54 protein-coding genes, 1 tRNA gene and 2 pseudogenes (1 of these 57 running past the window's edge) are annotated in these 46,500 nt (G+C 36.2%); 49 read left to right on the top strand and 8 right to left on the bottom strand.

The features are described from left to right. A pseudogene (locus DF216_RS02450) lies at positions 1-116 on the bottom strand (transposase); the annotation flags it as partial. Positions 117-249: 133 nt separating this feature from the next. On the opposite strand from DF216_RS02450, the gene DF216_RS02445 reads away from it, so the two are divergent. From DF216_RS02445 to DF216_RS02430, 4 genes are all read left to right on the top strand, one after another. Then, positions 250-322 (top strand) — tRNA-Thr (locus DF216_RS02445). 272 nt (positions 323-594) lie between these two features. After that, entirely contained in the window at positions 595-783 is a 189-nt protein-coding gene (locus DF216_RS02440; protein WP_001131504.1) for a type II toxin-antitoxin system HicA family toxin, read from the top strand. A gap of 40 nt (positions 784-823) precedes the next feature. Further along, positions 824-1,201 (top strand): type II toxin-antitoxin system HicB family antitoxin, encoded by a 378-nt coding sequence (locus DF216_RS02435; RefSeq protein ID WP_000921490.1) that lies wholly within the window; start codon positions 824-826, stop codon positions 1,199-1,201. A 56-nt stretch (positions 1,202-1,257) separates the two neighbouring features. Continuing rightward, positions 1,258-1,734, top strand: coding sequence for a hypothetical protein (locus DF216_RS02430; RefSeq protein WP_129325854.1), 477 nt, complete (start codon positions 1,258-1,260; stop codon positions 1,732-1,734). Between the two features lie 107 nt (positions 1,735-1,841). On the opposite strand, the gene DF216_RS02425 is transcribed toward DF216_RS02430, so the two are convergent. The 3 genes from DF216_RS02425 to DF216_RS02415 all read right to left on the bottom strand — a co-directional run bounded on the left by DF216_RS02425 (position 1,842) and on the right by DF216_RS02415 (position 3,000). Then, entirely contained in the window at positions 1,842-2,267 is a 426-nt protein-coding gene (locus DF216_RS02425; protein WP_129325853.1) for an ImmA/IrrE family metallo-endopeptidase, read from the bottom strand. A 1-nt stretch (position 2,268) separates the two neighbouring features. Beyond that, complete coding sequence (locus DF216_RS02420) at positions 2,269-2,607, bottom strand: helix-turn-helix domain-containing protein (protein WP_129325852.1); 339 nt, start codon at positions 2,605-2,607, stop codon at positions 2,269-2,271. 90 nt (positions 2,608-2,697) lie between these two features. Beyond that, on the bottom strand, positions 2,698-3,000 hold the full coding sequence (locus tag DF216_RS02415; protein ID WP_129325851.1) for a helix-turn-helix domain-containing protein: 303 nt from the start codon (positions 2,998-3,000) through the stop codon (positions 2,698-2,700). Positions 3,001-3,112: 112 nt separating this feature from the next. Between DF216_RS02415 and DF216_RS02410 the strand changes: the two genes are divergently transcribed. Next, positions 3,113-3,349 (top strand): hypothetical protein, encoded by a 237-nt coding sequence (locus DF216_RS02410; RefSeq protein ID WP_129325850.1) that lies wholly within the window; start codon positions 3,113-3,115, stop codon positions 3,347-3,349. Here DF216_RS02410 and DF216_RS02405 read toward each other — a convergent pair. Continuing rightward, the gene (locus DF216_RS02405; RefSeq protein ID WP_129325849.1) at positions 3,321-3,638 is read right to left on the bottom strand and encodes a hypothetical protein; all 318 of its coding nucleotides are present in this window, start codon (positions 3,636-3,638) and stop codon (positions 3,321-3,323) included. The genes DF216_RS02410 and DF216_RS02405 overlap by 29 nt on opposite strands. A 1,416-nt stretch (positions 3,639-5,054) precedes the next feature. Here DF216_RS02405 and DF216_RS02400 point away from each other — a divergent pair. The 29 genes from DF216_RS02400 (at position 5,055) to DF216_RS02260 (ending at position 29,761) form a co-directional block, all read left to right on the top strand. Next, positions 5,055-5,468, top strand: a complete 414-nt coding sequence (locus DF216_RS02400; RefSeq protein WP_129325848.1) for a helix-turn-helix transcriptional regulator — start codon at positions 5,055-5,057, stop codon at positions 5,466-5,468. A gap of 6 nt (positions 5,469-5,474) precedes the next feature. Next, positions 5,475-5,774 (top strand): hypothetical protein, encoded by a 300-nt coding sequence (locus DF216_RS02395; protein WP_129325847.1) that lies wholly within the window; start codon positions 5,475-5,477, stop codon positions 5,772-5,774. 149 nt (positions 5,775-5,923) lie between these two features. Continuing rightward, complete coding sequence (locus DF216_RS02390; RefSeq protein ID WP_129325846.1) at positions 5,924-7,720, top strand: LPXTG cell wall anchor domain-containing protein; 1,797 nt, start codon at positions 5,924-5,926, stop codon at positions 7,718-7,720. A 93-nt stretch (positions 7,721-7,813) separates the two neighbouring features. Next, complete coding sequence (locus tag DF216_RS02385; protein ID WP_129325845.1) at positions 7,814-8,116, top strand: hypothetical protein; 303 nt, start codon at positions 7,814-7,816, stop codon at positions 8,114-8,116. Next, on the top strand, positions 8,116-8,574 hold the full coding sequence (locus DF216_RS02380) for a hypothetical protein (RefSeq protein ID WP_129325844.1): 459 nt from the start codon (positions 8,116-8,118) through the stop codon (positions 8,572-8,574). Before DF216_RS02385 ends, DF216_RS02380 begins: the two co-directional genes overlap by 1 nt. 19 nt (positions 8,575-8,593) lie before the next feature. Continuing rightward, positions 8,594-10,342, top strand: a complete 1,749-nt coding sequence (locus tag DF216_RS02375) for an FtsK/SpoIIIE domain-containing protein (protein WP_129325843.1) — start codon at positions 8,594-8,596, stop codon at positions 10,340-10,342. Positions 10,343-10,623: 281 nt separating this feature from the next. Beyond that, positions 10,624-11,853, top strand: a complete 1,230-nt coding sequence (locus DF216_RS02370; RefSeq protein ID WP_129325842.1) for a replication initiation factor domain-containing protein — start codon at positions 10,624-10,626, stop codon at positions 11,851-11,853. Next, on the top strand, positions 11,850-12,170 hold the full coding sequence (locus DF216_RS02365; RefSeq protein WP_129325841.1) for a hypothetical protein: 321 nt from the start codon (positions 11,850-11,852) through the stop codon (positions 12,168-12,170). The genes DF216_RS02370 and DF216_RS02365 overlap by 4 nt, the downstream gene beginning before the upstream one ends. A 563-nt stretch (positions 12,171-12,733) precedes the next feature. Continuing rightward, positions 12,734-13,990 carry a DNA (cytosine-5-)-methyltransferase gene (dcm, locus tag DF216_RS02360; RefSeq protein WP_129325865.1) on the top strand — a complete coding sequence of 419 codons (1,257 nt, stop codon included), beginning with the start codon at positions 12,734-12,736 and terminating at the stop codon, positions 13,988-13,990. Positions 13,991-14,061: 71 nt separating this feature from the next. Further along, the gene (locus tag DF216_RS02355) at positions 14,062-14,334 is read left to right on the top strand and encodes a hypothetical protein (protein WP_129325840.1); all 273 of its coding nucleotides are present in this window, start codon (positions 14,062-14,064) and stop codon (positions 14,332-14,334) included. Between the two features lie 54 nt (positions 14,335-14,388). Beyond that, positions 14,389-14,757 carry a hypothetical protein gene (locus DF216_RS02350; protein ID WP_129325839.1) on the top strand — a complete coding sequence of 123 codons (369 nt, stop codon included), beginning with the start codon at positions 14,389-14,391 and terminating at the stop codon, positions 14,755-14,757. Positions 14,758-14,776: 19 nt separating this feature from the next. Continuing rightward, complete coding sequence (locus tag DF216_RS02345; protein ID WP_129325838.1) at positions 14,777-14,989, top strand: hypothetical protein; 213 nt, start codon at positions 14,777-14,779, stop codon at positions 14,987-14,989. 17 nt (positions 14,990-15,006) lie between these two features. Continuing rightward, on the top strand, positions 15,007-15,480 hold the full coding sequence (locus tag DF216_RS02340) for an antirestriction protein ArdA (protein ID WP_129325837.1): 474 nt from the start codon (positions 15,007-15,009) through the stop codon (positions 15,478-15,480). Then, positions 15,477-15,950: a hypothetical protein gene (locus tag DF216_RS02335; RefSeq protein ID WP_129325836.1), complete on the top strand. Its 474-nt coding sequence runs from the start codon at positions 15,477-15,479 to the stop codon at positions 15,948-15,950. Before DF216_RS02340 ends, DF216_RS02335 begins: the two co-directional genes overlap by 4 nt. A gap of 57 nt (positions 15,951-16,007) precedes the next feature. Further along, positions 16,008-16,964, top strand: a complete 957-nt coding sequence (locus DF216_RS02330; RefSeq protein WP_129325835.1) for a conjugal transfer protein — start codon at positions 16,008-16,010, stop codon at positions 16,962-16,964. Between the two features lie 14 nt (positions 16,965-16,978). Beyond that, a complete protein-coding gene (locus DF216_RS02325; protein ID WP_129325834.1) occupies positions 16,979-17,197 on the top strand; it encodes a TcpD family membrane protein in 219 nt (72 codons plus the stop codon). 4 nt (positions 17,198-17,201) lie between these two features. Next, entirely contained in the window at positions 17,202-17,594 is a 393-nt protein-coding gene (locus tag DF216_RS02320) for a TcpE family conjugal transfer membrane protein (RefSeq protein WP_129325833.1), read from the top strand. Continuing rightward, complete coding sequence (locus tag DF216_RS02315; protein WP_129325832.1) at positions 17,578-20,085, top strand: ATP-binding protein; 2,508 nt, start codon at positions 17,578-17,580, stop codon at positions 20,083-20,085. Before DF216_RS02320 ends, DF216_RS02315 begins: the two co-directional genes overlap by 17 nt. Before the next feature lie 13 nt (positions 20,086-20,098). After that, positions 20,099-22,249 (top strand): hypothetical protein, encoded by a 2,151-nt coding sequence (locus DF216_RS02310; protein ID WP_129325831.1) that lies wholly within the window; start codon positions 20,099-20,101, stop codon positions 22,247-22,249. Beyond that, a complete protein-coding gene (locus tag DF216_RS02305; protein ID WP_129325830.1) occupies positions 22,250-23,350 on the top strand; it encodes a phage tail tip lysozyme in 1,101 nt (366 codons plus the stop codon). It abuts the gene before it with no gap. Positions 23,351-23,369: 19 nt separating this feature from the next. Next, on the top strand, positions 23,370-24,209 hold the full coding sequence (locus DF216_RS02300) for an LPXTG cell wall anchor domain-containing protein (protein ID WP_129325829.1): 840 nt from the start codon (positions 23,370-23,372) through the stop codon (positions 24,207-24,209). A 10-nt stretch (positions 24,210-24,219) separates the two neighbouring features. Next, on the top strand, positions 24,220-25,047 hold the full coding sequence (locus DF216_RS02295; RefSeq protein ID WP_129325828.1) for a hypothetical protein: 828 nt from the start codon (positions 24,220-24,222) through the stop codon (positions 25,045-25,047). A 44-nt stretch (positions 25,048-25,091) separates the two neighbouring features. Continuing rightward, positions 25,092-25,334: a hypothetical protein gene (locus DF216_RS02290; protein ID WP_129325827.1), complete on the top strand. Its 243-nt coding sequence runs from the start codon at positions 25,092-25,094 to the stop codon at positions 25,332-25,334. Between the two features lie 75 nt (positions 25,335-25,409). Next, positions 25,410-25,838: a hypothetical protein gene (locus DF216_RS02285; protein ID WP_129325826.1), complete on the top strand. Its 429-nt coding sequence runs from the start codon at positions 25,410-25,412 to the stop codon at positions 25,836-25,838. Between the two features lie 4 nt (positions 25,839-25,842). Continuing rightward, positions 25,843-26,250 (top strand): hypothetical protein, encoded by a 408-nt coding sequence (locus DF216_RS02280; protein WP_129325825.1) that lies wholly within the window; start codon positions 25,843-25,845, stop codon positions 26,248-26,250. A gap of 171 nt (positions 26,251-26,421) precedes the next feature. Next, complete coding sequence (locus DF216_RS02275; protein WP_125828180.1) at positions 26,422-26,757, top strand: DUF771 domain-containing protein; 336 nt, start codon at positions 26,422-26,424, stop codon at positions 26,755-26,757. A gap of 37 nt (positions 26,758-26,794) precedes the next feature. Beyond that, the gene (locus DF216_RS02270) at positions 26,795-27,928 is read left to right on the top strand and encodes a site-specific integrase (RefSeq protein ID WP_125828209.1); all 1,134 of its coding nucleotides are present in this window, start codon (positions 26,795-26,797) and stop codon (positions 27,926-27,928) included. Between the two features lie 410 nt (positions 27,929-28,338). After that, positions 28,339-29,202, top strand: a complete 864-nt coding sequence (locus DF216_RS02265) for a DUF6287 domain-containing protein (RefSeq protein ID WP_129325824.1) — start codon at positions 28,339-28,341, stop codon at positions 29,200-29,202. Between the two features lie 241 nt (positions 29,203-29,443). Further along, on the top strand, positions 29,444-29,761 hold the full coding sequence (locus DF216_RS02260; RefSeq protein WP_084971607.1) for a hypothetical protein: 318 nt from the start codon (positions 29,444-29,446) through the stop codon (positions 29,759-29,761). Between the two features lie 31 nt (positions 29,762-29,792). Here the strand turns inward: DF216_RS02260 and DF216_RS02255 are convergent, their stop codons facing one another. Both DF216_RS02255 and DF216_RS02250 read right to left on the bottom strand, forming a co-directional pair. Next, positions 29,793-31,592, bottom strand: a complete 1,800-nt coding sequence (locus DF216_RS02255; RefSeq protein WP_129325823.1) for an N-acetylmuramoyl-L-alanine amidase — start codon at positions 31,590-31,592, stop codon at positions 29,793-29,795. A gap of 57 nt (positions 31,593-31,649) precedes the next feature. Beyond that, on the bottom strand, positions 31,650-32,558 hold the full coding sequence (locus DF216_RS02250; protein WP_001222589.1) for a LysR family transcriptional regulator: 909 nt from the start codon (positions 32,556-32,558) through the stop codon (positions 31,650-31,652). Positions 32,559-32,841: 283 nt separating this feature from the next. Here DF216_RS02250 and slmA (DF216_RS10925) point away from each other — a divergent pair. The 9 genes and pseudogenes from slmA (DF216_RS10925) to DF216_RS02205 all read left to right on the top strand — a co-directional run bounded on the left by slmA (DF216_RS10925) (position 32,842) and on the right by DF216_RS02205 (position 39,565). Continuing rightward, positions 32,842-33,020 (top strand): annotated as a pseudogene (gene slmA / locus DF216_RS10925) (salivaricin M family lantibiotic). Between the two features lie 86 nt (positions 33,021-33,106). Continuing rightward, positions 33,107-33,283: a salivaricin M family lantibiotic gene (slmA, locus tag DF216_RS02240; RefSeq protein ID WP_125828177.1), complete on the top strand. Its 177-nt coding sequence runs from the start codon at positions 33,107-33,109 to the stop codon at positions 33,281-33,283. Between the two features lie 270 nt (positions 33,284-33,553). After that, positions 33,554-34,288 (top strand): ABC transporter ATP-binding protein, encoded by a 735-nt coding sequence (locus DF216_RS02235; RefSeq protein WP_125828208.1) that lies wholly within the window; start codon positions 33,554-33,556, stop codon positions 34,286-34,288. Positions 34,289-34,300: 12 nt separating this feature from the next. After that, complete coding sequence (locus DF216_RS02230; protein WP_125828176.1) at positions 34,301-36,316, top strand: FtsX-like permease family protein; 2,016 nt, start codon at positions 34,301-34,303, stop codon at positions 36,314-36,316. A 926-nt stretch (positions 36,317-37,242) separates the two neighbouring features. Next, the gene (locus tag DF216_RS10920; RefSeq protein WP_240659311.1) at positions 37,243-37,971 is read left to right on the top strand and encodes an ATP-binding protein; all 729 of its coding nucleotides are present in this window, start codon (positions 37,243-37,245) and stop codon (positions 37,969-37,971) included. Continuing rightward, positions 37,952-38,548: a response regulator transcription factor gene (locus DF216_RS02220; RefSeq protein ID WP_050390095.1), complete on the top strand. Its 597-nt coding sequence runs from the start codon at positions 37,952-37,954 to the stop codon at positions 38,546-38,548. The genes DF216_RS10920 and DF216_RS02220 overlap by 20 nt, the downstream gene beginning before the upstream one ends. Before the next feature lie 47 nt (positions 38,549-38,595). Further along, on the top strand, positions 38,596-38,868 hold the full coding sequence (locus DF216_RS02215) for a YqgQ family protein (RefSeq protein ID WP_164978985.1): 273 nt from the start codon (positions 38,596-38,598) through the stop codon (positions 38,866-38,868). Beyond that, positions 38,865-39,245, top strand: coding sequence for a rhodanese-like domain-containing protein (locus DF216_RS02210; protein WP_129325822.1), 381 nt, complete (start codon positions 38,865-38,867; stop codon positions 39,243-39,245). The genes DF216_RS02215 and DF216_RS02210 overlap by 4 nt, the downstream gene beginning before the upstream one ends. A gap of 86 nt (positions 39,246-39,331) precedes the next feature. Further along, positions 39,332-39,565, top strand: a complete 234-nt coding sequence (locus DF216_RS02205; RefSeq protein WP_129325821.1) for a DUF4190 domain-containing protein — start codon at positions 39,332-39,334, stop codon at positions 39,563-39,565. Positions 39,566-39,603: 38 nt separating this feature from the next. Here DF216_RS02205 and DF216_RS02200 read toward each other — a convergent pair whose 3' ends face one another. Then, positions 39,604-40,329: a pseudouridine synthase gene (locus tag DF216_RS02200; RefSeq protein ID WP_129325820.1), complete on the bottom strand. Its 726-nt coding sequence runs from the start codon at positions 40,327-40,329 to the stop codon at positions 39,604-39,606. Positions 40,330-40,487: 158 nt separating this feature from the next. Here DF216_RS02200 and typA point away from each other — a divergent pair, with 158 nt between their 5' ends. From typA to pyrF, 6 genes are all read left to right on the top strand, one after another. Continuing rightward, positions 40,488-42,329: a translational GTPase TypA gene (gene typA / locus DF216_RS02195; protein ID WP_129325819.1), complete on the top strand. Its 1,842-nt coding sequence runs from the start codon at positions 40,488-40,490 to the stop codon at positions 42,327-42,329. A gap of 19 nt (positions 42,330-42,348) precedes the next feature. Next, complete coding sequence (locus DF216_RS02190) at positions 42,349-42,603, top strand: DUF3165 family protein (protein WP_000262660.1); 255 nt, start codon at positions 42,349-42,351, stop codon at positions 42,601-42,603. Positions 42,604-42,720: 117 nt separating this feature from the next. Next, complete coding sequence (gene murD / locus DF216_RS02185) at positions 42,721-44,073, top strand: UDP-N-acetylmuramoyl-L-alanine--D-glutamate ligase (RefSeq protein ID WP_129325818.1); 1,353 nt, start codon at positions 42,721-42,723, stop codon at positions 44,071-44,073. A gap of 1 nt (position 44,074) precedes the next feature. Then, positions 44,075-45,133, top strand: coding sequence for a UDP-N-acetylglucosamine--N-acetylmuramyl-(pentapeptide) pyrophosphoryl-undecaprenol N-acetylglucosamine transferase (locus tag DF216_RS02180; RefSeq protein WP_129325817.1), 1,059 nt, complete (start codon positions 44,075-44,077; stop codon positions 45,131-45,133). Between the two features lie 9 nt (positions 45,134-45,142). Next, a complete protein-coding gene (locus DF216_RS02175; RefSeq protein ID WP_129325816.1) occupies positions 45,143-46,261 on the top strand; it encodes a cell division protein FtsQ/DivIB in 1,119 nt (372 codons plus the stop codon). Between the two features lie 203 nt (positions 46,262-46,464). After that, positions 46,465-46,500 carry the start of an orotidine-5'-phosphate decarboxylase gene (gene pyrF, locus DF216_RS02170; RefSeq protein ID WP_129325815.1) on the top strand. Its footprint extends 660 nt past the window's final position, so 36 of the gene's 696 nt are visible here — the first part of the coding sequence; the start codon lies at positions 46,465-46,467; its stop codon lies beyond the right edge, outside the window.

Below are 46,500 nucleotides of genomic sequence, written 5' to 3'. Positions count from 1 at the left end.
ATCATGTACCTAAGATTAGAATTGTTTATCCCAAACTTATTTGAAAGTTGCTCTAAGCTATATCCTTGTTTTCTAAGTTCATAGATCTGAACTTTATCCTCATAACTCAATTTCATAATAAAACACCCCAAAAGTTAGATTTTTTCTGTCTAACTTTTGGAGTGCAGTTCATTTCCGGACAGGCTTTTTCTAATAGTGATGAAAATCTCTTGACATCTATTTTCAGAGTGCTATACTAAAAGAGTAATCGCCGATTTAGCTCAGTTGGTAGAGCAACGCACTCGTAACGCGTAGGTCACAGGTTCGATCCCTGCAATCGGCATTTTGAGAATAGAAAAGAAAGATAAAGAATATTTAAAGTGTTTGTTAATAGGCAATCATCACAATTTAGTTTTTAAAAATAGGTTAGTATTTTTGGAATCTTTGACCAAAGTGTGACCAAAATTTGACCAATAGTCAATGAATATAGAATAAAGTGGATCAGGAAGCTGGTCTATTTTATTTTGTAGTTATTGGACAAAAGTGGTCTATTTTAGCTTGACAAATATACGCATAATGTGTATAATAATAAGTGTAAGGAGGTAACGACTATATATGCCACTTACAGGTAAAGAAATGGTGAAACTAGCTCTTGAGAATGGATGGGTTGAAGTTCGTCAAAGAGGAAGTCATCATCATTTTAAGAAAGAGGGTTTTTCTTATCTTGTTACGATTCCAGTTCATGGAAATGAAGATTTAGGAAGAGGATTGGAAAGAAAGATTCTCAAAGATTTAGGATTGTAAGTCTTACATTCCTAAGTCTTTTCATATAGGAGGTAGTAGAATGTTAAAAACGTATCCAGCTATTTTTCATAAAGAAGGAACAGGATATTGGGTAGAATTCCCAGAATTTGGTGGTGGTACAGAAGGAAAAAATATCGAAGAAGCGATGAAAAATGCTCGTGAAATGCTTGAAAATGTTTTAGCTTCTTATATCGATGAAGGGATGGCGCTGCCTACTCCAAGTGATATTTTAAAGATTGAGGTTTCAGATGGTTTTGTATCAATGATTCAAGTCGATCCTGCGCCCTTTGTGAGAAGTAATAAGGCAATTAGGAAAAACGTGACCGTTCCTGAATGGTTAGTTCGTCTTGCTGATCGAGAGAAAATTAACTATTCAGAAGTGTTGGCGCAAGCGTTAGAGAAGAAGTTGCAAGTTTGATTTTAAAGAATGTTTGTTGAATAATTAGAAATTGCAATTTAAGTAGGGGAGATGTTATGTATTATTTATTTTTATTTTTATTGTTTATTTTTATAGTATGGACAGTGATTAATTTTTTTATTGCTTATTTTTGGTGGATTTTGATATTTGCGATAATAGGAGGGCTGATATTTTATTGGATTGTTAGTGAAACGGAAGCTGGAGATTATACTTCTAGTGATTCTACTTCTAAAATTTCAACTTCCGAAATTCAAAACTCTAAATCTTATGGTTATGCTCGTTTATATGAAATTACATTTGAAAAACCTGCTACTACAGCTGAAAAAGCAAAATTTAGGGCTTTGTTTAAGCAATTTTTTGATGATTATTATGAAAAAATTTGTCAAGAAGGGAAGAAATTTGGAGTTGTAAAGGAAGTTCGATTGAATGATTACGAGTTGTATGAAGTTTATTTTTATGTCCGTAAGAAAGAGTTGAATTTGAAATTGAATGGTGAAATAGTATTGTCTCAAAGAATAAAAATTGTTAAGTAAAAAGCGAAGGAAAATCAAATGTTCCTGGATATTTAATTCGTTTTTTAGGTCAAAATGGGGAACCAGGTATTTGAAATTTGTTCGTAAATAGAAAAAATAACACTATCTTAGATAATGTTATTTTTTTTGTTTTCTTTGAAAAATTTGGTGGCTATTTCTTTCACGTACACTTCGTAGGAACTTGGTATACCTGCATTTTTGAGATAGTCATGGTAGTTGAAATGTTCATCTATCGGATACTCGCTGTTGATTAGGCTCATAAAATCAAGAATTCTCCCCTTTTCAGCTCTGTTTTCGATGCGTTGTGAGAAGGTATCGATATGAGCAAGTGAGTTATGGGAATCATCATTCAGTAAATGGTGTTTTTCGTGTAGTAGGATATTGATTTTTTCTATATCTGTAGTATCAGAACGTAGAAAGATGAAGTGTTGATTATTTATAAAAAGATAACGACCTTTTGTTTCTAAATGGTCTAACAAGACGACCTTGCAATTTAGGGCTTCGATTTCTTCTATGACTTTTCTTAGTTCCATACTATTTCTTGTTTGCAAAGTATTCTTTTAGGAAGTCTTTGATAATCATTCTGTCGTTATCTTTTATGGGTATACCATTATAGGCGACTGAGTTATCAATGGCTGTGTCAATGTCTGCTTCAGAAACTTTTAAGCAAGTTGGATCATCAGTAATTCCTGTCAAGTATTCAGAAGAAGTATTCAAAATTTCAGCTAATTTTTCTATTGTAGGTTGAATAGGTGTTCTATTTCCTTTTTCCCAATTTGAATATGAGTTTTGTCCTACTTGCAATTTTTCAGCTATTTGTTTTTGTGTTAGTCCAGCTTTTTTTCGTAGGTTTTTAAGTCTTTCAGGTAACATTTAATAATAACCTTTCAAAATTTTTAAAAAAGTGTTGACAATAACATCTCAATGAGATATAACATAATTATCTCAATGAGATATAATGTTTTAGAGGGTATCTTTTATAGTTTTCTTAATTAAATCAACGGTTTCATCTGAGAGTAGTTGGTTCTTGTAAGAGATTTTATCAGCGTTGAGGATTGATTCGATACGAACCGTTCCGTCAGATAGAAGTTCTTCGATAGAAACACCAAAGAAATCAGAAAACATTTCAAGGGTGCTAAGAGTTGGTTTGCTTTTACCGCTTTCCCATTTTTGATAGGATTGTTGAGTAATATCCAACTCTTGAGCAATTTGTACTTGAGTAAGATTGGCTTTCAATCTTAAATCTTTTAAATTTTTAGAAAACATAAAAAAGTTTAAAAAACCTGTTGACAAAACAGATAAAAAGTTGTATTATAATAATACAGATTAAAAGCTGTTAAGTCAATACCTTTCATAAAATAAATGAGGAGAAGAAAAAATGAAACGTTCAGATGTGGCATTATTAGTGGTAGAAATAGAGAAAGAAGCAGAGCGTGACTTTCCATATGTTCTAAACCTTCGATATGGAATGAAGGAGGAGGATCTTTTAAAACGTTTTAGTGCAGAAGTTTTGGAAGAACTAAGACAGGCTTATAAAGAGTATTCTGAAAAGCTGTCCAGTATTTCTAAGAGTTTACTTAATGAAGTTATTGAAACTCTTCCAAAAGAAGAGTAAGGTCACGGAAAAATAATTCTTTAACTCCGAAGAAATCAGGTGTTCCTAGAGTGTCGATAAGAAGTCTAAGATAATTATTTTTAAATTCTTGGTATTTTTTATCGAATTCTTCGGTAGCATATGGAAATGATTTGAAGAAGTCAGTTTCCTCAAATTCACCAAATAACTCTTCGATTGTTCCGTGAGCAATGGTTCGATTCGGTTTTTGTTCAAATCTTTCAGCTTTCTTGAATTCGGGTTCAATTAAAAAATTGAGTTTTGCGTTAATTTCGTTTTCGGTGTAAGGCATAATATAGATTCCTTTATTTAATTTAATGGTTCTTTAGTACAATCAAGTGTGAGTTGGTTGTACTGCTAGAGCTATTAAAACTAGCTAGAGTGAAACTTATCTGTATCTAAAACTTTAAAGAAGAATAATCAATAGTTTGCAATTATGAGTTTTGTTTCAAGTAAGTGATTGAGTAGTTTCTTTTAAAAGTGATAACAGGTATAAGTTATTTCTCTAACTAACGATAGTAGTTATTGGTCTTTGAAAATTAAATAAAAAAACGTGTCAGGCAATGATAGACACTGACCAAACACGAATATAAAAATTTAGCAATTTAATTATACGTGATTTTTGGAAAAATGTCAAGAGTTGCTTGATTGTAGATATATTTCATGGAGTTTAGTTGTTTCATCAATTTGTTTAGAAAGTTTGATAAACTTTTCAAACTCTTCCTCAGTAAATTGATAATGGTCTTTTACGTGCTTAGGTGTGACCTTTATTTTAACTTTCTTAAACTCAGCCGCATCTACCAACTAGATTCCATGAAATGTATCTACAAAACTTTATAGATTCTAAACTCTTTGCTGACTTTTCTAGTAAGACTACGGAAAGCAGGGATAACGTACAATTTCAAAAAATGTGCAAGAGGTTGTCATATCTGGATAAAGTTTTTTGAAAACAAAAATCCAGCAAAGTGTGTTTCCATCTTACTAAGCTGTTTACGATATTTTGTTTTTTGTTGAATTGGTATCATTATACCAGAAGTAAATGGAGTTGGCAAGGAGTTTAGAGTTTGTAAAGTTCATGTTGGGTGTTTCGTCCTTTCGCCTCAGGAGATAAGAAAAGGGAACTGACGGCTGTGGTACAGTCAATGATACTTCTTAGAAGGTAGCTAGAGTGAGATAGTGAGGTCTATGTGTTGTATGGTCGGTGTGTGAGAGTAAAAACTTGCTAATGCCTTTGGGTAAGAAAGAGGGGATATTGAGTTATCCTTAAATTCGTGATCTTGGCGAAGGTAGTAGGCTGAGAAGCTGAAAGTATGCGAAGATAGGAGCATACATTTTTATATTGCTATATTCTATTAAAAAAACGTAAAAAGGCTTATTTCAAAGCCTTTTTATTTTTGCAAAAATTAACAATAACTAGATTTTTATAAAACGGGTTTTGTCCTGATAAAGATTGAAAGTATTGTTAGTTTTCACAAGGGAATATAAGAAGTATTCTTTTATGTAAACTAACAATATGAGTAGAGAATAGAAAAGAGGAAAGATGGATATTTGGATCTACTTAGTAAGAGTTGGAATGCTATTGTCTATGCTTATTTTGTTGCTATTTTTGATTTACTGGATATTTATTTATCCAGTAATTTTGTTTGTATTTGTATTGTTTGTGGTTTTCTTTTTGATTATCACATGGAAGTAGAAAGGAAAAGGATTTATGTTGAATGTATCAATGGCTCTTCGTTTGTATCGTGAAATGTATAATAAGTCGAAAGAGGACTTAGCGAAGTATTTAGAGATTCAACCGAAAGCGTATGCTCGATATGAAAGTGGAGAACGTGAACCTAGTCTTGATAAGTTGTATAAATTAGCTTACTTGTATAACTGTAAGGTTGATGATTTTATCAATGTTGAAGAAAACTTTAGTGTTGATCGGGATGATGTTGTTTCAACTAAGGATTTGGATAATTTGGGTTGTCATCATCAATTTTCTCATGGCTTGATTGTTATGATGACTGAGGGTAAACCTTATGATGAAATGATTCGTTTTATAGGAAATGATAGGACGAAGTATGCACGAAAATCTGAAGTAAAACAATTTCTACGTGAGTTAATTGAAAAGATTGGTTAGGGAGAGGTGAGTAAAATCAAAGATGTTCTTTTGAAAGGAGAAAGAGATGTAAAGACGTATTCTGAAGAATGGATTTTGGGAGAATACAATAGAATTTATAGACGATTTTGTTGGAATTTGAAAATCTATGCTCATGTAAAAAATGGTGCTGATGTTTATGTCTCTTCAAAAAAATGTTGTGAAGATTTGTATAATCGTTTGTATGCTGTTGGTCAAGTTACTCGTAGTTATTGTAGTAAGATTGAATCGAAAATTGAAAAAACGTATCATCGTTTTTTAGAAGATGGAGTGATTATTGAGGATTAAGGAGTCAGTTTTACTGGCTTTTTTATTTTTGAAAGGAGAAGAAATGGTTTTGGTTGTTTGTGAAAGGTCACGTTCACCATCTAATGAATGAGATCGAAAAAGAAAAAACATTATTTAAAATAAAAAAAAGAAAAAAGGAGAAAAAATTAATGTTTAAATCTAATGAATATAAGGCTTTTGGTTCAATCCGTAAAACGAAAAAGGCAGGTGTTTGTGGAGTTATCCTTGCCTTTGCTATGATGGCTATTTTTACTCAAGGAAATGCATCTGCTGACGAAGTGAAACCATCATTACCTGCGACTACACAAGTTGCAAAATCAGCTACTGAAGTTGTAAAACAAGAAACTCAAAAACCAGAAACTAAAGCAGAAGAAACAGTAAAACCTGTTGCATCTCCTGATCTTGATTCTGCTGTAAAAAAAGCGCAAGAACTTGGTATTAAAACGACTGAAACTGAGAGAGTCGGTTACGATACCGAGGAACAAGCTAAAGCTGATGAAAAAGCGCAAGTTGCTGAAATTGACAAGAAGATTGCTGAAAAAGAGCTGAATATCAAGGAAATTGAAACAGCTAAAGGTCAAAACAAGGAAATCCAAGCCGGAAATAAATCTGCTATGGAAAAAGCTGGCCTGAAATATACTGGTGATTATCCAAAGGATAAGAAATCTGTTGAAGGCTACAACGCAGGTGCTAAAAAAGAAAACGAAGTGAATGAAGCTAAGTTTAAGAAAGATAAATTGGCAGTTGAAGCAATTAAGGCTAAAAACAAAGCAATTATGGAAGCTAAAGGCTTGAAGTTCACAGGAAATTTTGCTCATGACAAGAAAGCTGTTGATGAATGGAATAAAGCGAATGCAGGTAAAGTTATTTCAACTATTCAGACTGGTTTAACTGCAACGTCAAGCACCACATTTGAAGCTATCTCAGGTGCTTCTAAAGCTGTTGCTCCAGACTATACAGCAAACGTTATTCAAGGGTATGCACGGAATACTAATCTAGATGCAAACTTTAATAACGTATTTTTGCTTGATGATAAGAGTGGTACAGCTAAAATCAAGGTAAAAAACACATCTCATGGTGATGTTACTTTAACATTCAGTGGTATTACTCCATCAGCGGAGTCAGGGTTCATTCGTAGTTATGTAGCTCTTTGGGCTTCTGAAGATGGTGGTATCGGTTATGGTGTCTTTATCTCTGCGGGTGCTGGTGCCGCCAACGGTGGCGGTGGCGTTGACGGTCAAGGTGGCGGTGGCGCTTCTGGCGCTTATCGTAGTGATCGACAGGGCTGGGTTAAAATGGTCACTGTTGGAGTGGAAACAGATGCTAGCGATGTGAGTGAAGTGACTATCAATGACGTAGATTCCAACCAAGTTATTGATGTTTCTAGCTTGGACGGAGCGAAAATTACTACTGGTGCTAATATTACTCAAAGTGGAAATTCATTCACGGCTAATGATTCTGCTCAATCACAATCTACATCAGGTGTCTTAGATTCTAACGGTATTGGTTGGTCATTTGCTAAAGGTCAAAAGATCAACTTTACTTTCATTCACTCAAACACTCGTGACGATTCGTACTCTATCGTTGGTGGTGTATTCGGACGTGCTTCTCAAAAAGAAGTAAAAGAAAAACCAATCTCTATCGAAGAATACAAAGAACCAAAATACACTCCAAAACCTATGATTTCAATTAAGCCTTATGTGCCTGTTCCTAAAGAAAAACAAGTGGAAGTTGAGTACCATAAGGCTTACGTTAAGGAAAAACCTGTAACACCTCCTGAAACACCAGAAACTCCTAAAACGCCAGAACCTCCAAAACCACAAGAACCTAACAAACCAACGCTTCCGAATACTGGAACAGCTTCTAGTATGCTTGGTTATGTTGGTACTGGTATTTTATCAATGCTAGGTTTAGTAGGTGTGAAGCGTAAGAAAGAAGCAGAATAAAATAGTTTAGTGTTTTGTAAAAGGTGGTAGAGTAACAGGATTACCACCTTTTTGTATTTGAAAAAAATGTAAATAGAAAAGGAAAATGAAAAAATGAAAATTGAAAAATTTAAGTTTAATCCTGAAGCAATTGGGAAAGCGAATTATGTTCGTTCTGAAAAAGCTCCAGCGATTATTGAGGGTAAGCCATTTGATGGGACACGTCATATTGTAATGAATGCAAAACATGGTATGTTTTCTATTATTACTCCAAAGGATATGACCGTTTACAAACCGAATGAAGAAGTTGAAGCGATTGAGCCTATCTTTATGGAAGATTATGTTGAAGGTACAAATTTTTCTGCTTCAACTAATGTATTGGCCAAAGGACTTAAACGTGTAGGAGGTAATAAATAATGGCTAAAAATGGACTTGAACTTGGGAATCGTGTAGAAATTTTTTCGAAAAAGTATCGTATCTTGAATGATTTGTTGCTGGACCCCAAAGGGGTCTTGGGGACTTGTAAATTCATTAAAAACGAAGGTGCTCAATTTGTGAATGTTGATCTTGAAACTGGTGAAGGTGATTATGATGGAGTTGAAGTGCTTGTCTATTCAGAAGGACAAGAAGATACTGTATTCTTGAAGGTAACTGAACAGTCAGCAGAAGAAATTGATGCTTTGAATCTTGGCTATCAGGAAGCCATTGATTTTGATACTTTACTCATTGCTTATCATGGTATGCGTAAGGCTGACCGTAATCAAGTTGAGCCTAACAAACATCGTTTTGTTTTTGTAGTTGATAAACTCAAAAGAGTAGGTGGTCAATCTAAACAAAATCAGAAGCAAGAACAGCATCAGGAACACAAGGGATAATTTTTAAAGGAGAGAGGATATGAGTTTACTTCCTGCGTATCGTGGAATCAAGATTAAACCTTATATGGTGAATCTAAGGTACTATATCTTTTCTTTTTTCTTTTTGTTGTTTAGTCCTATACTAGCTTTTTTTGTCTATTCCAATTTTGAGAAAATCAAGAATGTAGATATTTTCTCTATTGTTGTTTCACTAGTTATGCTGATTTTGATAATTACTGTAAGTGTTTATCTGACTTGGTTATCACAAGAAAGAGTTTTTTTCTTTCAAGTCCTAGAAAGACTTTCTAAATTAGCTTACTTTTTAAAGGAAAATGGATATACATATATTAAAAAGATTAAGACTAATTCAGGAACTAGAGATAAAATTGTATTTCCTGTTGTTTATATGAAGCAGAATCGGTATGATTTGGAAATTGCCTTTAAAATGGCTGGGAATAAGTTTCAGGATAAGTTCAAGAAGATTGGTAGTGATTTAGAAACTACTTTTTTCATGGACTTTATGGAAGTTCAGGACGATATTAAGTTTAAAACCTATAAGATGGCTTATTCTGCTTTCTTGAATCGTATCAAGGTAACTGATGTGGAGTATTCTGATAAGGGTATTCAACTGATGAAGAATCTTTATTGGAATCCTATTGATGATCCTCATTTACTTGTTTGTGGTGGTACTGGTGGTGGTAAAACAGTATTACTAAGAATATTGATTCGTGCTATGGCTAAAGTTGGAGTGGTGGATATTTGTGATCCAAAACAAGCAGATTTTGTGACTATGGCAGAACAGAAAGCTTTTGAGGGTCGTGTTTCTTATCAGGTGGATGAGATTGTTGAAATGATTGAAAGGGCTGTTGGTATCATGTTTGCTCGCTATGCTTATATGCGACAAAAACGTGAAGAGAATGGCGATAAAGATTTGAAGAAATTCTATGAGTATGGTCTTGAACCTTATTTCTTAGTTTGTGATGAATACAATGCTTTGTGTGCTATGCTTGATTTTCAAACGAGACAGCGCTTGGATAATGCTATGGGTCAATTCTTACTACTTGGAAGGCAAGCTGGCTGCTTTGCAGTTATAGCTATGCAGAAGCCTTCAAGAGAAGATTTAGGCTCAAAATTACAAGCGAATATCAATTTCCGAATTTCTGTTGGTCGATTGGACGAGGTTGGATATGATTTAGCCTTCGGAGAAGTCAATAGGAATAAGGAATTTAAGTACGTTAAGTACCTGGGCGGTAAGCGTGTTTATGGTCGTGGGTATGCTAGCGTATATGGAGAAGTCGCAAGAGAATTTTATTCTCCATTGTTAGAAAAGGGATTCTCTTTTACTGATGAATATGAGAAGATTGAGCGACGACAAAATCCTTTCAATCCTTTAGAAAATCCTGATGCTCAATTATCAGAAGAAGAAAAAGAAAATCTTCAAGCTGAAATGGAAGCGCAAGAGGAAATGCAAAAAGGGGAAGTCAAGAAGGCTAGCCCTGAATTGGTTCAGGAATTGATGGCTGGTAAACGACAGAAGGGAGAAAACAATCTTGGTGATCTTGTGAAGGCGAGTGATTTCTCAAGGACTATTGGTGTTAGTTTTTCATCTGTTCAAAATCTATTGAATAAATTGGAAGAAAAAGATGTCATAACTGTTAGTCGAGAAGATGGTTTTTTGTATTTAGATAAAAGACAGATGGCCTTGGTCAAAGATTTGTTTGAGTTAAAGAAAACTAGTACTCAGAAGTGGACTGAAATACTAGAAGACTATCCTTTTGAAGAATATTGATTGAGGAGAATTATTCTCCTCTTTTTTTGTTTAGATAAGAGTTGGTTGAATAGAGCCTACTAGTAGCTAGTAGCAGAAGCGAGGAAGCGAAGCGACGAGCGCCTGCGGTCACTAGCGGTCACTAGTAGGCTCTATTCAACTAATTAACCCACCTATTCTAATAGGTGGGTAACAAGAGTTACAAAATGCACTTCGCACTTACAGCCACGTGGCTTCAAGGTGTGTCTTTTTTGCAATTTCTTGTATCCCTTTTAGTAAAAATAAGGAGTTTTATAGGAGAAATGGACGGAAGAGAGTTAAAAGAGTTTAGAAAAGAACAAAAAATGACTAGGAAAGAGTTATCAATTAAGACTGGTATTCCTGTTTCAACTTTAAAGGCTTATGAGAATGGGTACAGAACTTTGAAAAAAACAGATTTTTTAGAAATAAAAAATCAATTTAGTTTGAAAAGATGTGATGCTAGTCTTACAAGATATATGGTGGATTATTTCAGGTTTACACTTCATAATGAAATTGATGTTTATTTTGTTGCGAAAGAATTTTTTGGATTTGATATAATGCCTAAACCTGAAACGACCTCATTTATGAAATATGAGCTGTTGTATCGGTATGGGGATATTTGGTTTTTAGGATTTAATTCTTCGTACAGTGAGAATGGAGAAGATAAAAACAGAATCACGGTTCAATTAAGCGGTCAAGGCTGCAGACAGTTAGAAGTCTATCTTGAAAATGAAAATATAACTTGGATTGATTTTATAGAAAAAATTCAGAAGCGTTATGGAAATGATTTTAGTGTTACTAGGATAGATATTGCAGTTGATGAAATGGTTCAGGAAGATTCAAAAGATAACTTTGATTTATCATCTCTAGTAACTAGATATTATAATCAAGAAATTGTTTCGCCATATCTAAGAAATTTTTCATTTGTTGGTGGAGGTGGATTTGATTTTGAGAATCCCTTAGAAGTAGAAAATAGGCAAGGTTTGTCAATTTATCTTGGTAGTCGTCAGTCTGAAATGTATTTTAACTTTTATGAAAAAAGATATGAGATAGCAAAGAAAGAAGGGATAAGCGTATCAGATAGCGTAAGGTTGTTTGGGATATGGAATCGGTATGAGGTTCGATTTTCGCAAGGCAAGGCAAGGTCATTTATTATAGAAGTTTTAGAAGGTGCTGAGATTGCTGAGTTGACAAGGTCGATATTTCAAGGTGCGATTCAGATTTATGATGGTACTGATGAACATGGTTTTAGAATGTATGATAGCAAGTGGCAAAGTCTTTTTGGAAATGACGAAGCAATCAGACTTTCAGTTAGTCCTGAGCCTTATTCTGTAGAAAGAACGATAAGATGGCTTGTTGAGAGGGTTTCTAATTCGTTAGTGTATGTTTCTGAGATTGATCGATTGTTCATGCAAGAGAATATGAAAAAAATAATGAGTTCAGGAGAAATTACGCCAAGACAACGAAAAGAACTAGAATTTCTTCAAAGTCAGTTAGGGAGTCTTGCATGATTGAATATAAAGATATTGAAAAGATTGTCTATTTGATTCCTGACAGAAATTTTTATGATGGAGTAATTGATAGTAAGATTGCTAGAGATTATCAAGCCTATATTGAATTTCAATCACAAAAGTACAACCAAACAAAGAGAAAATGTGATTGGGATGAACTGAAACGCTTGAATGCAGAATATGAAAGGTATTTAGCGAATGAGGTTGATGTAAAAAGAAAACTATTGTGGTTTGGGTTGCTAAGAAGGAGTAAAGAAGAGATGGAAGAGGAATGTTTAAAGTTGATTGAACGATTTCATTTAGAGAGGTGGTTTTAAAAATGTCAGTAAAATCAAAAGGTGGGGTTTGTGATGTATGTGGCTGCACTTTTGAGAAACCTTGCATCGATGAAATTTTTGGCTGTTGTCGTTGGATGAATTTTGATAGAACTATTTGTAGTTATTGTTTTTTTTAATTAGATGAAGAAGAAAAAAGGCGCTACGATGACTATTGATGACTTGCGATGAATTTTAAAGAAATGTAAGGGTTAAAACATGATAAGAATAGTAAAGACGATTGTTAAAATTGTAGGATATGTGATTTTAAACTCTATTTTAGGATTGGCGTTATCTTTGTTTTTTTATGTCCTGATAGGGAATGTAAAAATCTCGATTCTATTATTTATATTGTTTTTTATAGGAGGTTTAATTTTTGAATAAAAAGAAAAAATCTATACCTAGTTTACTTACTAGAAAAATACTGGAAGATATAAAATCAAAAAAAAGATTGATTTTATTGTTGATTTAATTATTGCAGGATTTATATTTTACATTATTCGTAGCATTATTTTTGGTTTAAAAAATATCATTTAGAAAGATGGGTGTAAAAAGAGATAAAGATGTTGAAAGTTTTAGAATTGTTTGCTGGTGTTGGGGGATTTAGGCTTGGTTTGGAAAATGCTGATAAAGATTTCTTTAAAACTTTGTGGGCGAATCAATGGGATCCTGGTAAAAAATCACAAGAAGCTTTTGAAGTTTATGATTATCATTTTTCTGAAAGTGAAAATATAAATATTAGTATATCGGATATTACTGATGATATGTTTTCGGAAATGAATGCTGATTTGATTGTTGGTGGCTTTCCTTGTCAAGATTATTCTGTTGCAAGAAGTAAGAAAGATGAAAAAGGTATTGAAGGAGAGAAAGGAGTTTTATTTTGGGAAATAATTAGGGCGACAAAGATTATCAGTCCTAAGTATTTGATTTTGGAGAATGTAGATCGATTGTTAAAGTCACCTTCAAAACAAAGAGGTAGAGATTTTGCAATTATGTTAAAAGCATTTGATGATTTAGGATATTCTGTGGAATGGAGAGTTATCAATGCTGCTGACTATGGAAGGGCGCAAAGAAGAAAAAGAATCTTTTTCTTTATCTTTAGGAATGATTCAGATTATTCAAGAGGTTTAGGTTTTGATGGTGAAGAGAGTTTCTTTGAGGATTATGTTTTTAGAAAAGGTTTATTTGCAACTCAATTTCCTGTTAAGAGTGAATTGTTAAAAAATAGGAAAGTGAGTTATGAATTGGTAGAAGATATTTTTGAAATTTCAAATTTATTTACTGGAGTTTTTTGGAATAGTGGTTTTATGAGGTGTGGAAAATGTTATTCATTTGATACTATTCCAGATTATAATTTTAGAAATTTGAGTTTAGGTGATGTGATTGAAAAGGGGGTGGTAGATGAAAAGTATTATATAACTGATTCTGGAAAGTTGGAGAAAATTGACTATTTGAGAAGTGCGAAAAAAATTAACCGAGTTTCGAAAGATGGTTTTTCATATATTTATTCAGAAGGTGGTATGTCACCATATGATAGTTTAGATTTACCAGCAAGGACAATGCTTACTTCAGAAGGAACTTTGAATCGTTCTTCTCATGTGATTAAAGTTGGAGATCGATATAGATTTTTAACTCCTATTGAAGCAGAAAGGTTGCAAGATTTTCCTGATAATTGGACGGAATATAAGAGAAATTCTGATGGTATGATTGAGAAAGTTAAAGATAGAATGAGAATGTTTTTTATGGGAAATGCTTTAGTGACTGATATAGTAAAAGAAATTGGCTATTTTATTAGAAAAGTTGAGTTAGAGGAATACAAATGAAAGTAAAAAAACGTTCACCTACTTAGTTGCTGGAAAATGCGAAATATAGAGAAAAAAATGAGGTATGGAAAATGACGTTAAGTGGAAAAGATAAACAAGTTATTGAATTGTCGAATGAACTTGCTAAAAAATTGAAGGAAAAAGATTTTTCGCAATCTTGGTCACTTGCAGGGGAGTTGAATGGGCTTCTTAAGAATGAAGAAGAGTTGACTTTATCTTATCAAGTAATTCAGTGTATTAAAAACGATTTGGCGAGTTATTATGATATGAATAAGGCATACAATAAAGTTGCAAATCGTGCTTTTGCGATTGGAAGCAATTTGGAGCGCAGTGCTTCAATTTAGTTAAAATGGTGAAGGAAGTCAAGTTTGGCTTCCTTTTTTTTGAAAGGAGAAAAAATGAGTATTAAAGTTGTCTATGATAAATTTTCTTATGTGTGTAATCATTATAGTTTCGGGAAAAAGTTGCTTGATTATCCTGAGAAGATTATTGCTCGTTTAAATGAACATTTTGACGGTGTGGAGTTTGGTCAATTTGATGGTTGCAATCCTGACAATGTGTATATCAATTCATTTACAGAAGTTGATACGCAGGAAGCATTGATTGATTTTGCTGGTATTTTGAATCATGGAGAATATGAGCAGTTAGTCAATGAAGATCGTTTGTCAGCTTATGTAGAAGAACATGAAGAAGAAATTGCTAGTCGTTTAGGAGATTCCTATGTGTTTCTCGGTCACGAAGGCGATAGCTGGTACTTTTTGCAATAGAAAATGGCTGGTGTTGAATATGGCTTCAAAAGTATTGATTAAGAATTCAAAGAATGGAAGGCAGGCTTGGTTTGGTCTGCCTTTATATTTTGGAAGGTTATCTCATATTGGTTTGACTGGTTCTTATGATGAAACTATTGAAATTGTTGATTATGAGGGTTCAGGTTTTATTGGATATGGTTTGTTTACTGTTGCTGATTTGGAACAGTTGAATAGACAAGTAGAAGGTTGATTAAGAAAGGATAAGAAATGGAATTAACAGCTTTAATTATGGATACACGGTCAAAGAAAGTAAAACAATTTTCTTTACCTGCTGATATAGAATATGTCGCTTCAGAGTTTGGATATGATAGAGAAGATATTGCTTTTACTATTCAGTCTATTGAAGAATTGCCTGCTTTGAATTGTGAACGTTTAACTTTGGATTTAGCGAATAGTATTGCTGAAGACGTGGAAGATGTTGAAGAAGATTTGGTTCTATCATTTATCGAATCAGAAAGTTCTGATCCATCATACCTAGCAAATGTAAATTTTGATGATTGTAAATTATATCCTCATATCGCTACTGATAGAGAATTAGGTCGATATCTAGTTGATGAAGTTGGTTTTGATTTATCAAGAGAAACGTTAGAAAGGTATTTTAATTATGAAAGTTTTGGTCGTGATGTTCGTTTATCAGAAAGTGGTAGCTTTGTAGATAAAGGTTACTTTGTATCAAAATGATAGCGAATATCAGGGTTTTGAATGAAGGCAATTTCGATTATTTTTGTGAGTTAGATATTATGAAGCATAGTCAAGAACAGATTCTTGAAAGAATGAATGAAAGAGGAATTGACAAAGATAGTTTTTTTATTTGTGGTATTACGGATTGGGAAGTTGATAAAATCATGTCGCTGGACGAAGTTTATTTGCTTAAGAAAGCGGTATTGGAGTTGTATGATGGTGATGAATATATTGTGAAATTTCAGTTGCAGCGTTATGTTCCTGTAACTCAAATTGTGACTACATATTATAGATTTTGTTCTAAAGATGAAGCGCAAACTTTCTTTGAAGTAACAAAAGGATTGGACTATCAATCTGTTGTCAATTATATCTGTGAGACTGGAAGTTGGGTAATAGCATTTCAGGGATTTGTGGATCAAGGAGAAATTTTAAATACTCCCCAAGGATTTTATAGAAAGGTTAATCTTTGATTTTTGAAGGAAGTAGAAAATAAGTAGTAAAGAAGAAATTGAGGTAATCTATTTGAAATGATAAGAAAATTTAAAAAAAGAGAAAAAAATCAAGAAAGGTTAAAGAAACTTTCTGATAAGAAGGTATACACTCCTAAGAAAATTAATCAAAAGAGTGCGAATCTAATTTTTGGCTCTTTGTTGATTGGTTTTGTGGTCTTTGTAGGTGCTGCTGGAGTTTTATCAATTAAGAATGTATCTAAAGTAAAGGAATTTGAAAAGAATCAGATTGCTAAAGTAGATAATAAGGAAATTGATAGACGACTGGAGCAGTTTTTGGATAGCTATGTAAGCTATTATTTCACATATAAGGCAGGTGAGAAGGATAGTGAAGAAAACGCAAAGCGTTTGAATGAATTCTATGGAACACCGCCTAGTGTTAAAAGCCAAGGACAGGCCAAGCAAGATATGTCTATTGTGAGTGGTCGTTTGCTGATGGCGAAAGATGGAGTTGCAGTTTATGCAGTGACTTATGATACAAAGGTTGATAACAAGGTTCAACGTGTATCAATCGAGTTTTCAATTCCATACGTTGAAAAAGACGGTCGCTATTATGTTGATGGTTTGCCTTGGTTTGCTCCTGTTACAGATTTTAAGAGTCAGGAGGTTGACAAAGAAAAACAACTGATTTTGACGGCAAATGATGGTCTGAGTGAAAATGACAGAAAAGATTTGGTTGCTTTTATTGAACTGTTCTTCAAGAATTATACAAGCAGTCAATCGAATCTTGACTTAATCTCAAAAAATATCAAAACAATTGGTGGAGCAACTGTTAAAAGCATTGATTATACCTATTTTGTAAAAGGTAGTGATAAGACACTAGCTTATGTGCAAGTTACCTTTGATATTTTGGGTACAAGTCATAGTGAGAATTTTTCTTTCGAGTTAAGGAAAGATAAAGATAGTTATTTTGTAGATAAAATGGAGCATCAGATTCCATTTGATTATGCGAAAGATAAAACAAAAGAAAATTAAGGAGAATGAGATAAATGAGTTTTTTCCAGTATTTAGTTGATAAGTTGGGTGTTCCTTTGATTGGATTGTTTGTATTTAGTAAAGCCATTCGTGCTTGGCGAGAAGGAAAGACTTGGGGAATTTTGGTAGCTATTTTGACGGGTGCCCTAATTTTATGGTTCTTGTTAAGTCCAGAAACTGTATTGAAAGCCCCTGCGATTTTATTTAATAAATTTTTAGAAGTTTTCAAGTAAGCCTATGGAAAAAGAAGAAAAACAATTATTTTCGTATAAGCGTGGTTTTGACCAGCCTATATTTGTAAAAGAATTATCGGATAATTTTAGTTTACCTTTTGCGGTGGAGATGTCCACTTTGTTATATTTTATCTTTTTTACTCCGATTTTCTTTTTTCTCTTGATGTCAGTAGGTTTTCTTGAGTGGGGTTGGTGCTTAGTTATTGGTTCTGCTTTAGGCTGGCAATTGGGGAAAATTCTGACTAATAATAAAATTGATGGTAAAACGATAGTGATTTATCTTCGTGATTACATTTTTTATTTCTGGCATCACGGAAGATACGGCAAAAAGTATTATATAAATAAAGGTAAACGATATGTAAAAATAGAAAGGATTTATCGTGGAAATTACAAGTAATTACTGGGATTTTGCGGACAGTTTGATATTGCGTAAAAATGGTGGTGTTTTTGCAGTCTTTGAAGTTCCTAGTGAGGTTTTGGTTACGATAGACAAGAGAGGGCGTGAGCGGTTTAAGCAAACTGCTTTTTCAGCTTTTAGTCAACTATCTGTTTATGGTGATTTTGAATTGCATACGATTCCTATTCCAATAGATTTGTATGAGCGCTTTGAACTCTTGCGCCAAGATATTGACCAGGATAGCGGTACAGCGCCTTTAGCAAACTTGATGATGGATACCCTGCAAGAGAAGATTGAAGATGAGATAGAGTTCCTGTTTGAGTACAAGCATTATATCTCTGTTCCATTGAAGTCAAACAATATCAGTCCAGATCTAGTTTCGACTTTGAAAGACAGTATGTCTTTCTACAAAAAAGAAACGTTGAAGTTGTTGGGGCTGGGTGAACTCCCTCCTCTAAATTGGTATGAGGATTGGCAACTAAAAAAGAATGCTTTAAAAAGTGCCTTGCATCAATTGAGGGTTCGTGAAGTTGAAAAAACGGAGCTGGAGTTTTTAGCCCGTTTACAATTTTTACGAGGTCAATTTTATGACAAGGAAACAGAAGTAGATGCAATTAAAAATTGTATCGATAATATCGATGATACAAATATTTATTTTGAGAATCACAAAGTGTTGCGTTTGGAGAATAAAGATGATGATAATTTGGTCGCTTGTTTTCCAATTGTGGACTATCCTAAAAATGTATCTTCGATTCATCTACAAGAAGAATTGCAGTTGCTAGATTTTCCTGTAGAAAGTATCTATAAAGTTGCCTTCTCAGCAGATAAGGGTGTCTCTTCTTCTAAAAAGAAAGCAAGAAACAAACGCAAAAATTTGGGGAATGTGGTTGCTGAAATTGAGGAAGATGGCGATATTCAACGTTTAGAAGTGCTAGAAGCTCATCAAATGTTGGTTGATTATCAAGAAAAGGTTGAAAGTAAAGAAAAAATGGTTGAATTTCTTCATTTCTTGGTTGTGACTGGTGATGATGAAGATGAGATTGAGGAAAGATATGATATTTTAAGTAAGCTCATAGCTAACTTAGGAGGTTCTCTTGCAAGAGGCTATGCTGATAGATTGTATCTTTTTTACAAAGGTCGCTTTACAGAATTGTTGGATAAAAAACGTGAAAGTTATGTGCAATATACTTCTTTGGAAGGTTTTTGTCAGAATATGTTTTTTGTGACGAAAGAGGTGGGAAACAAGGTTGGTTTTCCTATTGCACGAATAGACAATGAAATTGCGAGTTGGGGTGGTGACTTTATGGCAGCCTTACAAGCAAGTAATCGTCTAGTCTTTTCAAATTTGCTTCAGGCGAACAAGATGGGGATTAAGGATAAGATTACCAATAATCCTCATGTTGCCATTACTGGAGCAACTGGAAATGGAAAATCGTTTCTAACAAAATTGTTGTTTACGTTGAATAGTTTCTTAAAAATCAAGTCGGTTTATATTGACCCTAAAGCTGAAATGCGAAGTCAGTATATGAAGATTTTGAAGGAGTATGAAGAACAAAATATTCATGAAGAAGTTCAGGAGTATATCAAATCTATTCACTTTGTAACGTTGGATATGAAGGAAGATAGAAATATTGGAGTTCTGGATCCATTTGCTTATATTGATGAAAAGACAACGTTGACAGAAATTGCTTCGGTCTTAATCTCTACCGTTTTAGACAAAGACGATTCTAAGAAATTGAAATCTTACTTGTTGGAAAATATTGATAAGATTTGGGATAGGAAACAAAATGGAGAAACGGTTGGAATGTTACATCTGTTTAAGACTTTTGAAGAAGAAAAAGACAAAGATGTATCAAGAATTGGTCGTTATTTGTCAAAAATGGGCGAAAACACTTTGTTGAAACTGTGCTTCTCTGATGGCTCTAACAAGTCTTTGCAGTCGGACAATAAGATTACGATTTTTGAAATTGCTGGCTTGGATATGCCTAAGACTTCTAAGTATGAGGATATGACAGATACTCAGTTACGAAGCCTTGCAGTCATGTACGGTTTAACCTTCTTCTGTGCTGATTTTGGAGAAAGAGATAGAACACAAGAAACTTTGTTGTATGTGGATGAGGCTTGGCAAATTTTATTGACACCTAGCGGTCGTCAATTGCTGGCGAGAATCAAGCGTACAGGTCGTTCGTTTAATAATTTCTTAGTGTTGGTAACTCAGTCTGTAAAAGATGTTTCAACTGAAGACGATGGTACTGGTTTTGGTACAGTCTTTGCTTTTTCAGAAGATAGTGAAACTTCTTCGATATTGGAACATCTTAAAATCAAAGAAGATGATTTGTCTAAGGCATGGGTTGAAAATCAGACAATGGGGCAATGTATCTTCTCTGATGTGTTTGGTCGAAGAGAAAGAATTACAGTGGATGGTACCATATATGATCCGATAACTCCATTGTATGCGACGGTCACAACGAATCTGAAGTCTACAGGTTAGCAAAGGAGAAAAGATGAAGAAGAAACTAGCTCTGTTTGTTTTTTTACTCTCTATTGTCTTTCCTTTGTTGGCTTTTGCGGATATAGGAACAGTTTCGCTGCCAAATGGCACGTTATCTGAAACTCCAGCTTTTGTGAAGGATAAAACTTCTTCTTCGACAAGTTCATCTAGTTCTAGTGATGGCTTAACGCTTCCCAATAGCGGTAATACAGGTGCAAGTTCTAGTATTGTTAAGCCTAGTCCATCTGAAAATAAAGATTCCTTAGAAAAAATCACTGATGATACATTAAGAAGAAGTTCGGATGTTGTCGGTGCGAATGCGAATCAAGGTGTTGCTGATAGCGTTAAGGAAACTCAAAGAAAGCAAGAAGAGGAAAAGAAAAAGAAGGAAGAGGAAGAAAAAGCCAATACAAAATTAAGTTATGCCAATTTTAAGACAAAAATGAAACGTTTGACCAGCTATGTCTATTTTGACAAAGGTTTGTTTGGTCTTGGTGAGGTTGGGAATTACTGGATAAATAAAGTTGTTCAAGCTATTTTCTGGTTCTCTAAGTTTTTGTTTGGAATCATTGTAAGTCTAGTATCTGCGGTTGAAAAAATGACGGATGTATCGCCATTCTTGAACAAGGTTGTAGAAATGGCAAGTGCTGTCTTCTCTGTTTTGTTTGGGGCAACGACAAAATATATTGCAGGTGTTTTTATGGCTGTCTATATTCTGTCTGTGTGGGTTAAAGGCGGACAAGTTTTCAAAACGGCTTTAAAACTTGGCTTGGTATTTGCGGTTGTTGGTGGTTTTTTCACTAAAATTTCAATCAATGGCAGTCCTGAGCGTTATCTTCCTATTCATCTATATAATGTCACGGATGAGATTACAAAAGAATTTCAGACGGAGATTGTGAAAAAGGTGGGGACTGTAGATACGTCGATGGCTGAAAGTTATTTTAACTCAACGATTATCCCTGCATACAAGAATATGAACTCTAAAAAAGATAGTGAGGGAAATTATTATCTTTCAGAGGAAGATTTCCAAGATTTGACCAACTATCAGGAAGGTAAAGGGAATTTCAAGTTATCGGATAAAGAAATCAAAGCCCTGACCAAAAAGAATGACAAAAACGAAACAGAAGATGTCAAAGGTCAAAATTTGGTTGATGAATGGTCTGATAAGTTCACTTATGCTTTTACCTCGATTTTTGATGTTGTTGTAGTCGGTATTGTGTATCTTTCAATGGGGCTAGGTCGAGTAGTGATTTTGCTTTCTTATGCGGTATTGTTATTGATTTTACCATTTGCTTTAATTTTGAGCCTGTTCCCACAATTTAGTCATTATTTTGGTGGCATTTCTAAAAAAGGCATCTCCTTCTTATTGATTTCGTCTGCTATCAGTCTAGCAAGCGTTATTGTTCCGATTATTTACGGAAATATGTCAAGTTACATAGAAGATTTTGGTGGAGGACCTGGTCTTGTAGCAACGTTTTTGAAATGTATTGTGATTTGGTGGCTATTTAAGAATAGACACAACCTGCTATCCTTTATGAATGGAAAGGGGAATCCTCTTTCTAGTTTGACAAGAGGTCGATTAGGTCGTCTAGGAAATGGAATGAACTTGCAGCAAAGGGCAAAAACATTTGCGACGAAGGTTGGAGATAGAGTTCCTAACCGAGTAAAATCCTTGGCAAGAATCACCAAAAATAATGCTCAAAGATGGGTCGATGACAAGGCGAAACCCTTGAAAAACTGGAATGGAAATCGCTTGGAAAAAAGAAGCAATCTAGCCAAAATGGAAATCCCTCAAAATGATGACTATATGGCGCGAAAGATAAAACGTGCGAAGAAAGTTGAATGGAGAAAGGCACATAGACGAGAAATGCTTGACCGGGCAAAGATGAAAGTTGAGTATTTCAAAAACTATGGAGAAAAGGATAAAAATAAGCGAAGTGTAAATGAAGAAAATTATACGACTTTACAAAGTAGAGTCCGTGAAAGCATGCATAGAAAGCAGGAAATAAAGGGCTATACACCAAAGGCAAGAAAATTTGAAAATGGTGTATGGAAAGAAACGGCTGATTTGCCATCTTTGAAGCGCTTGGAACGCAAAGAAAGAATCCGCAAACTACAAAGGAAAAAAGGTAGACTTGGTTTACAAGAAAGGTTAGCTACGTAGATGAAAAAGACTAGACGAACCTTTGCCCTGCTTGGCTTCTTATTACCGTTACTTTCTTTTTTGTTTTTAATGCTTCTTCTTGGTGGACTGATTACGAGTTCTGCTAGTGGTTCGTCAGGAAGCACAACTGGGAAAAGAACACGTCTAACAGCGCAAGAAGTGGCTCAAAAAGCCAATATTTCTGTTGAACGTGCAGAAGATGTCATTAAGATTTTAAACTGGGAACTTTCAAAAGAGAAGTTCACTTTGGAAGGTGCTAGTGGCTCTTTGGCAAATGCTGAAAGAGAAAGTGACTTTGATCCTAAACTAACGAATCCATCAGGTGGAGTTGCTGGCTACTTTCAATGGTCAGGCTGGGATGGAAATACAATCAATGGTGATCGATGGGCGAATGCAAGCTCTCGAACGTTAGATAGTACAGTTCAACTAGAATTGATGTCCTATGAGTTGAATCATGGCTATAAAAAAGTAAAAGACTACATGCAAAAAGCAACTGATCCTTTTGAAAGTGCTAAGTATTGGTCAGAACATTATGAGGGTGTATTGCTTTCAGATGGTCAGACTAAGCTAGAAAAACTGGAGAAGGATAGCAAGAAGTGGTATGAAGTCTTTAAGGGTACGATTGAATCGGATGGCTCGTCAAGTGGGAATGCAATAGCTGGTAGTTTAGATATTGCTCCTGGAGAAGTTGCAATGGAGATACCAAACGGCTATTCCATTGATAAGGAAATTACAAAGGAAGGTTATATAACTGAATCCTATCCTTACGGCGAGTGTACTTGGTATGTTTTCAATCGTGCTAAAGAATTTGGAATACAGTTTGATCCATACATGGGCAATGGTCAAGATTGGGCGCATAAGTCAGGGTATGAAGTAACGAATATTCCTACGAAGCATTCGGCAGTTAGTTTTCAAGGAACGCAAGCTGGTGGTCACCGTCTTTATGGTCATGTGGCATTTGTAGAAGATGTGAAAGATGATGGATCAATTCTGATTTCTGAATGTAACTTTGTCAAAAGTGGACAAGGTACTGGAATCACAGATTATCGTGTATTTAGTGCTGAGGAAGCGAAGAATTTTTATTATGTAATTGGAAAATAAAGAAAAGAGGAAAAAAGAAATGAATAAGAAATTTGTAACATTGTTGTCTGTGGCTATCTTGAGTTCGGCAACGACGACTTTTGCGGATACACTTTCGCTTGGTGGTGATAGTACGGTCACGAATGATACGACAAGTATTGTAGCAACTCCATCAGCAGAAACAAAACCGACGGAGGAAAAGCCGAAGGAGGATAAGTCATCAACGGTTTTGATTGGTGGTGAAAGTGAGAAGCCTATTGATGATAAAACAGGTGGTATTGTTGTAACACCTACGGAAAAAGAAAAGCCGACAGAAGCACCTGCAGAAACACCAGCGCCTAAGGTGAATGATAATTTGGATTTGGGTGGTGATTCTGATAAACAGCAGGATAAGGATGGTAAAGGCATTGTCGTTGATTCACCTACCCCATCAGCAGAAACAAAACCGACGGAGGAAAAACCGAAAGAAGAAACGTCAAAAGAAGATAAGAAGCCTGCTGTAGAAGATACTCCTGAAGTTAAGGAAGCGAAACAAAAGGCAGAAGAGAATGTTGGAGTAAAAGAAAAAGATACTCCGCAGCCTTTGAATGTTACTAAAGAGGAAATCAAAGAGCAGCCTATTGAAACAAATACAGGTCATAAAGTAGTTTCTACCAATCAAGGAAAGGTAGTCGTTGAAACAAGCGAAGGTGACTATCAAGAAAAAGAACCTTACGAAATTGGCGCTGTGAAACAGCAAGACGGTACAATCGCTTTGAAGGATAAAGAAGGACAGTTGAAGGTTCTTCCGAATACTGGAACGGCAAGTACAATTTTTGCGACTGTTTGGGGTTTGATTGGATTCATTGCGACTGTTTTGGGTCGACGTAAATTGAATTAAGGTGGATAGTATGAAAGAGTTTTTTAGAATTGTGAAGGAAGCTGATAAATTGGGATATAAATTATCTGCGATTTGTGGAGTAAATTGGCTGGTTGGTCAGTTGTTAAAATGGCAATCTTTAGTGTTTGAAATGATAGCGTGTGCCGTTCTGATTAAAAAAATATCAGCAATACTTGAGATTAGTCTAAATTATTTAGGATTTTTAATGATTATTTTTATCTTATCTGTTTCTTTTTCAAAATTGCGTTTTGGTGTTGAGAGATTCTTTTATTCATTTTTTGGAAGCATTGTGTTAGTTTCGATTTTTTCAATCGCAGTAGATTTTCCATTTCAAGAGAATGAATTTTCATTATGGATTTTAATGGCTCTTTTTGGCATTGGTATTTATCAGTTTATGAAGTGGTTTCAAGCAAAGCTATTTCAACGATATTTATTTAAAAATGTCTTGAATAAGGAATATCTTGGTATTAAGAAGTCGACTGATCCTTTTCCTCCTGAAATCAATTTCTATGTAGATGAAGGTGAAAGCGATGTAAACCAACGAATGATTATGATTAATCAACGTGTAGTAAAAGAAGCTTATCAAGGGATTGTAGAATTAAGTTTTTTGAATGTTGAAAGATTTACAGGTATTGCTTATTGTAGAGAAGCATGGAATGGCTTTGAAGCTCCTTTGAAAAAGGGATTTTCTGATGTAGATCAAATATATCATTTAGTGTTTAGAGTATATCCTTTTGGAAAAGAATTAGATTTTTATTTCAAATTAATCCGATTAGATTTAAGTCGAAGAAAGGCTTTTACAGTGAAAGGTGTTAGTGTAAAAGTGGTAAATAGTTAAGGTAGGGGCAACCCTGCCTTTTTTGTTGTTTTAAGGAGAAGAAAATGGATCAAGTGGAATTGTTGGAAATGTATGCTGTAAGATTAGCTCAGAGATTGGGAGATAATCAAAAGTGTTTGGAATTTACAGCTAGTCGTGTTGGAATAAATGATAAAGCATTAGAAGGTTCATCGGAGAATTATAGTATGGAGATAGAAAGTTTATCAAGAAAGTGTGATAAAATAGTAAATATTTTATTTGAGTATCATAATTTATTTGTAGAACTTAATGAACGGTTACCAAAATAGTGCATATTGAAGGACAAGTCAATGATGGCTTGTTTTGTTTTTTGTGATATAATAATTTAAAATAGGAGAATGACTATGAGTAATAACAGTGATAAGATAAAACAGTTTTTTTTAAAGACTATTCTTAAAAATCGTAGTGGACTAAGTGAAGCGTATAGAAATAAAGTTAATTCTTTTTCTGATGAAGAATTGAAAGTAGAGTATAGTGAGTTAAAATCTATTTCTGAAAGGAAGGGGACAATAGCCAATTCCTTGATTTTAGTATTGTTTCTCGCTTTTTTGGGGGGCTTGTATAAGGTCTTTGTAGATTTTGCTGATAAAGTTACTAAGGCTTATGGACTAAGTAATGAATCTTATGTTCTGGTAAATGGCTTGTTTATTTTAAGTGTGGTTATATTCGTCATTGTTTTATTTTTCATTGTATTTTATTTGTTTAGAGTTTCTGATAAGAAAAAGAGATTTTATTTTGTCGAAGTTCTTATGAAAGAAAGAGGGTTATTGTAGTAAGATGAGAGAATACTTGGATACCATTTTTGAAGAGATTTTATTAAATGTCATTATTCAGTTTTTTTATGTTGTAGGTACAATGTACTATTTGCATGAATTGGGTACGTTTAATGATTCAGTAAAGAATATAACAAATCCGGTTACAGTTATGTTTAAAGACGATGGAAAAGCATGGTGGTTATTGGCGTTTGCTTTAATTCTAACAGTTATTGCTGGTCTGTTGTTGTGGTATCATGTTCAGGTATTTTCTAGGGTTAGTGGTTATTCAATGGCTACATTAGTCTTATTTATTCTTATTTTAGTTTTGTTTATGGTCTTAATCTTCAAGGATATTAATAATCCTATTTTAAGAATGGCGATAATTGTTATTTTTGGAGGGTCTGCTGTATTTGCGGCAGTCACTAGTTGAAATCATAATCAGATACAAGCCAGAAATGGCTTGTTTTTTTGTCGTTTTATGGAGAAAAAATGAACATAAAGAAACCAGGATAGGATATAAAATTCGTATTTTAGGTCAAAAGGTTCAAGCACGTATTCAAAATTTGTTCGGAAATTGATAGGAAAAGTAGAGGAATCATAAATGAAAGAATCAAAACAAGTATTTAATATTGAAGTTCCGATTCCATCTGATATGGTGTTGATTAGTCGTTCTGAGTATTTAGACTTGATTCAAAAAGAAGAAGTAGGTCAATGGTGGACGATTGACAAGGTAGAGGAATTATTGTCTATTAGTAAGACTAAACTAGTAAATGATATTTTGTTGAATCCATCAATAAAAAAAGAAGTGGATATTGAACAGAATGAAGAAGGATTTGTTCTCTATCCCAAAAGTAAAGGTTCACCATATAGATTTTTAGCTAGAAAGACAAGAGAATATTTTGATAAAAATTATCAAAAAATACTGTTAATGATATAATAGAGTGGTGATGATTGCCATTCAGAAAGGAGTTATTGTGGCAAGTTACAGACAACGTGGAAAAAATAAACTATGGGACTATCGAATTTTCGATAAAACAGGAAAAGTTGTTGCGACAAATTCAGGTTTTAAGACGAAGCGTGAAGCAATGAATGAAGCGCAAGAGAAAGAGCGTAAGTTGTTTCAATCTAACTATTTGGCAAAATTTGATAGCAAAGCTAGTTTATATGACTTGTGGAAAGATTGGTATGAGTTAGTTATTTTACCATCAGAAAAAGCAAAATCAACAAAGGACGGCTATTATTTTAGAGGAAAGATGATAGAAAAAATCTTTTCGGATATTCCAGCAGTTCAAATTACTCATAAAGAGTATCAAATTCGATTGAATGAGTATGGAGAGAAGGTTACTAAAGATCATGTCAGCCGATTAAATGCAGATATAAAAACAGTTGTAAAATTCAGTAAACGTAGTGGCTTAGTTATGAATGATTTTACCGATGGAGCAAAGATATTTGGTTTAGCTGGTGGCGATATTGAGGATAAGTACCTTCATAGTATCTCGGACTATAAAGGGTTGCTATCTCACTTACGTTCAAAATTTAATTATCGTGAATCTGTGATGTCTTATTTGCTGTATTTCTTATTTAAGACTGGCTTTAGGGTTGGCGAAGGAATGGCTGTTTGTTGGTCAGATATTAATTTTGAAAATAAGACGATAAAAACATATCGGAGATTTTCAGGAGATAGACAAGTATTTACTCCTCCAAAAACAAAGACTTCAATTAGAGAGATCCCTGTTGATGATAAACTTTTGCAAGTTTTAAAAGATTTTAAGGAAGAACAATCTAAAGTTTTGTTTGATCGTGAAGATTTGAATAAGGAAGATTTGATTTTCTATGATAGAAGGTACAGAATACCTACCAATGCTGGTCTTAATAAATATTTAAGAGTTTGTTTATCAGAACTTGGAATTGGTAGTCAAGAAATGTCTGCGACTTCAGGAAGGCATACATACGGATCATATTTATTGGCGCAAGGAGTGGATATATGGGTAGTTGCGAAGTTGATGGGTCATAAAGATATTCAGCAACTTATCAAGACTTATGGTCATGTATTGCAAGAGGTGATTGATAAAGAATATGATACAATTAGAGATTTGATGGATGAATAAAGAAGAAAAAAAGATAGAGAAAAAATTGACCAAAAATTGACCAGATATTCTTGTAAGTCTTGATAAATCAACGTTTATTAGCATTATCATTATCCCTGCAATCGGCAGAATGAAGAAGCCCTAATGGGTTTCTTTTTTGTAAACACAGAAAAGGTGAAATATTTGAGATGGCTTCTGTTTAAAAAACATATCCTAGGCTTATTAAAAAATAATTACAAACGGTAGTTTATATTTTGTGGTATAATGTATTATAATAAATACTTGTTTTGATAGCAATCTAGAGATGTTTTTATAGTGAATTATTCTAGCAATTTTTGCTTAGATTTTTTTAAAAAGTCATAAAAGGTCATGGATAGTAACGAATGAAGTCTCGCAAGCTTGGGTGAAAATAAAGCAAAAAGGAGAAAATTATGAATAAGAAAGAACGGAAAAAACAATTTGAAGAGATCAATGGACGTAAGCGGTCTGAATCAAAGTCGGCGCCAAATCTAAAAATCTATATTGGTATAGCACTCGTTGTTTCAGTCACTGTGATCTTGGTAAGTGTTTTCTCATATTCTCTGATCGGAAAGAAGGAGTCAAAGCAAGCATCGACTTCAGTTTCAACTAAAGAGACAACAAGTCAAGCGTCTACAAGCCAAGGAAAAACGGATGAGACTGATAAGGATAAACAAGAGGAAATTCAGAAACTCAAGGATCAACTGACTGCTTTAGATACCAAAATTACTGAAGCAGAAGCACTTGTTAGCAAGTTGAAGAAAGAAACTACCGTTCCAAAACTCGATATTGAAGCAATCAGGAACAATGATTTGTCTAGTTTAGAAGGCACTTGGCGTAGTCAATCTGGCAATGAATACATTATTACGAATTCTGGAGAAGTAGATGCGACTTGGTTTACAAATGATCAAAAGTACGAATCTGTAGTTGGATTAAAGGTTTCAAAAGGTCAAGATAGTCGTAACCCTGAGACAGCGTCTATCAGTGCGTGGATAAAAGATTCTGTTGCTGGAGGATTTGTAGTAGTTGCTGTTCCAAGTGGAGTTGTTATGCAACCTGCTGATGATGGAAAGATTACGGATAAAAGCAATCATGCTGAAGAAAGACTACTTTCGGGCCAAGATTATGGGTCTATGTTAATGAAACCAGAAGATGTTTATTATCGTGTGAAACCAGATACCAGTAAACTTGAGGAAGAAGAAAAGAACTTAGCTCAACTACAAGCAGATCGTGAAGCAATCAAATCTTCTCTAGAATCTAAGGAAAAGAAAAACTAGTTTAGAATCTAACTTTAGATTCACTTAGTTCAGAAATGTTCTTGTACTTGGTAAGATCAAGAAGCTCAAATGAGCTTCTTTTTTTATCACTACTATTCAACCACTTAGACCGAGATATAGACCAGATAGGCAAAAGGCCTTGTTCTTGAAAAAATCCTCTGCTATAATAATTTTCGTAAGGGACGTGAGGAGTCAGTATCAGATAACTCAAGTCAATAAAAAAAGAAAATGGAGACAAAAAATGAAAAAATTATTGGGACTTGTATTTTTAGTAGCAGCAGCGCTAGTATTGTATTTCGGATCTGTTGGATGGCCAAGTTTGGATGTCAACCTCTGGTCACTGATTCCAGTGGGATTGTTCCTCTATTTCACTCTAGAAAATCTGTTGAAAAAAGACTATAAGGCTAGTCTGATGTGCCTTATCATTGCCTTTATCATTGCAAATGCTATTTTGGATCTTTTGCCAATCTCAAGTGGTTTGGTAATTGGTGCCGGTGTGCTAGCTTGTGTAGGACTTGGCTACCTCTTTCCTGATAAAGATAAAAAAGAAAACAAATAGAAAAGTCTCGAGGTTTCTCGAGACTTTATTGTTATTTACCAGCGTAATATTTTTGGATACCTTTTACAATGCCTGCCACCAGTTTATCTTGGTAGTGGCTATCTCTGATTTGTTGGCTTTCGGTGAAATTATCCATATATCCAAGTTCCAGTAGGACGGCTGGTTTAGCTGTTTCACGTAGTACGGCAAAGCTACTTTCCAATAAACCAGCATCCTTGGCTCCTGTTTCTGCTAGAAGAGAGGAGTGGATAGCAGCAGCAAGGCGTTTGCTTTCACTCATACGATCAGGGTGATTGTGCCAGTATTTATTTATCTTACTTGGATAATCGGGTTCATCACTATAGGAGTAGGTTTGAATACCGCTCGCTTTTGAGTATGAGCTACCAGTAGCATTGAAGTGAATACTGATAAAGATGTCAGAGTTGGTCTTATTAACCATACGAGAACGTTCGGTAACAAAGTCAACGTCAATATCACTATCGCGAGAAGTGAGAACCTTGTAACCTAGTTCTTCTAACTTAGCACGAAGTTTACGGTAAATCTGCATGTTGAGATCTTTTTCAGCGACATTGTAATAAAAGGCACCGGAATCCCGACCGCCATGTCCAGGATCTAGGAAGATAGTTTTACTGTATTGGCCTTTTACAAATCCACCTTCTGTTGAGACTTCAGAAATCCATTGGCCGTATTTTTGGAACAAGTGTTCCTTTCCATCTATCTTGTAGGTTCCTGAAACATAATGTCCATTATCATCTAGGTAGTAGCGTGCTTTGTCAGAGTTATCGTAAATCCACTCATTCTTGGCCATATAGCCACCAGACTTGAGATAGTAGGCTCCAATCCATTCACGAGCCGCGTAGGTTCCATTCGCTTTTAGATAGAACCAACTGTTGTAGGCCTTATCAAAGATCCACTCTTTTTCAGCCATGGCTCCACTAGATTTGAGGTAGTAGCTTCCTTTCCATTTATTGGAAAGCATGACTCCATTCTGTTCAAAAGCATACCAAGTTCCCTTGATTTTCTCCCATTTGTCTTGGCTATATTTCCCATATTCATTAGCGTAATACCAATTTTGATCAATCTTCACCCAAGAGTTTTCCGCCATAGCCCCGCTACTGCCGAGCAAGTAAGCACCAACGGTCGTTTTGCTGAGCATCACGCCGTTTTTGTCAAAATAATACCAGGAACCGTTTACTTTTTCCCATTTGTCTTGCGAGATTCTGCCAGATGGTGTGACATAATACCAATTTTGGTCAACCTTCACCCAGCCATTCTCCGCCATAGCCCCGCTTTTAGTAAGGAGATAACCATCAACGATTGTCTGACTGAGCATGATACCATCTTTGTCAAAGTAGTACCAAAATCCTCCGATTTTTTCCCATTTTTGCTGGATGATTTTTCCAGACTCATTGGCGTAGTACCATTTCCCTTCAAGATACACCCAACTATTTTCTACCATGACCCCATCTTTATTGAGAACATAGCCATCAAAGATAGTATCACTAAGTCGATTTCCCTCTTGGTCAAAATAATACCACTTATCTTGAATTTTTTTCCATTTGAGGACGGGCTGATTGTTTTCATAGAAACGCCACTGCTTATTTTCTTCCTGCCATCCTTCTTTTTTAGGGGCTTCTTCTTTTGTCCAGTCTTTTGGAAGTGTTGCAACCTCCTCCTCAGTTTTAGTTGAAAGATCCTTCTTATCTTCCTTAGAGTTGCTTTGTTCGGTAGTAGCAGGAGGATTAGCATTGCTTTCCTCGGCGTAGATAGGTGCTTGGACAAATCCTGCCATTGAAAGGACAACAGTACTTGCCAATATGAACTTTTTCAACGATATTCTCCAATCATTATTTTCTAAGAAATATTATAAAATATGTCTGATGGTTTATCAACTATCAAACTGAACTTCTTCAAGTAGATACTCGATAAAGCGTTCGCCCATTTTGGATAGGCTGGTTTTTTCATGTTGGATATAGACTAGTTCAATGGGATCGTCTATGTCCAGTGGAATGGAAACGATATTGTCTCCATTGAGGTTGCTATTCAAAATCCCTGTCGCAATAGTATAACCATCCAAACCAATCAAGAGATTAAAGAGGGTGGCACGGTCGCTGACCACGATAGATTTCTTGTGGTGCTCTTGTGAAAGAATCTCTTCCGAAAAGTAGAAAGAATTGTGTGTCCCTTGGTCATAGCTGAGGTATGGGAAGTTCTCCAAGTCTTCTAGTTTCACCTTATCTTTCTTTGCCAGAGGGTTGGTCTTGCTGACAAAGATATGGGGCTGGGCTGTGAAGAGATGGTGGGCAAGCAGGTGGTTGTCATCCAGCATTTTCGTTAAAACATCACGGTTGTAGCTGTTTAAGAAGAGGACACCGACCTCACTACGGAAGTTTTTGACGTCGTCAATAATCTCCCAAGTCCGAGTTTCACGAAGGAAAAGCTCGTATTTTTCCATATCACTTTTCTTAAGTAGCGATACAAAGGCGTTGACCACAAAGGCATAGTGTTGAGACGAAACGCTAAAGAGTTCGCGGTGGGCGACAGGATTTTTATAGCGTTCCTCCAGAAGTTGAGTTTGCTCGACAACCTGACGGGCATAGGAGAGAAACTCCATCCCATCACGGGTCAAGGTAATGCCCTTGGGATTGCGGATAAAGATTTCAATGCCCATTTCATTTTCCAAGTCTCGAACAGCATTAGAGAGACTGGGTTGGGTGATAAAGAGTTGCTTGGCTGCCTCATTCATAGAGCCAGTTTCGACGATTTTGATAATATAGTGTAGTTGTTGAATTCTCATGTTTTTATTGTACCACACTTGCGGAAGAATGGGCAAAGAAGATAGAAAAATCAGGAGCATTGTGTGAGTCTCTGTAAAGTAACTAAGAAGAAAATTCTAAATAATTTAAGAAATAGTGTAAAAAAGTAGCTGAGCAAGTGATTGTTTAGCTGTTTCTTTATTGAGAACTATAAAAATTTTACTTGAAAATAAGAAATTTGCACGATTTACTCATTATTTATCCAGTACTAGAGTTTATACTAGTTATTGTAAAGATGATCATCTAAAAGAAGGAAGCAACCTTATGGCTAAAAATACAAGTCGTCCAGAGATTAATTCTCTAAGCTTCGAGGTTGAAAACTAAGAACTTTCCGGGAAATCAGAAGCTGGTGGTACACAGCTTTTAAAATGACACTAGCAGGTCGCTGTGGATTGTGTTTCACCTATTCTTATGAGTGTACGACAAATAATGTTCGTTGTTAGATAAAACAAAAGGAAAATTCTAATGTTTTATTATAAAGCATTGACAACACTTTGATTTAGTGTTATATTTACGAGGAGAAATACAAATGAAACAAGACAACTTTGAGATTGATTCTTTGGATTATGAAATTAATAGCCAAGAGTTGAATGGTAAATCTGCTACAGGTTGGCATACGGCTGTTAGATTAACAGTACAGGGCCGTTGTGGTTGGTGGTTTACATATTCTTATGAATGTACTTCGCCAAACGTGCGCTGTGGATAAAACTACCTTTATTCTTTGACAGGAGGATAAAATGGAAGGAATTATTGGAACATTAGGCTTCTATGCACCTGTACTGGTCTTAGGAGTTATTGTCATAGGGATTGTTTACTTTATGAAAAAAAGAAACGATCGCAAATAATCAACATCAACCGATACCTAAAAAAGTATCGGCTTTTTTTATAACATGAATATATTGCACAAAATACTCATGGCAAACCTTGAAAGAAACCGTATAATGAGAGTGTAATAAAGAAACGGAGGAATGAAATGATGAAACAGCTTATCGTGACAGCATTAACGAAAACATTTGGTCAAGGGGATAATATCGTTCATGCTTTATCAGATGTGAACTTGTCCGTTGAAAAAGGTGAATTTCTGGCAATTATGGGGGCCAGTGGTAGTGGAAAAACAACACTCCTCAACTGTATTTCAACGATTGATAAACCAACATCAGGTGAGATTCGATTTGAAGATTTTGACATCATCCATGCCAAGGAAAATGAACTAGCTGACTATCGTGCTAAAAACATTTCTTATATTTTCCAAGCCTACAACTTGGTGGAAACCTTGACGGTCTATGAAAATATCGTTCTACCTCTTCAAATTCAGGGGAAAACTATCAAAAAAAATCAGGAAAAGATTGAAGAAATTTTGGATAAGCTGGATATCCAAAACTTAAAAGATAAGTTTCCCAATCAATTATCAGGTGGTCAGCGACAACGCGTGGCAACTGCTAGAGCCTTGATTGATGATTCTAAACTGATTATTGCAGATGAGCCGACAGGAGCCTTGGATTCTGCCAATTCTGAAAAACTGATGTCGCTTTTGCAGGAAATCAATAAAAGTTTTGGTATCACCATTTTATTGGTCACCCACGACCCTGCCGCAGCTAAGTACTCTTCACGGATGGTGCTGCTTAGCGATGGAAAGATTATGGATGATTTGGAACGTAACAGCTTATCTAATGAACAGTATTTGCGAGAGATTTACAGCCGTACCAGATAGGAGGGGGAGAGTATGTATCCAAAATTGATTTTACGAAATGTATTTCGAAATTTACAGACCTATACCATCTATTTTTTCAGTCTGACATTGATTTATAGCTTGCTATACGCTTTTAATGCCTTACCAAGCCATCCAGTGATGCAGAGTTTATCAGGAGCAAAGGAAATGTTGACGACGGTGATGAGCCAGTACATGGGCTTGCTTTCCTATCTGATTCTATCGGCGATTGCCTTTCTCATCGTTTACTCCACAAATTTTGTGCTGGGACGGCGCAAGAAAGAGCTGGGACTTTATGCAACGCTGGGAATGAAGAAGAAGCAGATTATCCGTACCCTGTTCTTTGAAACCATGCTGGTTAATATCTTCGCCTTGATTCTTGGATTTTTGCTTGGGCTGGTCTTGTTGGTTGTTCTAGCTAAGGTGGCTTCTGAGTTTTTCATGGCGAATTACTTTGGTAATTTGGTTTTCTTTGATATAAAGTCTATCATCTTACTAGTTTATTCCTATTTGGTAACTAGTTTTATTGTAGGTGTCATGGACATTCTCACCTTTAGAAAGCAAAATATCATTGCACTCATTCAAGAAAATGGGGTCAAGAAATCTGTCTTGGCAAAAGGCAAGCCAGTTCTTCAAGCACTTCTCTTTATTCTTTCGACAGCTGTTATCGGTTTTGGTGCTCTCTATTTTTCAGACTATCATCATCTATCACTCTTGAAAAGCTGGGGTATCTTGCTGGTATCTGTCTTCGTGATTTTTGTGATTTTGTTTTACAATACTTTAAGCCATTTTATCTTGATTTCCCTTAGAAAACTGCCTCAAACCTACTACAACAAACTAAACACTTTTAAAATCCGTCAATTTTCAAAACAAGCTGATAGTAATTCGGTCACGTTGGCTGTCTTATCCTTGACCCTGACCCTGGCACTCAGCTTGCTCGTTTTTAGTGGTAGTGCTTATACGACTATGAATCGAGAGCTGAACAAATACTCTCCTTATGACGTATCTGTCAATCTTTATCGTGGTCAAGACTTCCAGTTTGCTCAGGATTCTGTAAAAGATAGGCTGAAAGCAGATGGATTTGACTTTAACCTCATCAAAGAGGAGTACAGCTATCCTATCTATTCTAGTGATTTAACCTATAAAGATTTGATTGATACTAGCAATCTTTGGGCGCATGATAAGGAACTTCCTGAATCAAAAGTACCGATTATAGGAATTTCTGCCTACAATCATCTCCGCAAACTGCAAGGGAAAAAAGCGGTTGACTTGGCAGATAACCAATTTCTGGTCAATGCCAACTATAAAGGAACTGCCAAGCAGATTCAGGACTTTCTATTAACGACAAAAACACTCATGATTAACGGTTATTCTCTCAATCTTGCGTCTTCAAAGCCACTTGAAACAGTTTACTTTTTATCGTCAGTGGGTACAAATGACACAGGAACCTTGATTGTACCAGATACGGTAGTAGTTGGATTGACGGAAGACCACACGACCTATGTCGCCAACTTCAAGAAAAATATCGACAAACGGAAAGTAGAAACATTCTTAAGTCAGTGGATTGAAAAATACTACTTCACTCGTGATGGAGCAGAGTTGAATCCGTTCACCTATCAAACGAAAGGAAGAATTTTTGAGATTTATCTTGGATTTATGGGCGTCATCGTCTTTGTCATGATTTTTGTCAGTGTTATTTTTATCATTATTTCCCTCAGTATCTTGTCCCTTCAAACTTCTACAAGTGCTTTGGATAGTGTCAATGATTATCAAATCTTATACCTTCTTGGGAACAAGAGAAAGCAAAATCGCTCTATTCTTTTGCAACAGATTCTAAGTTATTTCTTGGTTCCACTGGTCATCGCAGGTCCGCTAGCATTTGCCTTGAGTACCGCTCTTTTGGGCTATTTTGAGAATTTCGCTAATACCAGCATTTCTATTGATATCACCTATCTGGGAGTAGCGGTATTACTCTTTGTCCTTTACCTGCTAGTGACTTACAGAGTAAGTTGGCAAATTATTGAAAATTAAGTCAAATACCAGAGTTGCCTATCCGACAATTCTGGTATTGTGTTATAATGATATTAAAGTAGTTCAGGAAGTGGATACATATGAAACAGTTTGTCAAATTGATCTCGAAAAACTCACTTTTATTGTGGTGGTTGGCGATTTTTAATCATCTAACTTTGATGATTTATATTTATTATAGGATTCCTCTGGACTTTTCGACAAATTTCTCCTTGCAGCTGGTTTTATTGCTGATTATTGCTTTAATTGCATTTAGTTATATTTGTAATATTGTGACCTTTCGGTATAGTGAGTTGAAACTTTGGTTGCTTCTGATGATGTTTCTTATTAGCTGGCAATCCATATTTAATCAAGGAGTTACTAGCACTCTGTTGCACTTTTTTGATATTCTTCATCCGCTCAACTCTTTTTTATTGGTATATAGTTCTCTGTCTATTATCTTTCTGGGAGAGAAAATGGGAGAAGAACTGTTGAGTGTGTCCTTTGTGTTGACACTAATCACCATTAGTTCATATCTGTTAAGTCCTTCAATTTTTCTCTTTCTGTCCTTGTTTGCGTCTTTCTTTTTAAACCTTGTTCCCTTGATTTTACTGATTTTATATCATAAAGAGTTGAAAAGTAAACTCAAGTATCAGAGACGAAATTTGTGGATATTAGCTTTGATATTGCCTCTTTCTTATTTCTTTTTGTATATCAATACAACGGGCTCAGGAGTGATGAATCTAGTCTGGTATCTTGAAATTCTTGGAATACTTGCTTTTTTGCATATCAAAACAATTATTAACTCTCTTCAGAAAAAGGTAGCAGAGTTGAAGTTGTCCTATATAAAAGCTTTTTCACGCTTGTTTTTACTGGTTATGTTTTTGTTAGTAGGCATTTTTATCATCTTTCGTTTAGACTTAAACACGAGCTTTTTGGTCTTGAATATCATGTTACTATTGTTCGGGATTTGTTCGGAAGAATTGATTCGTTTCTTTCGTTCCGCTGATATGCTAGATGCTAGGGATTATGTAAAAGTTCTCTTTTTAAAGCGTAACCGTATGGTGAAAAATCTGCTGGCAAATGAAGACACAGAACAACAGTTCTCCGAATTTCTTCACAATGAAATCCTGCAAAATGTGATTGCAATAAAAAATTTCAATAAATATAGTAGCAATCAAGTTTTTGGTGAACAGATCAATCTGGTGACAGAGGAGTTGGTTCAGCGGATTCGTGAACGGATGGATTATTATCAGCCAATGGTAGAAACAGATGAGCAGTTAGACATCCAGTATCAAGGGCTGATTAATCGGATTGTTAAGCGCTATCACGCAGAAAATGAAGTCGTCACACAGTTTCCTGTCCACTTTAGGCTTTTATCTCCTTACGATAAAATTGTCTATCGTCTGGTTGAGGAATTGGCGACCAATGCCGTTAAGTACGCTAGTGGTGGAACGATTTCTTTGAAGATTGATGTGCATGATGACGCTATTTTTATAATTTCTGAAAATGACTGCCTTCAAACAGAAAAATCCTTAGGTTATGGCTTGAAAAATATGTTTAATAAAATTAGTGTTTTAGGTGGTCAGATGCAGATTTTTGAAAATAATAAGAGATTTCGTGTAGAAATTACTCTCCCGATTGATAAGGAGTTGTGTTATGAAAATTTTGTTAATTGATGATCATAAATTATTTAGCCAAAGTATCAAGATGATTTTAGAGTTATCGGAAAACATTAAAAAGGTCCAGTTAGTGGATAATTTTTCGACTATCTCGGAGATTGCTTTTAATGACTACGACATTATTTTGATTGACATCAACCTGACGAGTCTGTATCAAGATGATGGGCTGACCTTGGCACAAGAGATTATCGACAATGGTTGTTCTAGTAAGGTTGTGATTTTGACAGGTTACAGTAAAAAAATGTATGAACACCGAGCTAAAGCTATGGGGGCTTATGGATTTCTGGACAAAAGTATGAACCCAGATGAGTTGGTGAAAAAATTGGAAAAGATTTATCTAGGTGGTAAAGTCTTTTCAGATGAAGTGATGGTAGAGGTGCTAACACCACGAGAAATCGAGATACTAGAACTGGTTAGAAATGGCTTGACCATTGATGATGTCTGTGACAAGGTCTATGTGAGTAAACGTACAGTATCAAATCACTTGGCGAATATCTTTTCAAAATTGGGGGTGACTAACAGGCAGGAGGCGATTCACATCGCTGAGCAGTTGGGCTATTTTCCACCAGATTAAAAAGTTGCAGAAGATGCAGTTTTTTTAATTTCTGTGATACTTCTTGTGTGAGTCTCTTCTTGAAAAAAACACAAAATTTTGCTAGAATGAGTCTTATGAAAACATTCTATGATGTGCAGCAATTTCTCAAACAGTTTGGCATTATTGTTTACATGGGGAAGCGCTTGTATGATATTGAACTGATGAAGCTCGAACTCTCTCGGATCTATGATGCAGGTCTGATGGACAAGTTAGACTATCTAGAGGCGGAAGCTGTTCTTCGTAGAGAGCACAAGATAGAATTAGACTACATAGAGAAAAATGGAGATAAGAACTTATGACAATTTGGATTGTTTGGGGAATCGTACTAGCGATGGCGGCATGGATGGGGTATAACTACCTTCGTATTCGTCGTGCAGCTAAGATTGTGGACAATGCAGAATTTGAAGCCTTGATTCGGAAAGGGCAGTTGATTGATGTTCGTGAAGCAGCAGAATTTCACAGGAAACATATCCTCGGAGCCCGCAATATTCCTTCAAATCAGTTGAAGTCAAGCCTTGCAGCCCTTCGCAAGGATAAACCTGTCCTTCTCTATGAAAACCAACGCGGACAACGAGTAACCAATGCAGCACTTTATTTGAAAAAACAAGGTTTCTCTGAAATTTATATCCTTTCTTATGGATTGGATTCTTGGAACGGGAAGGTCAAGACTAGCTAACATTCTGTTAAAAACTGTCTAATGGTAGATAAATCTTGCATTTTATGGTATCATCATTTATATTAAATTTAAGGAGATTTTGTAATATGAATTCACAACAAAAGAAAAAACCTTCACTTATTTTAGGTATCTTATCTATCGTCCTTGGTTTGCTTTCTCCAATAGTGGGTCTGATTTTGGGGATTATAGGATTGGTCTTGGCTTTTTCATACCAAAAAGAATCTGGACTTAACTATCAAACAGAAAAAATTCTCAACATCGTAGGACTTGTAGTTTCTGTTCTTAACTGGATTCTAGCCATCGCAATAGTTTTTAGATAAGCAATAAAAAAAGCTTCAAACCTAAAGCTTTTTTTGTTTTATCGACTCATCTCTAAATAGTTTTTTATGATTTCTAATTCCTCTGGATTCAAGGGACGGTATTGCCCTTCTGATAGCTCTGAATTTAATGTAAAATCGCCGAACTGGACTCTTTTTAAGGCAGTCACCTTGACACCAACTGAGAGGAACATTTTTTTAACCTGATGAAATTTTCCTTCTGAGATGGTAATAGAGGTATGGCTCTCTGTTGGGCTTGCGTCTAGAATTTCAAGCTGAGCAGGTTTACAGGCAGTCCCATCTAAAAAGATAATCCCATCTTTGAACTTTTGGATATGGTCTGGTGTGAGCAGTCCATTAACCTTGACTTGGTAAGTTTTATCTACATGATATTGAGGATGGAGGAGTTGAAAACCAAGAGGTCCATTGTCTGTCAAAAGGAGTAGTCCTGTAGTATCGCGGTCTAGCCTGCCTATCGCGTAGAGTTGGTCTGACTGGATATTTTTGGGGACTAGGTCCATGACGGTTGGAAGTTTCTTATCCTTGCTAGCTGTAACGACTCCGTTTGGCTTATGAAGCATGAGGTAGTTGTGCTCGTATCCTTGGATTTGCCGTCCTTGAAAGACTAGTTTTTGTAATCCAGTGTCGACATTTTGAGCGAGGGAGCTGGCTGGACAATCGTCCACTAGGATTTCTTTTTTTTGAAGTGCCTGTTTCATAGCCTTGCGACTGACCTTTTCTTGGGCTAATAATCTATCTAAACGCATACCAGCTTATCTTATCATAAGTCTCTGACTTTGAAAAGGGTTGCCTTGCCTAGAAAAGCAGAGTGAAAACATTTACACTTAGCTGAACTGTGATTTTTGGATAAGACTGTGGTATAATTGTTCAGTTAGAAATAAAAATTTAAATATTAGAGGAAATCATGACAAAATTAAGAGAAGATATCCGTAACATTGCGATTATCGCCCACGTTGACCACGGTAAAACAACCCTCGTTGACGAATTATTGAAACAATCAGAAACGCTTGATGCACGTACTGAATTGGCAGAGCGTGCGATGGATTCAAACGATATCGAGAAAGAGCGCGGAATTACCATCCTTGCAAAAAATACAGCCGTTGCTTACAATGGAACTCGTATTAATATCATGGACACACCTGGGCACGCGGACTTCGGTGGAGAAGTTGAGCGGATCATGAAAATGGTTGACGGTGTTGTTTTGGTTGTGGATGCCTACGAAGGAACCATGCCACAAACTCGTTTCGTATTGAAAAAGGCCTTGGAACAAGACCTTGTCCCAATCGTGGTTGTCAACAAAATCGACAAACCATCAGCTCGTCCAGCAGAAGTAGTGGACGAAGTCTTGGAACTCTTCATCGAGCTTGGTGCAGATGATGACCAGCTTGATTTCCCAGTGGTGTATGCTTCTGCTATCAACGGAACATCTTCCTTGTCTGATGATCCTGCTGATCAAGAAAAAACAATGGCACCAATCTTTGATACCATCATCGACCATATCCCAGCTCCAGTAGACAACTCTGATGAGCCTTTGCAATTCCAAGTGTCACTTTTGGACTACAATGACTTCGTAGGTCGTATCGGCATCGGTCGTGTCTTCCGTGGTAGTGTAAAAGTTGGAGACCAAGTTACCCTTTCTAAACTTGATGGTACAACCAAGAACTTCCGTGTTACAAAACTCTTCGGTTTCTTTGGTTTGGAACGTCGTGAAATTCAAGAAGCTAAAGCAGGTGACTTGATCGCCGTTTCAGGTATGGAAGATATCTTTGTTGGTGAAACCATTACTCCGACAGATGCCATTGAACCACTTCCAATTCTTCACATTGATGAGCCAACGCTTCAAATGACCTTTTTGGTAAACAACTCACCATTTGCAGGTCGTGAAGGGAAATGGGTAACTTCTCGTAAGGTGGAAGAACGCTTGCAGGCAGAATTGCAAACAGACGTTTCCCTTCGTGTCGAGCCTACAGACTCACCAGATAAATGGACTGTTTCAGGACGTGGAGAATTGCACTTGTCAATCTTGATCGAAACCATGCGTCGTGAGGGTTATGAACTTCAAGTATCTCGTCCAGAGGTTATTGTAAAAGAAATCGACGGTGTCAAATGTGAGCCATTTGAGCGCGTGCAAATCGACACTCCAGAAGAATACCAAGGATCTGTTATTCAAAGTCTTTCTGAGCGTAAGGGTGAAATGTTGGATATGATTTCAACTGGTAATGGTCAAACTCGCTTGGTTTTCCTTGTTCCAGCGCGTGGTTTGATTGGATACTCAACTGAGTTCTTGTCAATGACTCGTGGTTACGGTATCATGAACCATACCTTCGACCAATACTTGCCACTCATTCCGGGTGAAATCGGTGGACGTCACCGTGGTGCCCTCGTTTCCATCGATGCTGGTAAGGCAACAACTTACTCAATCATGTCGATCGAAGAACGTGGAACCATCTTTGTTAACCCAGGTACTGAGGTTTATGAAGGAATGATCATCGGTGAAAACTCTCGTGAAAATGACTTGACAGTTAACATCACTAAGGCTAAACAAATGACCAACGTTCGTTCAGCTACCAAGGACCAAACAGCGGTTATCAAGACACCTCGTATCTTGACCCTTGAAGAGTCTCTTGAGTTCTTGAACGATGACGAGTACATGGAAGTAACGCCTGAGTCAATCCGTTTGCGTAAGCAAATCCTCAACAAGGCAGAGCGCGAGAAAGCCAACAAAAAGAAAAAATCAGCTGAATAAGAGCTAGAAAGAGATAAAGATGGTCTATTTAATCATAGGGATACTCTTATTACTACTCTATGTATTTGCGACACCCCAAAGTATCAAAGGAACAGTCAACATCGTTATCTTGGTCTTTGTAGTTGTTGCACTCTTGATTTTGTTGATGTTGTCCATCTTGCAAATCTTCCAATTACCTACAGAATTCTTTGTCACAATCGCCATGCTGGCCCTAGCCTACTTTAGCTTGAGGGACATTACGCTCATGCCTGTAAAAAAGAGCAAAAGAAGATAAATAGAAAGAGAGCTATGGCTCTCTTTTTCGATGTTAGAATGAGGGTTAGAGCATTTTCGCTTAGTATTATTTCCATAAAAATGGTAAAATAGTAGGAGTAGAAATGGAGTTTGAGACATGAAAGTAATCGATCAATTTAAAAATAAGAAAGTCCTTGTTTTAGGTTTGGCTAAGTCTGGTGAGTCTGCAGCTCGTTTGCTGGACAAGCTGGGTGCCATTGTGACGGTAAATGATGGCAAACCTTTTGAGGAAAATCCAGCTGCGCAAAGTTTGCTGGAAGAAGGGATCAAGGTTGTCACTGGTGGGCATCCTTTGGAGCTCTTGGATGAAGAGTTTGCCCTCATGGTAAAAAATCCAGGGATTCCTTATAGCAATCCCATGATTGAAAAGGCATTAGCAAAGGAAATTCCAGTCTTGACGGAGGTGGAGTTGGCTTACTTGATCTCAGAAGCGCCAATTATCGGTATCACAGGTTCAAATGGGAAAACGACCACAACGACTATGATTGGAGAAGTTTTGACTGCTGCTGGACAACATGGTCTCTTGTCAGGGAATATCGGCTATCCTGCTAGTCAAGTGGCTCAAACTGCAACAGCCAAGGACACGCTTGTCATGGAACTTTCTTCTTTCCAACTAATGGGAGTTCAAGAATTCCATCCTGAGATTGCGGTTATTACCAACCTCATGCCAACTCATATCGATTACCATGGCTCATTTGAGGAATATGTAGTAGCTAAATGGAATATCCAGAACAAGATGACAGCAACTGATTTCCTTGTTTTGAACTTTAACCAAGACTTGGCAAAAAAATTGGCTACCAAAACAGAGGCTACGGTTGTTCCATTTTCAACACTTGAGAAGGTTGATGGAGCTTATCTGGAAGATGGTCAACTTTACTTCCGTGGGGAAGTGGTCATGGCAGCTGATGAAATCGGTGTTCCAGGTAGTCACAATGTAGAAAACGCCCTTGCTACCATTGTTGTAGCCAAACTCCGTGGTGTAGACAGTCAAACCATCAAGGAAACTCTTTCATCTTTTGGTGGTGTCAAACACCGTCTCCAATTTGTGGATGAAATCAAAGGTGTCAAATTCTATAACGATAGCAAGTCAACCAATATTTTGGCAACTCAAAAAGCCTTGTCAGGATTTGACAACAGCAAGGTCATCTTGATTGCAGGTGGTTTAGACCGTGGAAATGAATTTGACGAATTGGTGCCAGACATTACTGGCCTCAAGAAAATGGTCATCCTTGGTCAGTCAGCAGAACGTGTTAAACGGGCAGCTGAGAAGGCTGGTGTGACTTACGTGGATGCGACTGATATTGCAGATGCGACCCGCAAGGCCTATGAGCTTGCGGCTCAAGGAGATGTGGTTCTCCTCAGTCCTGCCAATGCCAGTTGGGATATGTATGCTAACTTTGAAGTACGTGGCGACCTCTTTATCGACACAGTAGCGGAGTTAAAGGAATAATATGAAAAAAATTGTCTTTACAGGTGGGGGGACGGTTGGACACGTTACCCTCAATCTTTTGTTAATGCCCAAGTTTATCGAAGACGGCTGGGAAGTCCACTATATCGGGGATAAGAACGGAATCGAACACCAAGAAATCCTCAAGTCAGGTTTGAATGTGACCTTCCATTCCATTGCGACAGGGAAATTGCGTCGCTATTTTTCATGGCAAAATATGCTGGATGTCTTCAAAGTTGGTTGGGGAATTGTCCAATCTCTCTTTATCATGTTACGACTTCGTCCGCAAGCTCTCTTTTCTAAAGGGGGATTTGTCTCTGTGCCGCCAGTTATCGCTGCGCGTGTGTCTGGAGTACCTGTCTTTATCCACGAATCTGACCTATCCATGGGCTTGGCCAATAAAATTGCCTACAAATTTGCAACCAAGATGTACTCAACTTTTGAGCAGGCTGCTGGTCTTGCAAAAGTCGAGCATGTAGGAGCAGTGACCAAGGTTTCAGACCAAAAAACTTCAGAGCCAGATGAATTGGTGGATATCCAAACCCACTTTAATCCAAAATTGCCAACTGTATTGTTTGTTGGTGGTTCTGCAGGAGCTCGTGTCTTTAACCAATTGGTGACAGAACATAAAAAAGAGCTGACAGAGCGCTACAATATCATTAATCTCACTGGAGATTCTAGCCTCAATGAATTGAGTCAAAATCTCTTTCGTGTTGACTATGTGACGGACTTCTATCAACCCTTGATGGAGATGGCAGATGTGGTGGTGACGCGTGGTGGTGCCAATACGATTTTTGAGCTCTTGGCTATGGCGAAACTCCATCTCATCGTACCATTGGGTCGTGAAGCAAGTCGAGGAGACCAGATTGAAAATGCAGCCTACTTTGTTAAGAAAGGTTATGCAGAAGAACTTCAAGAAAGTGACTTGACCTTGGAAAGCTTGGAAGAGAAAATCAGTCACCTGCTTAGTCACAAGGATCAATACCAAGCTAGTATGAGGGCTTCAACTGAGTTGAAATCTCTTGATGATTTTTATGCCCTACTAAGAAAAGACTTATCATAAGGAAAATCAATGTCAAAGGATAAGAAAAAAGAATCAAACCCCAAGAAAGAATTGTCTGAATGGCAGAAACGAAACCAAGAATACCTAAAGAAAAAGGCTGAGGAAGAAGCTGCCCTAGCTGAGGAGAAGGAAAAGGAAAAACAAGCTCGAAAGGAGGCCAACTCGAAACTATTGGAGGAGGCCAAAAAATCCTCGAGTCAGTCGGACGAAGAAGATACAAGTCCAAGTAAGGAACTATCCGAAAAAGAAGAAAAATCTCAAAAGGATGACTATAAAGTCAACGAAGAAAAAGAGAAGAAGAAAAAAGAAAAACTAGCCAAGCCTAAAATCGCTCCAGTTCATATTTGGCGAGCTGTGAGTATCTTAGTGCCAAGTATTCTGGTCCTCCTTCTCTCAGTCTACCTGTTGACTCCGCTCTCGACCATCAAAAATATCGAAGTTAAGGGAAATAGTAACACCCAGGCGGACGACATTAAACAGGCTTCTGGGATTCAAGACAGCGACTATACCTTAGCCCTGTTGTTGGATAAGGAAAAATATGCTGAGCGAATCAAGTCCAACCATTGGATAGAGTCAGCAAAGATTGATTATCAATTTCCAACTAACTTTACGATTGAGGTTAAGGAATTTGATATTGCTGGTTACTATGTGACAGGTGAAGACCACTATCCAATTCTGTCTAGTGGAACAATTGACTCAAGCCCTGTCAACCTTTTGAACCTGCCTGAGACTTATCTGACAGTTACCTTTAACGACGAGCAGCAGGTGAAAGAGCTGATCACGGGATTGTCTACTATCAGTGAGGATATCAAGAACCAAATCCAGAAAATCGAATTAGCGCCAAGCAAGGCAACAGCAGACCTTTTAAAAATTACCATGCTGGACACAGATGAAATATTGGTTCCCTTGTCAGAGTTAAGTAAAAAATTGCCTTATTATAGCAAAATTAAGCCACAACTAGCAGAACCGAGCTTTATTGATATGGAAGCTGGAATCTATAGTACTAGCCTAGCGGATAAACTTTTGCAAGAAGCTGAGGAAAAAGCTAAAAAAGAGGCACAGGAAGCTGAGAAGAAAAAACAGGAAGAAAAAGAAGCAGAAGAAAAGAAACAACAGCAACAACAATAAAGCCCAGTTTTTGCTTGACAAGTCCTACTATAAATAATAGAATAGTAAAAAACCTTTAAAGCAGTCCAGAGAGGCAGCTAAGGTTAGACGGTGAAAGGGTGGAGACTACCCATTTTTCGTGGAACCTTGCTGTTGGCAGGTTCCTTTTTTCGTGGCTTCTTTTGGCCAGACTCTCTCACTAGCAAAGGTAAAAGGAGAAACCTATGCGAGAACATCGTCCAGTCATTGCTCTTGATTTT

Origin of the sequence: Streptococcus oralis (assembly GCF_004127215.1) — a bacterium.
Lineage (GTDB): Bacteria > Bacillota > Bacilli > Lactobacillales > Streptococcaceae > Streptococcus > Streptococcus oralis_BD.
The sequence above is the reverse complement of the archived record's forward strand: the minus strand, read 5'-3'. Positions and strand labels throughout refer to the sequence as shown.

Coding starts and splice junctions, on each gene's coding strand:
- DF216_RS02420 (WP_129325852.1), bottom strand. CDS start 2,607: ATGTTACCTGAAAGACTTAAAAACCTACGAAAAAAAGCTGGACTAACA.
- DF216_RS02220 (WP_050390095.1), top strand. CDS start 37,952: ATGAAAATTTTGTTAATTGATGATCATAAATTATTTAGCCAAAGTATC.
- DF216_RS02435 (WP_000921490.1), top strand. CDS start 824: ATGTTAAAAACGTATCCAGCTATTTTTCATAAAGAAGGAACAGGATAT.
- DF216_RS02350 (WP_129325839.1), top strand. CDS start 14,389: ATGAGTATTAAAGTTGTCTATGATAAATTTTCTTATGTGTGTAATCAT.
- DF216_RS02385 (WP_129325845.1), top strand. CDS start 7,814: ATGAAAATTGAAAAATTTAAGTTTAATCCTGAAGCAATTGGGAAAGCG.
- DF216_RS02415 (WP_129325851.1), bottom strand. CDS start 3,000: ATGTTTTCTAAAAATTTAAAAGATTTAAGATTGAAAGCCAATCTTACT.
- DF216_RS02430 (WP_129325854.1), top strand. CDS start 1,258: ATGTATTATTTATTTTTATTTTTATTGTTTATTTTTATAGTATGGACA.
- DF216_RS02250 (WP_001222589.1), bottom strand. CDS start 32,558: ATGAGAATTCAACAACTACACTATATTATCAAAATCGTCGAAACTGGC.
- DF216_RS02180 (WP_129325817.1), top strand. CDS start 44,075: ATGAAAAAAATTGTCTTTACAGGTGGGGGGACGGTTGGACACGTTACC.
- DF216_RS02355 (WP_129325840.1), top strand. CDS start 14,062: ATGACGTTAAGTGGAAAAGATAAACAAGTTATTGAATTGTCGAATGAA.
- DF216_RS02235 (WP_125828208.1), top strand. CDS start 33,554: ATGAAACAGCTTATCGTGACAGCATTAACGAAAACATTTGGTCAAGGG.
- DF216_RS02300 (WP_129325829.1), top strand. CDS start 23,370: ATGAATAAGAAATTTGTAACATTGTTGTCTGTGGCTATCTTGAGTTCG.
- DF216_RS02405 (WP_129325849.1), bottom strand. CDS start 3,638: ATGCCTTACACCGAAAACGAAATTAACGCAAAACTCAATTTTTTAATT.
- DF216_RS02400 (WP_129325848.1), top strand. CDS start 5,055: ATGTTGAATGTATCAATGGCTCTTCGTTTGTATCGTGAAATGTATAAT.
- DF216_RS02425 (WP_129325853.1), bottom strand. CDS start 2,267: ATGGAACTAAGAAAAGTCATAGAAGAAATCGAAGCCCTAAATTGCAAG.
- DF216_RS02210 (WP_129325822.1), top strand. CDS start 38,865: ATGACAATTTGGATTGTTTGGGGAATCGTACTAGCGATGGCGGCATGG.
- DF216_RS02320 (WP_129325833.1), top strand. CDS start 17,202: ATGGAAAAAGAAGAAAAACAATTATTTTCGTATAAGCGTGGTTTTGAC.
- DF216_RS02310 (WP_129325831.1), top strand. CDS start 20,099: ATGAAGAAGAAACTAGCTCTGTTTGTTTTTTTACTCTCTATTGTCTTT.
- slmA (WP_125828177.1), top strand. CDS start 33,107: ATGAAACAAGACAACTTTGAGATTGATTCTTTGGATTATGAAATTAAT.
- DF216_RS02380 (WP_129325844.1), top strand. CDS start 8,116: ATGGCTAAAAATGGACTTGAACTTGGGAATCGTGTAGAAATTTTTTCG.
- DF216_RS02440 (WP_001131504.1), top strand. CDS start 595: ATGCCACTTACAGGTAAAGAAATGGTGAAACTAGCTCTTGAGAATGGA.
- DF216_RS02280 (WP_129325825.1), top strand. CDS start 25,843: ATGAGAGAATACTTGGATACCATTTTTGAAGAGATTTTATTAAATGTC.
- DF216_RS02365 (WP_129325841.1), top strand. CDS start 11,850: ATGATTGAATATAAAGATATTGAAAAGATTGTCTATTTGATTCCTGAC.
- DF216_RS02330 (WP_129325835.1), top strand. CDS start 16,008: ATGATAAGAAAATTTAAAAAAAGAGAAAAAAATCAAGAAAGGTTAAAG.
- DF216_RS02230 (WP_125828176.1), top strand. CDS start 34,301: ATGTATCCAAAATTGATTTTACGAAATGTATTTCGAAATTTACAGACC.
- DF216_RS02370 (WP_129325842.1), top strand. CDS start 10,624: ATGGACGGAAGAGAGTTAAAAGAGTTTAGAAAAGAACAAAAAATGACT.
- DF216_RS02335 (WP_129325836.1), top strand. CDS start 15,477: ATGATAGCGAATATCAGGGTTTTGAATGAAGGCAATTTCGATTATTTT.
- murD (WP_129325818.1), top strand. CDS start 42,721: ATGAAAGTAATCGATCAATTTAAAAATAAGAAAGTCCTTGTTTTAGGT.
- DF216_RS02290 (WP_129325827.1), top strand. CDS start 25,092: ATGGATCAAGTGGAATTGTTGGAAATGTATGCTGTAAGATTAGCTCAG.
- DF216_RS02175 (WP_129325816.1), top strand. CDS start 45,143: ATGTCAAAGGATAAGAAAAAAGAATCAAACCCCAAGAAAGAATTGTCT.
- DF216_RS02285 (WP_129325826.1), top strand. CDS start 25,410: ATGAGTAATAACAGTGATAAGATAAAACAGTTTTTTTTAAAGACTATT.
- DF216_RS10920 (WP_240659311.1), top strand. CDS start 37,243: ATGTTACTATTGTTCGGGATTTGTTCGGAAGAATTGATTCGTTTCTTT.
- DF216_RS02305 (WP_129325830.1), top strand. CDS start 22,250: ATGAAAAAGACTAGACGAACCTTTGCCCTGCTTGGCTTCTTATTACCG.
- DF216_RS02260 (WP_084971607.1), top strand. CDS start 29,444: ATGAAAAAATTATTGGGACTTGTATTTTTAGTAGCAGCAGCGCTAGTA.
- DF216_RS02275 (WP_125828180.1), top strand. CDS start 26,422: ATGAAAGAATCAAAACAAGTATTTAATATTGAAGTTCCGATTCCATCT.
- typA (WP_129325819.1), top strand. CDS start 40,488: ATGACAAAATTAAGAGAAGATATCCGTAACATTGCGATTATCGCCCAC.
- DF216_RS02390 (WP_129325846.1), top strand. CDS start 5,924: ATGTTTAAATCTAATGAATATAAGGCTTTTGGTTCAATCCGTAAAACG.
- DF216_RS02295 (WP_129325828.1), top strand. CDS start 24,220: ATGAAAGAGTTTTTTAGAATTGTGAAGGAAGCTGATAAATTGGGATAT.
- DF216_RS02190 (WP_000262660.1), top strand. CDS start 42,349: ATGGTCTATTTAATCATAGGGATACTCTTATTACTACTCTATGTATTT.
- DF216_RS02205 (WP_129325821.1), top strand. CDS start 39,332: ATGAATTCACAACAAAAGAAAAAACCTTCACTTATTTTAGGTATCTTA.
- DF216_RS02375 (WP_129325843.1), top strand. CDS start 8,594: ATGAGTTTACTTCCTGCGTATCGTGGAATCAAGATTAAACCTTATATG.
- DF216_RS02200 (WP_129325820.1), bottom strand. CDS start 40,329: ATGCGTTTAGATAGATTATTAGCCCAAGAAAAGGTCAGTCGCAAGGCT.
- DF216_RS02345 (WP_129325838.1), top strand. CDS start 14,777: ATGGCTTCAAAAGTATTGATTAAGAATTCAAAGAATGGAAGGCAGGCT.
- DF216_RS02340 (WP_129325837.1), top strand. CDS start 15,007: ATGGAATTAACAGCTTTAATTATGGATACACGGTCAAAGAAAGTAAAA.
- DF216_RS02325 (WP_129325834.1), top strand. CDS start 16,979: ATGAGTTTTTTCCAGTATTTAGTTGATAAGTTGGGTGTTCCTTTGATT.
- DF216_RS02265 (WP_129325824.1), top strand. CDS start 28,339: ATGAATAAGAAAGAACGGAAAAAACAATTTGAAGAGATCAATGGACGT.
- DF216_RS02410 (WP_129325850.1), top strand. CDS start 3,113: ATGAAACGTTCAGATGTGGCATTATTAGTGGTAGAAATAGAGAAAGAA.